Here is a 54,362-nt window from a genome sequence, read left to right as displayed (position 1 = left end):
CCTCGATGCCGAGATTAGATCGTATGCGGTATTAGCAGTCGTTTCCAACTGTTGTCCCCCTCTGAAGGGCAGGTTGATTACGCGTTACTCACCCGTTCGCCACTAAGATTGATAGAAGCAAGCTTCCATCGCTCTTCGTTCGACTTGCATGTGTTAAGCACGCCGCCAGCGTTCGTCCTGAGCCAGGATCAAACTCTCCAAGATACCTTGAAGCTATTTGAATAGCTCATTATTTGTTGTCGTTACATTGAAGTAACTTTGAATTATGGTTGGTTTTGACTATGTCAAAACCCGCACTCTGGCATATGTTCAATCATATGATTGATTACCTATCATTGTTCAGTTTTCAAAGATCTGTTACGTTAGTTCTGCGCCCTAACGACTTGTATAGTATATCAATCTAACCTTAAATCGTCAACCTCTTTTCCAAAGATTTTTCAACCGATTTTTGATTAAATTTATACTCACAATCATAACCAAAATCTCTAAAAATAGAGATAGAAAACTCACAAACCGAAGTTTGTGAGTTTTAATTTGGTGACTCACCCGCGACTCGAACGCGGGACACCCTGATTAAAAGTCAGGTGCTCTGCCAACTGAGCTAGTGAGTCATGTTGGCAGGGGTGGCTGGGATCGAACCAGCGCATAACGGAGTCAAAGTCCGTTGCCTTACCACTTGGCGACACCCCTACAGTGATTACGATGTGTAGGTTATGGGGTGAGTAGTGGGGATCGAACCCACGCGTAACGGAGCCACAATCCGCCGTGTTAACCGCTTCACCATACCCACCACCTTGTAGGTATCGAAGACATTGTCTTCGTAACAAAGAGAATTATATCTTTTCTAGAGATTTGTGTCAACACCTTTTTCTCAATTTCATTAATTTTTACAAACGAAACTTTTAATTGTGTTATCTCTAATATAAGCCCTTTAATCCCCATATAAATAAGGAAGCACTATCGGAAACTTTCGTTTCACAAATGGTGCTTCCCCATTATACATATTATTTACTTAGTTGGCAAATAATTTTTTACAAAATTTGGCAATGCAAATGCAGCTTTTTGAATATCTGCATTATAATACTTAGTTTCAAAGTTTTGTTCACGGTTTGGAGTCCATGTTAGAGGATCAAATGTTTTGGAACCCAATGTAAAACAATGCATTCCTGCAGGATAGATTGGAATAAAAGCTGTATATAAGCGAGCAATTGGGAAATGGCTATTAACGTAACCAAAAACTTTTTCCACTAATGTTTGATGTAACATCGGAGATTCTGTTTGTTGTACAAACAAGCCATCAGCTTTCAAAGCTTTTAATGTATTCTTATAGAATTCTTCTGTAAATAAGCCTTCACCAGGACCGATTGGATCGGAACAATCCACGATAATTACATCATAGTAATCTTCTGCTTCTGCCATGAAACCAATACCATCACCAATTTTTACAGTCAATTTAGGGTGGTTTTCAATCATAGCTTTAGCAATAGTTGGTAGATATTGTTTTGCCAACTCTACAACCTTACCATCGATTTCAACCATTGTTACTTCTTTTACACAATCATGACGTACACATTCTCTAGCTACGCCACCATCACCACCACCGATAATCAAAACGCGCTCAGGATTAGGATGTAAGAACAAAGGGATATGGCTCATCATTTCATGATAGATAAACTCTTCACGCTCAGATGTTTGGAACACGCCATCTAAAGCGAGCATCATACCATACTCTTTTGATTTAAAAACTTCAATTTTCTGGAACTCAGATTCCCCAGAGTAAAGCACTTCTTCCGCTTCAGCGCTTAGACGTAAGTGAGGTGTTTGTTCCTCAGTAATCCATTGACTCATGTAGTACCTCCTACTATTTATACTACAATACGCATCGCAAATCACTGCGATGCGTATGTATATTACTTTAATTGCTCTATTACTTACTCTTTGCGACTAATGTAACAGAATCCACCACCTAAAATAGTGTCTTTCATCCAATTCGCCAAAGAGAAATCACGAATTTCACCTTCATCAAAGATTCCACAGCGGATATCATCGCCGTCCATAAACATCTTGTGAATCGGAACCCAATGCCAGGTATAGAGAGCCTTCTCTTTTCCTTTATGACGATTTAAAAATGCTACAGGCACATCCTGTGCCAATGCATCATGTATAAACTGAGCTGCAGCCTCCACCTCTACGCGTGATGCACAGAACGGAGATACATTCAACATATGTACATCATAAGATAGGCTTTTATCCTCGAGTAAGCGAGTAAGACCACGTTCCATCCATTGAGTTTTATAAACACCACCACCAAAACGTGGCTTTACATATTTCCAAACTAAGTTCATCCGTTCTAAAGCAAGCGTTTGGTCGGATGTGGTTTCTAGATCTAATAAGCCATCCCTAAATAGCGAATAGCCCAATACTTGTGATGCCGATGTAGGCCCACAACCAGACAAGCGTTGCCACTCATCAGTGAACCACTCTTGGTCATACCCATATGATGTTTTACCATTTACATCGATATATAGCCATTCTGGATGTTTAATAGATACTTCATTCATGAGATTAACCTTTGATTACTTCTACAGTTTCCATGATAGCACCTTGTTGGATACCATCAACTACATCCATACCTTCAATAACTTTACCAAATACAGTATGTACACCATCTAAATGAGGTTGTGGCTCATATACAATAAAGAACTGACTACCACCAGTATTAGGGCCACGGTGAGCCATAGATAAAGCACCGCGCTCATGTTTATGCGGATTGCCAACTAATTCATCTTTAATTGTATAGCCAGGACCACCTGTACCGTTGCCATTAGGACAACCACCTTGTGCTACGAAACCAGGAATTACACGGTGAAAACGAAGGCCATTGTAGAAGCCTTTGTTAATCAAGTCGATAAAGTTTTGTACTGTGCCAGGCGCTTCTTTTTCAAATAATTCAATTACGATATCGCCGCCGTCAGCCATATGGATTTTCGCTTTTTTCATTGTTCAGGTACCTCCAAAATTGTACGCAACACATGTGCTGCTAATATAAAACCTGCCACTGGTGGCACAAAACTACATGTCCCAGGACTTGTGGCATCACCACGGAACTGTGGTTTTGTCGGTTTTTCAGTAGAAAATAAAACTAATTGTTTTTTTATACCCCGTTTTTTGAGTTCCCGACGCATAACGCGTGCCAAAGGACATGTATGAGACTTATTGATATCTGCAATCATAAGTTTTTCTGGGTAAAAGCGATTACCTCCGCCCATACAAGAAATAACAGGGATGCTTTCACGTTGACAAACCTCAATGATATTAAGTTTCGCCGTTACCATATCGATGGCGTCAATAACATAATCAACGTTCAAGCTTTGAATAAATCCAGGATAGTTTTCCTCAGTATACATAATATCATGAGTTTCTATCACCACATCAGGATTGATAGAAAGAGCTCGCGCCTTTGCTACCTCTACCTTACGTTCCCCAATCGTATTATGAGTCGTAATCATTTGACGGTTCAAATTGCTAGGCGCTATGGAATCTCCATCGATAATGACGATGCGACCTACACCAGCTCGCACCAATGCCTCAAGGGCACCACCACCTACGCCACCTACACCAAAGAGCGCGATAGACGTGTCTCTTAATGTTTGGATTTTATTGGGACCAACCAACCACTCTAAACGGGTTAACATATATTCCATTAATATTTACCCGCCGGAATGATTTCTGTCCAATATCCATCTGGATCTGCTATGAAATAAATACCCATATCAGCATTCTCATAAGCAACAACGCCCATTTCTTTATGCTTTTTAAGAGCCGCTTCATAGTCATCTACATAGAATGCCAAGTGGAATTCATTATCCCCCAAATTATAAGGACGATCCCAGTCACGCAACCATGTAAGTTCTAATTCATGTGCTGTATAAGGACTTTTTAAATACACGAGGGTAAAAGCACCGCTTGGATCTTCCAAACGACGAGACTCCTCGAGCAATAATGCCTCTTTATAGAATGCTAGACTTTTATCAAGGTCTTTAACATTTATATTATTATGAGCAAACGAAAACTTCATAGAACCCCCTTCGTAAATACAGGATGTTTTTGTAGGAATTCTCCTCTTTTTATAGTAACACATTTGGCAAATCTATATCTAGTTTATGATATCTAGTTAATAACAAATTTTGCCGTACTACCGTCGTCACCTCGAGTCACTTCTAAATGAGCAGGTATACGAGACTTTAACTCAGGTACATGAGAAATGATGCCGATGAGACGTCCTGACGATTGCAACTGTAACAATGTTTCCATGGCGAGTTCCAATGTATCTGGATCGAGTGTACCAAAACCTTCATCAATAAACATCGTATCCATATGGATGCCACCAGCATAACTTTGGATAACATCCGCTAATCCCAAGGCAAGCGCCATAGAGGCCAAGAATGTTTCACCACCAGATAAGGTATTTGCTGGCCTAGATTGGCCTGTAAAAGCATCCATAACCGCCAAGTCGAGGCCTTGCTTGCCACGACCACCACCTGTATAGTCGGATCTTTCCAAGGAATATCTGTTGCGACTCATCTTCTGAAGTCGTAAATTAGCAGCATATACAACCTCATCTAAAATAGCCCCCAGTACATAGCGTTCAAAGGTAACATTTTTAAAGCCTTGCTCCCCACCATTAGCGAGATCATTTAATCGGCTTAAGAACTTCACCTTTTCACGAGCCTCACCCATTGCAGCTTCAAGTTCTTCTAATGAGTTGAGCGTAGTTTCGATATGCTTTGTTTCTTTATCCCATGCCGCAAGATTACCTACTAATATATCTCGATGCTCTACTGCTGTAGAATAAATTTCATCAGTAATAATATCACTTGGCTTAACCACAGTTTCTGTGGCTTTTAATGCCGCATCATATACAGCTTGTGCTTTATTAAAGGCTTCAGTCAAAACGTTCAGCTGTGTTCTATAGATCTCTATCTCTTTAATCTCACGTAAAGACTCTACAAAATCATTCTCTGTTAAAGAAATGGCTTGTAATGACTTTGTATAGTTCTTATACCGCAAATTAAGATTTTTTGTTTCTTCTTTTACTTGAGAGGACAAAGTTTCTAAGCGTCCGCGTTTGGCATTCAACTGTTCTCGAGCAGTATCTAAATTAGTTTTGCTAACTTTCACCTGCTCATCGTAGAGTGTAATATCACTATCCAATGACTCTAACTGTTTTTGCCATGCATCTATATCCGTGATTGGTAAAGTTTTAGATAGAGCATCAATATTAGCTTGTACTGAGCTAATACGAATTTCTAGGTCGTGTAGATTTTTAAGTAATTCATTATGGGCAAGTTCTAAAGTTACTAACTTATCTCTAGCTACTTTTAACTTATGTTCATTGTCAGCTATAGTGTTACTCAACAATTCAGACTCACCATGTAAAGCTGTAAGTCGCTCCATTTTAGTCAATAAATCTTGTTGAACAGATGTAAAGTTTTTCTTAGAAAAACCATCCATAGATGACTTAAGTTTGGAACATTGTTCTACTTCTAACTTAGCTAACTCCTTAAGACGAGCATCTAATGTTTTCTGTTGTCCCACTTCGCTAGCTTGCTTTTGCAGTGCCACGTCACGAGTTTTACGAGCCTCTTCAATTTCATCCTTAGTCGGATACATCTCCGGCTTAGCTGCTAACCGTGGATGATCTGTAGAGCCACAAACCGGACAAGGCTCATTATCTACAACTAAATGAACTAGCTCAAAGGCACGCCCTTCTTGCATTAGATGCTCTAATCGTTCAAGATGTACCTTTGCAACCTGCAAGGTTTCATCTAAAGACGCTAACGTTTGACCTTTATCATCGATTTTTTTTTGTACCTTACTAATTTCTTCTAGTAATTCAAAATATCTATGTAAATCATTTAGTTGCCCTTGAATAACAGTAGTATCCTCTAAGAATTTGTTATTATCTTGTAACTGTTTACGCAAACCTTCTAAATCAGCTTCTAAACTTTTTACAAGCTTCCGTTGTTTAGCTAAGGCATCTTCGCTTTTTTTACTATCTAATTCTTCTAAATTACTCTGTAATGTGGACAATTCCTTTTTCAATACATCTAGCTCATTAAACTTCTCTGCTTGTTGTTGAAATTGAGCCAAAGTAGTTCTTTTAGCTTGTATACTTTCAGCTTGACCTTCTAAGTCACTGTATACGTCTAAACATTTAGCCTCATGTTGAGTTGCTAGTTCTACATGTTCTTTCGCATCTGAAAGGGCCTGTTCTAAAGTTTTTAATATAGCTTGTTTCTCAATATATTGTTTATATAATTCATGAGTTGGTGCCAAAGAGTTAAGGAACTGAACCTTTTCGCTTAGATTTACACGCTCAGTTTCCCTTGCTTTCACCATATCAAGTTTCGAAGTAGCCTCAGCAAGAGATTGTTGAGCCTGATTATATAAAGACCATTGATTTCGGAGCACATTAAACTGTTCTACTACGGTTACTGCCTCATCTCGTTCTACAGCGAGAGCTTCTCGATGTCGGCCCCGATTTGCTAGTAACTCACGCACATGCTCAATGGTTAAGATTGGAGTTGCTCCATCATAAGGGATGGACTGCATAAATGCAGTTTGCTTTGTTAGATTTTCTTCAATACCTGCCTTTGCTTCATCATAGGCAGCCTTTAGTGTTTCTTGTAATTTTCGATATAGCTCCGTTCTAAAAAGTGTATGCAGCAATTCCTCACGTTCACTCGTAGAGGCCACTAGCAACTTTCGGAATTCCCCTTGAGGTAATAGCACAACTTGTAAGAACTGATCCTTACGAAAGCCTATAATTTGCTGAATAGTATCGCGAATAGCGGCAGCTGATGTGGCAATGACCTTCCACTCACCATCTTTCTTCTCATATACAGTAGCGCTAGCATTCTGCTCACGCATCCCCGTACCACGTTTCTTTGCTACCATCTGTTTCGGTAATCGTTCAACACGATATTGTGCATTGCCAATAGCAAAGGAGAAATCGACACGAGTCATACGATGAGGTTCTGCAAAGTCACTGCGAATAGCATCTGTTTTGCGTACTTCTCCACTCGGCTCACCATACAAGGCATACACCATGGCATCTAAGATTGATGTTTTCCCTGCCCCCGTAGGACCAGCAATAAGAAACATGGCATGGTTTTGAAGCTCATTAAAATCTAAAGTGACCGAATCACGATACGGACCAAAGGCTTCTATAGTTAATGATATAGGCTTCATTTAGTCCTCCTTAAGAATTCGGTCCCATACAGAGTCGATATATTGCTGTTCTTTCTCTGTTAAAGGTTCCTTCCACACAGTTTCTGCAAACTGATTAAATAATTGACGCTCATTTAATTCTTTAAAAACCGCATCGCCCATTTCTGTTATTGGTCCTGCCACGCGACCAACTAACTCAATGGTCATACAACGATGATATACCTGGCGCAGTTTAGCCATTCCATCCATAATCGGCATCGTATCAAGTAAACGGGCTTGCACATAATCATCCCTATGTTTAGCCTGTAATGCTTTATCATTTAACAGGTCTTCAAAATATCCTTCCAAAATGACTACGTCTCGCTTCGCCTCTACAGGAATCGTGTTAATATCTACGTTCCCCTTTGTATCCATATCAATGATGGTGAAAGACTTCTTCTGCATATGTTCATCAAAGGAATATTTTAATGGAGATCCACTATAGCGAATATGATCAGCTCCCATTCGCTGAGGCCCATGCAAATGTCCCAAGGCAGTATAGTGAAAGTCTTTAAAGACTTGAGGATTTACCTGTTCACTACCACCTACAGACAAGGTACGCTCTGAGCCCCCTACTTCACCTCCCATAACAAAAGCATGGCTAATGGCGATACTGCGCATCCCCTTAGGCACTTGTTTATACAAGTAATTACTCCAAACCTGATACATTTGGTCATAATTGTGCAGATTCAAAGCGCTTTCACAATTTTGTTCATAACATGGTGTTACTATGTCAGCAATTTCAGTATCGATAGATTCTGCATTAGTATCCTCTACATCAGCAAATAAAGCCTCCCCTATGCGCCGAGGTTCACTAAAAGGCATAGGACAAATTGCCACCTTGCCATCGTTCCCTTCAAATTCAAAAGGTTTTAATGCGTGATGAGGAGAGCCCCAAATATGGATACCCGATTGTCCCAACATAGAGCGCCCCACTTCAAGACGTTCCGCCCCATCGTGATTACCGCTCACCACAAAGAGAGGCATCTTGTAGTCCATAGCGAGACGAGTGATGATGGAGTCCCACAATTCGATAGCTTCAATGGGTGGCACCGCTCTATCAAAAATATCCCCTGCGAGCAATATGCCATCAATCTTTTCATCTTTCAAAATATTAAAAAACTGATGTTCCAACACATGAGCTTGGTCCTCTGTTAAGTACTGGCCATAAAAAATACGCCCTAAATGCCAATCGGCAGTATGTAAAAAACGCATTTTGTCCCCCTTTCCAGTTCTCCCTATACCTTACACAATGTATGTATTCAAATGCTAAAACGAGCTCTTAGTCCCATAAGTTTATGGAAATTCAATAACTTTATATAACTTTATATAACTTTATATAGCTTTATATAGCTTTATATAGCTTTATATAGCTTTATATAGCTTTAATAGCTTTAACAGCTTTAATAGTTTTAATAACTTTGTGTATTTGCAATAACTAGTATAGCATCAGGTATTCTACATATTTATTATATAACTAAATTAACTTCTGTATTTTAATTATTTATTCTCTACGATAGAACGTAGCATAGCAATTTCCTTTGCGTAACCGTCCAATTCATTTGGTGTTTCCAAATAGAATGGCAAGTTCGTCAATTTAGGATGTGTTACAACGCGAGCAATAGCATCGATACCAATATGTCCTTCCCCAATTTTTTCATGACGATCTTTATGAGCACCCATAGGATTTTTAGAGTCATTCAAATGAATGGCTTTCAAACGATCAAGACCTACAATTCGATCGAACTCGTCAATAACGCCATCGAGATTATGTACGATATCATAACCCCCTTCGTGAATATGGCAAGTATCAACACACACACCCATGTACTCTTTTAGTTTTACGCCATCGATGATGCGTGCAATTTCTTCAAAACGAGAGCCAATTTCTGTACCCTTACCAGCCATTACTTCCAAGAGGACTGTTGTCTTCATACCTGGGAATAAGATTTCATTCAAGCACTCTACAATGTACTCAATACCTTGATCTACGCCTTGCTTCACATGGCTACCAGGGTGAAAGTTATACATTTGACCTGGCAAATATTCCATACGCTCTAAATCTTCCATCATAGATTGCTTCGCAAAAGCGCGTAAATCCTCTTTGGCGGCACATGGGTTATAAGTATACGGTGCATGGGCCAACAAGGTACCAAAGTTGTGTTCTTTCATATATATACTAAGGTTATTCATATCCTCAACATCGAGAGCTCGCATGCTACCACCGCGAGGGTTGCGCGTAAAGTATTGGAACGTATTGCCCCCAATTTTAGTCGCTTCCTTGCCCATATGTAAATAACCTTTGCTAATTGATAAGTGACTGCCTATTACAAACATAATACTCCTCTATATATGACTATACGATTTCTACAATTTTATAATTATAAAACGCCTAACTCTAATATCTATTGTATTATGCTTATAGCTATTTTTGTTACTATAGCTATTCTATAACACTAATAGATAAAGATATATGATAACTAATATAACCCCTGCCGTGAAGGAGCCCTTCAACAACAGGGGTTATCTATTAATGACTTTCTTTTTTTGCACACTCAGGGCAAACACCTTCGAAGGTAATATGTTGACCTGTGATTTGATATTCACTACCTTGATCAGCAATCGTTTTGATAGCTTTCAAATCAATGCCCATCATGTCCTCTACCTTATTACAACGAATGCAACGGATATGGGAATGAGCTTGTGTGTCCCAATCGTAATGAGCGCGCTCATCACCAACTTCTAGAATTTTAACAAGACCGATTTTTTCAAAAATCTCCATCGTCTTATACACTGTAGCCAAGCTCATGCTTGGATGTTCTGGGCGCAACGTATGATACAACATCTCTGCTGTTGGATGATCATGATGACCACGCAAAGCATCATAAATCGCAATACGTTGTGGGGTTACTTTAAACCCCTGACTACGCAAAATTTGTGCGATATCCATAATAATCTACCTTTCTCCACTTGGAAATCTATAAGGCATAGGCCATTATCGACCGTTTACAAGAAATAATTATTATTTATTATATCAAAATTATCAACACTTATCAAGATAAATAGTATTAACTATTAAGTAATAAAAAATGTGGATTGCCCAGAAGCAATCCACATCCTATTAGTCTTTAAAGTAAGGCTTAAAACCTTCACTTTGATGGCGAGTTTTTTTCTCTCCACGCGGACGATCAGATTTACGATCATCTCTGCGACGGTCACCTTTACGGTCATTGCGACGATCACTTCTACGATCATCGCGACTGCGACGTGGGCGGTCATCTCGACGACGATTACCATCACGACGGCGACGATCACTACGACCACTTTCACGACGACGGCGTACGCGCAATGGTTTTTCTTCTGTAATATTTACAGGAGTAGTATCTGGTTCTTTTGTTAACAATTTAAGAGCTGCCGCCAAAAGTGTTACGGAATCTGTATCATTCAACAATTCCTCAGCACTAGATTTGAAAGGCGCCAATGCTTCTAAATTATCTGTCATTTCAACGAGGCTTTCAATTGCCAAACGTTGTTGACCTTCAAGAACTTCACCTAATGAAGGTGCACGACGACGTGCAATTTTACGTTTTGTTAAACGTTCGATAGCATGTAAATGCTCCATTTCACGAGGGATAACGAACGTGAAAGCTTGACCTGCTTTACCGGCACGACCTGTACGACCTACGCGGTGTGTGTAGCTTTCAGGATCTTGAGGCATATCATAATTATATACGTGAGACACGCCAGAAATATCAAGACCACGAGCTGCCACATCTGTAGCCACGAGAATATCAATGGTACCTTCGCGGAATTGGCGAATTACGCTGTCCCGTTTTTGTTGAGACAAGTCGCCATGGATGCCTTCCGCCATGTAACCACGTTTCTTAAGACCTTCTGTCACTTCATCAACACGACGTTTCGTACGCGTGAAAATAATAGCAAGTTCAGGTGTTTGGATATCAAACAAACGACAAAGAACATCGAATTTTTGACGGTCTTGCACTTCGATATAGTATTGTTCGATCAAGTCCATCGTAACTTGAGTCGGTTTCATGCGGATCAATGTTGGCTCTGTCAAATATGTTTCAGCTAATTGTTGGATAGCTTTAGGCATCGTAGCAGAGAACAACAATGTTTGATGGTCTTCTGGGATAGCACCCAAGATTTTATTGATATCATCAACAAAGCCCATATTTAACATTTCGTCGGCTTCGTCCAATACCACAACTTTCACATGGTCAAATTTAATAGAACCACGATCCATATGATCCATCAATCGGCCAGGAGTGGCAACGATGATTTGAGGGTTCTTTTTCAAGGCACGGAACTGACGATTAATATCTTGACCACCGTAGATTGGTAGTGCTGTGATATTCGTGTACTGAGCCATTTTGTTAAGCTCTTCAGCTACTTGAATAGCTAATTCTCGTGTAGGGGATAAAATAACTACTTGAACGTGACGCTCATTCCCGTCTACGCGTTCCAATACAGGCAAGCCAAATGCTGCTGTCTTACCAGTACCTGTTTGAGCTTGACCGATCATGTCCTTACCGCTCATGGCAACTGGGATAGCTTCCTGTTGAATTGGCGTAGGCTCTTCAAAGCCCATATCGTTTAACGCTCTTAGAACAGGTTCGCTAATCATTAATTGTTCAAATTTTTCTAACATCTAAATGTGTTTCCTCCTATCGCGCACGAACTATGCGCATTTAAGTAGTATATCATATTTCGAGGGCGAGCGCTATAAAAGTAATTCTGAATCTAAGCTAAATAGGATTTCTTTTCCCCTTAAAATGTTCAATCAACACAATTCCACCTGATACACATAACAAAACAAGATATGACAAATGAATAGGCATATACAAGCATTCAACAAGAACAACCCATAGAATCAAAATTAATTTAGAAATCCATTTCGTTCTTATTTTATCAGCGATCATAAATATAGATAAATTGATAATAATTTTAATAATTATCGCAGAGATGATAACTATAGAAGTAAATTCTTCTCTATAATCTGTCAGTTCATATAAGGGATATAATAAATAACTCAATAGACCACTAAGTATTATTAAAAACCAAATATTTAGTCCCTTTAAAAGTTTAGATTTACTATAATAAAATACTCCAACAAAAAGAAAAAGCAAAATACTAAGTAATACGCCTATAACTAATAGATAATCTAACTGAATCATGGTTTATACAGCCCCTTGATCATTTTTAATTTTTAAAACTAATTCCATAAGTTTCCACACAAAGCAACATTATTTTAATAATATCTAAGTTGATATATGGTCTATTAAAATAGTACCTTCCTAAATGCATAGGCAAACACGATCATACCAAACAACACAGAAACTATAGCAATAAGACTCCGTTTAAAATATACACTGTCTCTCTTCTGACAAAACCCTGTAAGCATTGTTAAAAAGAAGAAAAACAACCAAATACTGCCATAATTCACTATAAATTTATAATCTTTATCAATTAAAAATTTAAGATTTAATATCACCAAACTTATAATAGAAATTGTTGATAAATACTTTGTTAAGCTACCAAAAAGCCTATGTTCTCTTATATATTCATGTTTTTTATCAATTGGATGATTACGAATCTCAAGTTTATATAATCCCATAGATAACGACATAGATATAAAAATCCAAATATATCCTAACATTTTTAGTTTACTCATTTTTCACCAGTCTCTTTTACAATAACTCTTAGATGTTCTTAATTATAGCATACGACAGTTCCTCACTTTTAAGATTCTGAACTCCTAAATTAAGCACAAAAAAGGCACCTCCTATGAGGTGCCTCTTTATTATAGTTTATTGGAGAGATTTATATTTTATTAATCTAAATCGTAGAAACCAGATGGTTTATCGCTCAAGTTTACGATGATGTTTTTCATTTGAGTGTAGTGCTCAAGGATAACTTTATGAGTTTCACGTCCGATACCGGATTGTTTGTAACCGCCAAATGGAGCGCCTGCAGGGATAGAGTTATATGTATTTACCCACATACGTCCTGTTTCGATACCGCGAGCTACGCGGATAGCACGGTTGATGTTTTGAGTAAATACGCCACCACCAAGGCCGTATAAGCTGTCATTAGCTTGTTCAATAACTTCTTCTTCGCTGTGGAATTTGATGACAACAGCTACAGGACCGAAGATTTCTTCGCGAGCTACACGCATATCATTTGTAGCATCTACAATAAGTGTAGGTCTTACAAAGCAACCTTTACCAAGTTCGCCATCAGTAACACGTACACCACCGGCTACAACACGAGCTCCTTCTTCTTTTGCAAGGTCTACATAGCTCAATACTTTATTAACTTGATCTTCGTAAATTAAGGAACCAAGTTGTGTAGATTCTTCCCAAGGCAAACCAACTTTCACCTTATCGAATAGTGCGGCAAGTTCAGCTACGAATTTATCGTAAATTGTATCTTGTACAAAAATACGGGATCCTGCGCAACATACTTGACCTTGGTTGAAGAGAATGCCGAGCATTGCTCCGTCAAGAGCTTGTTTCCAGTTCGCATCGTCAAAGAAGATATTCGCAGATTTACCACCTAATTCCAATGTGGCAGGAATCAAGCGTTCAGATGCTGCTTTATATACATCTAGACCTACCTCTGTAGAGCCTGTGAAAGCAAGTTTACTGAAACCTGGATGATCGAGGATATATTGACCGGATTTAGAACCTTTACCAGTTACGATGTTTACAACACCTGGCGGCAAGATTTCTTTCAAAATATCGCCAAGTTCTAATAAGCTAAGAGATGTGTGGCTAGAAGGTTTGATAACAACTGTACATCCTGCTGCAAGAGCTGGAGCCAATTTCCAAGCGGCCATTAGGAATGGGAAGTTCCAAGGTACAACTTGGCCTACAACGCCAATTGGTTCGCGAACGATAAGGCTTAATGTATTTTCATCAAATACTTGTGCAGAGCCTTCTTCGGAACGAAGCACGCCTGCAAAATAACGGAAATGGTCAGCCCCAAGTGGAATATCCACATTCAATGTTTCGCGGATAGGTTTACCATTGTCGTATGTTTCAACTTGCGCCAAATGTTCTTTATGCGCATCGATAGCATCCGCAATTTTTAACAAATAATCGGCACGTTCTACTTGAGATACTTTTTTCCATGTTTTGAAAGCTTCTGTTGCAGCCTCTACAGCTTTATCAACATCATCATTCGTCGCCTCTGCACAGATAGCGAGTTGTTCGCCATTAGCAGGGTTATATACATTAAATTCAGCACCGTCAGATGCCTTTACCCATTCATTATTAATTAAAAGTCCATATCTTTCTTTAAGGTTCAAGCTCATTGCATTACCTCCTCTTTAGGAATATGATTTAGGAATTCCCCCTCTTTGATTTCATCATACTCCTCATATCTAAAATTTTCAATCAGATATATTATTTTCGATATATCTATTCTGCATTAATATGCATAGATTTTAGCTATATAGAAAAACCACACCCTCTAAGACCATAGAGGGTGTAGTTTTTAGTATAATGACTTTTAGTCAAGAATGACTATCACTTAAAATCTATTAATGTAGATTAACTAGACTTTTATTAAATTATGAATTACGACGACTCCCATTATTACGAGAGCCATTATGGCGATTCTCATTTTGACGTCCGCCATTATTACGGTTGTTATTTCGGTTATCATTATTTCGACGCTGATCATTGTTATTTCTATTACGGTTATTATCGTTATTCTTTGGTTTTTCTGGTTGTAATGCTTTTATAGACAGACCGATGCGATTGCGCTTTACGTCAACAGAAATGATTTGAGCTTCGATAATATCACCTACAGCAAGCACATCAGATGGATGCTGACGACTGTTGCAAAGCTCGCTACGATGTAATAGACCATTCGTTTTAAGCCCAAAGTCTACGAAAGCTCCGAAATCAACTACGTTATGAACGGTACCTTTTACAACGGTACCTACCTTGATATCTTCAAGGCTCACTACGTGTTTTCTGGTCAATGGAGCCGGCAAATCCTCACGAGGGTCGCGTCCCGGTTTTGCCAGTGCACCGAGTATATCTCGCACGGTTGGTACCCCTGCATCAAGTTTGTCAGCCATTTTCTCAGCATCTACAAGAGGTAATTTTACTTGCAACGCTTCTAATTGAGATTTATCTTGTAAATCTTTTAAGGTAAAGCCTAACTCACCAATAATGCGCTCTGCCAATTCATAAGACTCTGGATGGACAGATGTATTATCTAACGGATTTTTACCGTGTTGTAAGCGCAAGAAACCAGCACATTGTGTAAAGGCTGCAGGGCCTAAACGAGGCACTTTTAGCAATTCCTTACGGCTTTTAAACACACCATTCTCTTGACGGTATGCAACAATATTTTTAGCCACCGCACTAGAAATGCCTGCAACATGTTGCAAGATAGCTGGGGATGCAGTATTTAGCTCTACCCCAACGTGGTTTACTACCGTTTCGACTACTTGGTCTAAGGTATGTGTCAATTGTTTTTGATTTACATCATGTTGGTATTGACCTACACCGATAGATTTAGGATCGATTTTAACAGATTCAGCCAATGGATCTTGTACACGGCGTGCAATAGATACGGCACCTCGAATGGTAACATCTAAATCAGGTAACTCATCGATAGCCAATTTAGATGCTGAGTACACAGATGCGCCCGCTTCATTAGTGATGATATAGTGGCAATCTAATTTTTCCTCTTCAATCATGGTAGATGCAAATTGCTCTGTTTCGTAGGATGCAGTACCATTACCAATGGATAAAAGAGTAACCTTAAACTTACGGATTTTATCAGCCAATACCTTTTGAGCTTCCTTGCGAAGCTTTTCACTATTTGTTAAGTAGTAAGCACCGTAATCGAGCACATTGCCTTGTTGATCAATGATAGCCATCTTACAACCGGTGCGGTAACCTGGGTCGAGGCCCATGATAACATGCCCTGCCAGTGGTGGTTGTAACAATAGATTTTTAAGATTTACACCGAACACCTTGATAGCTTGCTCATCGGCATTTTCCGTCAACTCATTGCGAATTTCACGCTCTAAAGCTGGGAAAATAAGACGTTTGTACGCATCGGCTACAGCAGCCGCTTTATACTCTGCAAAGATAGACTTCGGATTTTTCTCTAATTTTTGAACCATATAAGCGACATAGGTGTCACCTGGTACAGTTAGAGCTAATTTCAAAGCACCTAATTTTTCGCCGCGATTAACCGCCAAAATACGATGGGACGGCATTTGACGTACGGGCTCAGCATATTCAGCGTATTGCAAGAATTGTTGTTGTTCTTCCTCTTCACCGCTCAATTCAGCTTGAATAAAGCCTTCATTCCACATCTTCTTACGCAAGTACGCCCGGAAGTCTGCACTATCGCTGACGATTTCCGCTACGATATCAGAAGCACCTTGAATTGCATCCTCTGGCGTAGGAACCTCTTCTGTTATGTATTCTTTTGCGATCTCTAACGGATCACCAGAGATAACTGTATCGTTAAGGATCATTTCCGCTAACGGCTCCAAGCCACGTTCACGGGCAATCATGGCGCGCGTACGTTTCTTAGGACGGTACGGTAAATACAAATCCTCTAACTCTTGAAGCTTTGTTGCCGCTTCTAAGCACTTCATCAACTCGTCGGTCATCTTTTCTTGCTCTGTAATAGATGCAATGATTTCTTGGCGACGTGTTTCTAAATTGCGCAAGTATTTAATGCGTTCTTCAATGGTGCGCAATTGCTCATCTTGCAATTCGCCCGTTACCTCTTTACGATACCGCGCAATAAATGGCACCGTATTGCCTTCGTCCAATAATTCTACGGCAGCTTGCACCTGCTTTGGCTTAACATTTAATTCACTCCCAATAAGGGCAAACATTCTTTCACTCATTTAGCTGCCTTTCTGCGATAGGTTACAAAACGATGAGGATATTGATTCTTTTCATCCACAATGCCGTCTACAACGGATTCGATGGTGAAAGCATCCTCTGAGAATTCAGGGAAAAATGCATCCCCATCAAATTCATGGTCTACTTCAGTGATATACATAGTATCTACATAAGGTAGAAAAGCTTCGTATACTTGAGCGCCACCAATAACGTAGGCCGCATCAAGCGCACGTGCTGCTTCAGCAGCCGCCTCAGGGTTATGGAAAATCTTAACACCTTCTGGTGCATCAAAACCTTTATCACGAGTAATTACCCAATGCTCACGATTTGGCAACAAGAACGGTAAGCTTTCAAAGGTCTTACGGCCCATGATAATAACATGTCCTATTGTTTTTTCCTTAAAGAATTTCAAATCATTTGGCAAATGCCAAATCAAAGTATTATCTTTACCGATTACACGATTATGTGCTACGGCTACGATTAATGCTAACATACTGCCCTCTTTCAGTTAATACTATATGGCAACAGTCATGGATAATTTACCTAAATGTTCATATCCATCTAAGGTAATGTCCTCTGGTGTGAAGTCATAGAAGTCTTTTACCTCAGGATTCACAATAATTTTAGGAGCAGGCAACGCTTGTTCACGACGTGCTAATTGCTCACGCAATGCATCTACGTGATTTTCATAGATGTGAGCATTGTTGATAACATGTGTAAATTTACCGGGTTTTAGGCCGGTTACTTGACCGATCATACATTGTAATGCCGCATATTGAGCCGTGTTAAATGGGACGCCAAGCCCCATGTCGCCACTGCGTTGGATGAGCATGCAGTTCAAGTAACCATCCCCTACATCCCATAAGGTTTCATACGCACATGGTTGCAACGCCATATCCTCTAAATCTTCAATATTCCAAAGGGTTACAATCATTCGGCGGCTATCAGGATCTTCTTTAATCGTTTTGATGAGCTTATCTAGTTGTTTGTACTTCGCAATTTGATAGCCGTATGCTTTACCAATAGTACCATCTTCACGCATCCATTCATCCCATACGTGCACATTCATTTCTTGCAATTTGCGCACGTCATTGGACTGCATTTGCCAAATCCACAATAATTCTTTTACAGCTGTTTTGAAAGCTACAAATTTAGTGGTTAAAATTGGAAATTCCTCTTGCAAGTCAAATTGCATGATTTGTTGAGGCAATTTGTACGTTGCAATGCCTGTGCGATTTTGACCATAAATGCCATGATCTAAAATATTTTCAATAATACCGAGGTATTGTGTATCTGCTAAGCTCATTTATCCCCCTAGATCTATTTATAATAAGCAAAAAATACTAACGTATATCTTGATAATCTTACTAAAATATATAGTACTATCTCACTAAAATATATAGTACTATCTCACTAAAATATATAGTACTATCATACTAAAAAATATACAGTACTACCATATATACAGCAAAATTTATTATCCCTTATATTCTGCAATGGCCTGTAAAAAGGTAAGTCCATATTTTTTTAATTTTGCTTCCCCTACGCCTTTAACATTGCCAAACTCACCTAATGTAGTAGGTCGTAAATTTGCCAAATCTATGAGTACTGTATCAGGGAAGATAAGATACGGCCTAAGACCCGCTTTTTCTGCCAAGCGTTTGCGATGTTGCCGTAAATGTTCAAATAAGCCGCCCGATGTAGAGCTGGATTTTTCTCGCACCACTGAAACAGCAGACTTACTAGTGCGAGAAGGCACAGACACATGTTGTCTAATTTCCTCCACCTCTTTGCGACCGGCTAACACTTCCTCTGCACCAGCCGTTAAGGATAATACAGGATATTTTCCCGTCGAACTGCGCAAGTAGCCAGATGCTACAAACTGTTGGATAAGTCCTTTAATAGATTTTTCATCTACATTACTCAGTAAGCCAAAGACTGGCAATGCATCATGACCAGCACGCATAATACGATCTGTTCGCTCCCCGCGAACAATAGAGGTTATCATGGATGCTCCATATCGCTCATCGGTGCCCATGATGGCACGGAAAATAGCCTTTGCTTCTTTCGTAACATTGACCTTATCAGCAGAGCCCTTACAAGAGCTACAATTATCACAAGTTGTCCAAACGGTACTTTCACCAAAGTAATTAAGCATATATTTACGCAAGCAATTACTACAGAAACAGTAATCAATCATAGACTGTAATTTACGTAGCTCCACATTTTGTCGTTCCGGCGTTTCGATAGACTGTTCAATCAAATACTTATGAACCTGTACATCCTGCCCACTATAAAGCAAGATACATTCAGCAGGTGCCCCATCACGGCCAGCTCGTCCTGCCTCCTGATAGTAGGATTCCATATTACGCGGCATTTGATAATGTAGCACATAGCGTACATTACTTTTATCAATGCCCATACCAAAGGCATTCGTCGCTACCATAACCTGCAATTTATCGTCTGCGTAGGCATTCTGCATTTCGCGGCGCACCTCGTCGTTGAGTCCCCCGTGGTAATGGCCAGCTTTGATTCCCGCACGGGTTAAATTTTCATACACACGATCTACATCCTTGCGCGTTGCACAGTAGATAATACCATTTTCATTAGCGTGCTGACGCACATAGTGGACAACGTAATCCATCCGCTTTGGTGTGCGGATAACAGAGAAGGATAAATTAGGCCGATCAAAACCCGTCACGTATACATTAGCCTTATCTAGGCCTAATAATTTTTTTATATCGTTTTCTACATATTTCGTCGCCGTCGCTGTGAAAGCCCCCACGATAGGTCTCTTTGGCAATAAATTGAGCCACTCACCGATAAGGCGATAAGATGGTCTAAAGTCATGACCCCACTCAGAGATACAGTGAGCCTCATCCACAATGACTTGTGCAATCGGTAACGCTCGCAGTACATTACAGAAAAAATTAGAACTCAATCGCTCTGGTGCAATATATAAGAGTTTAATCTTACCACTGCGTACTTCGTACATGGTCTTATTAAACTCAGATTGTGTAAGTGTACTATTGATGAGCGCTGCTGGTATATTCTGCACCAAAAGACCATCCACTTGGTCTTTCATAAGAGAAATGAGAGGAGAAAACACAATAGTCAAGCCCGCCTTACAGAGCGCAGGTATCTGGAAACAGATAGACTTCCCAGCCCCTGTCGGCATGATTCCAATTACATCTTCATTCCGCAACAAGGATGCAATAGGAGCCTCTTGAGCTGGTCTAAAGGAGGTATACCCAAAGTAGGTCTCCAACATGCGCAATGCTTGTTGTTTCGTCACAACTTGATGTTGTCTAGATACATCTTGTTTTCCGCCTACCTGTTGTTCCATAGGGTCCTCCTTTCACGTTCCAGAAATATAAGTATTAATTTCGATTACTACTGACAAATATTTCGTACACTCAATACGAAATATTGTTTTTTCATTCTTTTATTTTATCATATTTCATTCGGTATGGGGCTTATTAATATATGATTTCATAAGTAATCAGCTAATGCGTATCTCTAAAATATATAGCCTAAATTAATATAGGAATCTTATTGATATCACTAATTTTTTACCCTCTAAAGTACTAATATGTGGTACAATAAAAATTATTTACTATACTATAGAATATAACTAGAACCTAAGGAGGTCTTATATAGGCATGACACAAGACAACTTAATGATTATTATCGCCTTTGCCTTATATCTAGGGCTCATGATGTATATCGGGGTCTACTATTATCGTAAATCGAACAGCATTGGTGATTACATCCTCGGTGGCCGACAATTAGGACCATGGATTACAGCACTTAGTGCGGAAGCATCAGATATGAGTGGTTGGATGCTTATGGGGGTACCGGGCCTAGCGTATACAACGGGGATTTCTGGTGTGTGGATTGCCGTAGGCCTCACATTAGGCACATGGGCGAACTGGAAATTCGTTTCTAGACGCCTGCGCAACCATACGGAGGTAGCCAGTGATAGCTTAACATTACCGGATTATTTGAAGAATCGTTTCCACGATCAGTCTCATTCGGTAGCTGTCATTTCCGCCTTATTTATCTTGATTTTCTTCTTGATTTATACATCATCAGGCTTCGTGGCAGGGGGCAAATTGTTCAATACTATCTTCGGTCTTGATTACACCGTATCCCTCTTTATCACAGCTGGTATCGTCGTATTCTATACCTTCCTTGGCGGATTCCTCGCCGTATCTTGGACAGACTGTATTCAAGGCGCATTAATGTTCTTTGCCATCTTAGCAGTACCAATTACAGCAGCCATGTACATGGGTGGCCCTATAGAAACATTCCAGCTCATCCAACATGAGTTCCCACAAGGACTTAGCTTGTTTGGTAATCCGTCTGATTGGTTTACTTGGGCTATCGGCCTAATTTCTTCTCTTGGTTGGGGTCTTGGCTACTTCGGTCAACCACACATCCTAGTGCGCTTTATGGCTATCTCTGATGCGAAAGAACTTAAGAAATCTACGAACATAGCCATGGTATGGGTTATCTTATCCCTTATGGCAGCTATTGCAGTAGGTCTCATCGGTCATGTTTACATGCTGCCAGATAAATTAGTAGGCACTGATGCGGAAACAATATTCCTCATCATGACTGAACGGCTCTTTACTCCATTTGTAGCAGGTCTTATCTGGTCTGCTGTATTGGCCGCTATTATGAGTACCGCATCTGCTCAATTATTAGTAACAGCCTCAGCTATTTCTAATGACTTCTATGCTAATATCATCCATCCAAAAGCAAGCGATAAAGAGCTTGTATTAGTAAGCCGTATCGTAGTACTTCTAGTGGCATTGGTTGCCATCTATATGGCAATGGACCCTGACAGCTATATCTTGACGATGGTAGCCTATGCTTGGGCAGGCTTCGGCGCAGCCTTCGGTCCAGCTATCTTGTTCTCCTTGTTCTGGAAGCGCATGACACGTCACGGCTGTATCGCTGGTATTGTTGTAGGTGGTTTGACAGTACTCATTTGGAAACAATTTGGATTCTTTGGCCTATACGAAATTGTGCCAGGCTTCATCTTCTCTTCTATCGCAATCTATATTGTAAGCCTCATGGGTAAATTGCCTCCACGTCCGGTTCTAAAAGACTATAGAGAAGCAGAAAAAATGCACGTTCTATAAGGAAACATAAAAAAGCTAGTTGATTCATCGATCAACTAGCTTTTTATTTATGAGTATTGGTGTAAACCTTCCTCAATTGCGGCTTTTACCTCTGTCACTAAAGAGGCTGGAGTAAGCACTTTTACACTTTGCATATATTGGAGCGCCCAATATTTAAAGGCGTCATGATTAACACGTACACGACATACAACATTATCGGCTGTTATATTCGTAAACTCTACATTGCCATCAAACCAATCTAAAATTTGATTTACAATGGAACGTTTAGCTTTAAACGTAACAGTAATAGATTCACCGCCGAACATATAAATATGTTCCTTTACGTATTGTGACACGTTAAAGGTGCGTTGTTGTTGATATCCCTTTATCTCCCGTAAAGGTTTTCTACGTTCATTTAGCACCGTAACATGTGCAATTCGATCGACACGTAATGTAGACATGTCATCATAATTTTCGTGATTTCCCACCAAGTAATAATGACCTCGATTCATTACTAGTTGGAATGGGTTAAATACATACTTCCGTTCCTTATGGTCTGGGCCAAGATTAATGTGTAATCGCTTATCCACATCTGGTTGGCAATAGGCCAACGAAATTTTTCTACCCTTTTGTATTGCTTCTTCTATGAGATCAATATTAAGAAATAAATCTTGGCTTCTATGAAGGTACTCCGTATTACTTTCAATATCAATACCATGAGGCTTAAAATAGGAGCTCCCCAATTTTGCAACACGCCCGATTAAATCTTTACGTTGAGATGCAGTAATATGGCGAGATGCCAATATACCATCAATCAATAACCGCAATTCAGAATCTTCAAAGGTATGAATCATATAGAAATCAGTACGTCTAATGGTGCCATCTGCTCCCACAGCAGACTCTTCACATTGAATACCAAAATCTCCAGATTCATATAAATCATTTAAATGACGGCCTAAGGTTTTCCGATCGACGGATACCTCGTACCGTTCAGCTAATATACTGCGAATCTCCTCTTGAGATAACGTATGATTAGCATCTGTTTCGTCTTTCAGGATTTCCAGTATGTATACTAGAACTGCCTTTTTAGATGCCATAAAAGACTCCTTTTACAAATAATACAATTAATACAACTTTATCAACTAATACAATTTATAGAATCATCCACAACACATCGGATGATATTTACAAAATACCCAAACACATTATACCATACTTTCATGAACGGTTCATTTTTTCCTCATTAAAATTATCGATTTACTATACTTTTTCAGCAATATAAAATAACTAAAAGTAATAAATATAAAATAAAAGTAAATTTAATTATATTAAATAAAACCCGTTAACACTTAATACATATAAATATTATAAGTGTAACGGGTTTTTATTTTAACTATGAAATCAAAATGAATATAATACAACTTCATAGCAATACAATCAAATAACGAGCTCTATCAATTAGGAAATACTACCTGTTTTCTTACTTCTAATAAAGCCCAATTGTTCCATACGCGTTGTTAATTCATTATAAAAAGCTTCAGCCATGGCATTTTGATGCTTTGTAGGTTGAGACTGATCTGCACTAAAGAGAGCATCTTTAATCTTTCTAATTACCGTGGATTTCGCTTTTGGTTTGTTCAACAACTCCATAAATAATAAATCCTCTTCAGAGATATCGCCAATAGCATCATTGAACATATTTGCTCCATACATATATTCACTACCACCATTCACAATAGCTTTTACAAAGTTTGTAAAACGGGCAGGTATATAAGATAAGCCCTCCATATATTCTTCTTTTACAGGGAATGTTTTATAGAAGCGAATACCACCACGTACCATATGCTCTACTACAGCTTTATACAAGCTACATACAGCAGGTTCTAATTCATCATCAGATGCATGAGCCGCCTCATGAGCCGCTTTCAAAATAGCGAGGGCTTCAATCATATTGAAAGTGCCACCATCTTTAATTATTGCTTGGAACGTATCTCTTACGAGCTCATTTTCAAACATTTCCAGTGCTTCCTCATCAAAGAGAATTTGGAAAACAAAGCTATTTACAATAGTACGTACAGGAATTGTATCCACTTCAGCCGGATTCGCAACAGCAAAGTTAATATTATTTGCAAAGCTAGCTTTACAAATAATTGACTTGCGGAATGTCGTATCTAGTATAAAATCTAAATATTGTTCTTGATCCGCTTGGCTATTAGGAGCCAGTTGCTCAAGTTTAGCTGCTATACTTTCATCATAGGTACGAACCATAGATAGTGTAAGGTCCGCATCGCATACATAAGCAAGATTATGCGCTTTCAAATGATCATTAAATTGATAGAAATAGCACGGATCATTATGCGGCTCTAGATGGTCATGACCTACATAATAGTCATCCTTTTGCATTACAGAGCGCAATGCACCAAGAAATTTACTATTTCGTTCTTTAAGGTTATCATAGTTAAGAATCTGAGCACCCACAAGACTGCCTACGGTCTTACCGCGCAACACCTTTTCCTTATGGGTCAACTTATCTTGGCCACGATTAGCAAACAGCATGAGCTGACGTACTTCTTCCATGGTATGCCAACCTGGATACGTATTGTAAGACACATAGGCAATACCATTATCCACCAAATGATTAGAAATAATATTGAGCAGCTTATCCTTCATTTCATCATTGATCCAAGAGTAGAATCCATGTGCAATAATATAATCGAAAGTCCCCATAGATTCGTCAAAATTCAAAATATCTCCTTGCACCAAGGATACATTCTCTAATTTTGCATCACAAATAATTTGATTGCCCTTCTCTACTTGGTCTTGTGAAAGTTCAATGCCTACAAAGGTCGCCTCTGGGTTAAATACAGCTTGAGAAATAATATTACCGCCATAAGTAGCGCCTAGTTCAAGAACACGAGCTGTCTTCGCAGGTGGAGTATTTAGCCCTACAAGAGCACCATATGCTTCTAAATAGGCCGGCGTTGTAAAAGGAAATGGATAGGATTTATAGCCTAACTCTTTATATATCGTTTGTTGCATGTCTTCCATTGCTATTTGTGAATTATCCTTAGCCATATGTACCTCTATGTTTAACTTTATGAAATATACATTGTTATTTATCATTATACCAAATTACTAGTATATTACCTACGTTTAAAGCAGTTATTACCTAAATAATATGATATTAACACATTTAGCTATATAGTATTACATACAAAAGAGGCACCCTTGAAAGGGTGCCTCATATAGTTCTCAGTCGTTAAATAACGAATTATTTTACGTCTTCAAAACCTTTTTGCAAGCGAACATAGCTTAAGCGACGTTCTTTAGCGTCTTTTTCAGTTTTAGCGAATAATTCTTCTGCAACGTCTGGAGCTGCTTTAGCCAAGGAAGCGTAACGTACTTCACCTTTAAGGAAGTCTTGGAAGCTTTCAGTTGGTTCTTTGGAATCCAAGGAGAATGGATTTTTACCTTCTTCTTTAAGTTGAGGGTTGTATCTGTAAAGATCCCAGTAACCAGCTGCAACTGCTTTACGTTGTTCTTCTTGAGCTTTACCCATACCAGCTTTGATACCATGGTTGATACATGGGCTGTAAGCGATGATCAAGGATGGACCTGGATATGCTTCAGCTTCTGTAACAGCTTTCATCAATTGGTTTTTGTCTGCACCCATAGCTACTTGTGCTACGTATACATAACCATAAGACATAGCCATCATGCCAAGGTCTTTCTTCTTAGTACGTTTACCAGAAGCTGCGAATTGAGCAACTGCTGCTACGTTAGTGGATTTAGATGCTTGACCACCAGTGTTGGAGTATACTTCAGTATCGAATACGAAGATGTTTACGTCTTCGCCAGAAGCTAATACATGGTCAACACCGCCGAAGCCGATGTCGTATGCCCAGCCGTCACCACCGAAGATCCAATGAGAACGTTTGATCAAGAATTGTTTTTTCTCAAGAATTTCTTTCAATTCAGGAGTTGTAGCGCCTTCAGCTTCGATAGCTGCTACTAAACGTTCGGAACGTTGGCGAGTAGCTGCACCAAGGTTAGCAAATTCAATCCATTGTTCTAAAGCGTCTTTCAATTCGCCAGTAGCAGTTTCAACTGCTTTAGCAGCCAATTCTACTAATTGTTGGCGGATTTTCTTAACGCCGATGTACATACCATAACCATACTCAGCATTATCTTCGAACAAGGAGTTTGCCCAAGAAGGACCATGACCTTGTTGGTTAGTTGTGTATGGAGATGCAGGCATGGAAGCACCCCAGATGGAGGAACAACCAGTTGCATTGGCAATCATCATACGGTCACCGAACAATTGAGTTAACAATTTAGCATAAGGAGTTTCACCACAACCTGCGCAAGCACCGGAGAATTCGAACAATGGTTGTTCAAATTGGGAACCTTTAACAGTTTCCTTCTTCATAGGATTTTCTTTTACAGGAAGGTTAACACCATAGTTCCAAGCTTCAGCTTGTTCGATTTCAGTATCGATGGATGTCATCACGATAGCTTTGCCTTTAGGAGCTGGACAGATATCAACACAGTTACCGCAACCCAAGCAATCTAATGGGGATACAGCGATACGGAATTGAAGATCTTTAGCACCCAATGCAGGGATTGTATCGAAATGTTCTGGAGCTGCAGCCACTTCTGCTTCAGTTGCCAAAATTGGACGAATTGTAGCATGTGGACATACGAAGGAACATTGGTTACATTGAATACAGTTTTCAGGCAACCATTTTGGAACGAACAATGCAGGACCGCGTTTTTCGAATTTAGCAGTACCAGCAGGTAATGTACCATCTTCATAGCCAGAGAATTTGGATACAGGAAGATCATAACCAGCTTGTGCATTGATTGGTTGTGCAATATTTTGAACGAAGGATGGGCAAGATTCGCAACCAGGTTTAACTGCATGATTGCCATCATCTACTGCGTCTTTCCAGCTAGCAGGAACATCTACTTTTACCAAAGCGTTAACACCTTGATCGATAGCAGCATTGTTCATGTCAACGATATTTTGACCTTTTTTACCGTAAGAAGTTACTACGGATTCTTTAAGGTATTTAACAGCATCATCTACAGGGATGATTTCAGTCAATTTGAAGAATGCAGCTTGCGTTACCATGTTGATACGACCGCCCAAACCGATTTCGGAAGCGATTTTCGCAGCATTGATGATGTAGAAGTTCAATTCTTTTTCTGCGATTTGACGACGTAATTTAGCAGGTAAATGTTCATCCAATTCTTCAGGAGACCAAGTACAGTTCAATAAGAATGTACCGCCTTTTTTGATGCCGCGAATCAAGTCGTATTCATGTACATAAGATTGACGGTGACATGCTACGAATTGAGGTTCAGTAATCAAGTAAGGCAAGTTGATTGGATTTTTACCAAAACGAAGGTGAGACATTGTTACGCCACCAGATTTTTTGGAGTCGTAGTCAAAGTATGCTTGAGCATACATATCAGTGTGGTCACCGATGATTTTGATAGCGGATTTATTCGCACCTACAGTACCGTCAGAACCGAAGCCCCAGAATTTACATTCAGTCAAACCAGGAGTTTCAACTTCTACGCCTTCAGCACGATCTAAGGACAAGAATGTAACATCATCATTGATACCCAATGTGAAGAATTTCTTACCATTTTCAGCAGCTAAATTATCGAATACAGCAACGATGTCTGCAGGGATAACGTCTTTGGAGCTCAAACCATAACGACCAGCGATAACTTTTACATTACGGCCACCGTCAACTACAGCTGCTTGTACGTCTAAGAACAATGGTTCAGCCAAAGCACCTGGTTCTTTAGTACGGTCAAGAACTGCAATGCGTTCTACAGTTTTAGGAAGAGCTTTCAACAAACGATCTGTTGCGAATGGGCGGAACAAATGAACGTTGATAAAACCAACTTTGCGGCCCAATTTGTTGAGGTAATCCACGGTGGATTCTACAACTTGAGCGGAAGAACCCATAGTTACAACAACGTCAGTAGCATCAGGAGCACCATGATAGTTAAACAATTGGTAGTTAGTACCTGCCAATTTGTTAACTTCGTTCATGTAGTGTTCTACAACGTCAGGAACGTTCAAGTAGAATTTGTTGGATGCTTCACGATGTTGGAAGTAAACGTCAGGGTTTTCTGCAGTACCACGAGTTACAGGAGCATCTGGATTTAAAGCATTTTTACGGAACGCTTTAACAGCATCCATGTCAACCAATGGTTTTAAATCTTCATAGTCCCAGATTTGAATTTTTTGAATTTCGTGGGATGTACGGAAACCGTCAAAGAAGTTGATGAAAGGTACGCGAGTTTTAATAGCTGTCAAGTGAGCTACAGCGGACAAGTCCATTACTTCTTGTACAGAGGATTCAGCTAACATAGCACAGCCAGCTGCACGAGCAGCCATTACGTCTTGGTGGTCACCAAAGATAGCCAAAGCATGTGCAGCCAATGCACGAGCAGCTACTTGGAATACACCTGGAAGTAATTCACCTGCTACTTTATATAAGTTAGGAAGCATCAATAACAAACCTTGGGAAGATGTGAAAGTTGTTGTTAATGCACCAGCTTGTAAAGAACCGTGGGTTGCAGCAGCAGCACCTGCTTCAGATTGCATTTCTACAACTTGAACAGTGTTGCCGAAGATGTTTTTTCGACCAGATGCAGCCCATTCATCAATGTGTTCTGGCATTGGAGAAGATGGAGTGATTGGATAAATCGCAGCAACTTCTGTAAAACCATAAGAAACGTGAGCAGCCGCTTGGTTGCCGTCCATAGTTTTAAATTTACGACTCATGTGATTATTGCCTCCTTAAGCATTTAGCAAAAATAGAACACTTGCTTAATCTATCATTATGTTTAGGAATAACAACCATTACAAACTTGCGCACATGAAAAAATAATGCAATAATATATATGTTATATATAATATGGCATTATGTGTGAGCATACTTTTTTGTGATGGGCACAACCATAATTCCTAATATCATAACTTGATATAGCCCTATATGCTAATTATAACGTGCTGGGCCCTATCAACGCAACACATACAGTGACTGTCGCTTTGCCAATATTGCTATCCATGCTTTACATAAAGTAATAGCTAATTGCATTACAGTAATAACTATTCTCATTTAGTTAGGTCACGTCCTATAACCAAGTTTTATTTTTAGGGGGTTAATTATGGATTTTCATCATTTGAAATACTTCGTTGAAGTAGCTGATCAAAAAAGCTTTAGTAAGGCTGCAAGGAATTTACACATCTCCCAATCTGCAATCAGCCGTACAATTAAAGCTTTAGAAGACGAACTTGGTGTTGTTCTCTTCATGCGTAATGCTAAATCTGTAGAACTTACTGATGGGGGTACCATCTTCTTAACCCACGCTAAACGCGTTGTGTTTATGTTTGAACATCTAAAAACTGATTTTGAAAACGAGTTTCGTTTGGAGCAAGGTTCCATCAGAATTGGTATTCCACCAATTACTGATGCTCCCATTTTTGCCCAGTTATTAGGTGAATTTAAAAAAGTATATCCACAAATCGAATTGGAACTCTACGAACAAGGTTCTAAAAAGGTTGAGATCAGCGTTCAGGAAGGTTTAATTGATATTGGCATCATCTGTACTAAACCAAACCCTAAAGAATTTGAATCTTTCTACCTTACGAGTGACCCACTGTCCGTTATCATTCCAAAATCTAGCCCTTTAGCAAAAGAAAAAGAAATTCGCCTAGAAATGCTAGCTGATGAATCCTTTGTATTGCATAAAGACGATTTCAACTTACATGATGAAATCATCAAAGCTTGTAAACACACCGGCTTCCAACCGCATATCGTGTTTGAAACGAGCCAACGTGATCTCATGTTACAAACGGTTAGTGCAAACCTTGCTATCGCATTATTACCATCTCGCCTCTGCCCTGAGGTAGGTGAAAATACGGAGGTTGGTTCTAAGGTTGTCGTAAGACCTCTCGTACCTGAAATTATTCATACCCTTTATGTAATTTGGAAAAAAGGTCATTACCTCTCCCACGCTTCTCGCTTGTGGTTAGACTTTGTAAACTCCAAATTACCATTACCTGGATTACAACTCGAGGATCGTCAATAATGAACAAACCATCTGGGCTCGCATCTAAATTGCGAGCCCTTTTGAAAGCTAAAGAAGCTCCCATGTGGGGCGTTATCATTGTGCTGGTTATCGTTATCATATTCCAGCAAATACAAATCTCTGAATTACAATGGCGTGTCGATGAAGACCACGATGGTTCTACCATCGACAGTGTAGCAGGTCGTCTTTACATTCTTGAAGGGATGGCTAATAAGCATAGCGACCAACTAGACGAAATCCTAAAAGATATTCGTCAACTACAAAATGACGGTGCCAAGTACGACTGGGAACTAAAACAATTACAATGGTTACATCCAGAACTTAAAGTACAACCACCAGAGGCAAACCCACGCCCATTCAAATCCACAGATCTAAACCTCGATATGAATCCTGGGAAAGTGCCTGATGTAACAAAACAAAATCAATAAAGAAATCAGGAATAAATAAAAGCACCTTACATACCTACAAAAGTCATCACAAATGACTCTTCTCATAGGATATAAGGTGCTTTTTTCATTATTCTATTATAGATTTAATTGCTAATTTTCCCATAATACGTCTCTGCAATGACAAGTTGCTCCTACTTGCGATACCCTTCTAATTTATATGCATATTCACTTAAAAGCTCCTTTGAATAAATTTTTTCATTTTTTGAATCTCTAACCTCTTTCCAAATAATAGACGCTACTTTTAATTTATTCGAATAATTGCAACTACATTCATCTGCACAAAAATCCTTATAAAATTGATTCCATTGACAAACCGAATTATCATACTTTGCATAATCTGATTCACCATAATATACTTTCAGCAAATCTCCGATTGTAAAGCTTATATTTTTTTCACTTTTTACTTTTCTCCAAGCAGTAGCCATATCAGCATTAAATTTAAATCGTGAAACACCTATTAAATCAGAGAAATATTCTCTAAACTTCGTATTAAAGGAAAAATTACATTCAAGTAATGGTGTATCTAAAGTAATAGTTTCCACTTGCCTTCTTCTATTTTTTATTGATGATTTTTTAATTAAATCGCCTTTAAAGTACTGCTCAATAATATGATTAAGTTCTTGTTTTGTTCCCCTGTATTCTAATCCTAATGATTTACATATTTGTGAAAGTTCATCACGATACCAATAATATTTTTTAAATTCATCAAATGATGTAATTTCATCAAACTTAGGTCTACACTCTTTCAATATTCTGTCTCCTCAAGTTTAAATAATACTATTTTGTAAATTGTAACATAAAATTGAATAGTATCCAAAATCACACCATTGAAGCATTCGTTAAATATTTTCCTATTAAGTTGTCTATAATCTAGTTATCTATAATATAGCTCTACTTAATCCTCTTTATGCTCCATAGATTTTGGAAGTGTCAAAATTAATAGGCCAGCAAGGAACATGCAAGCCCCCATTACATAGTAGCCATAAGCAAAGCTACCAGTGTGACCATTGATAAATCCGAGCATATAAGGACCTACCCAGCCCCCCATATTACCTGAAGAGTTAATGAGTCCCATCGCCCCCGCTGCAGCAGCGCCAGATAAGAAGGTTGTTGGCATGGTCCACCATACACCCATACCACCGTAAACACCTACTGCAGTTAAGCATATAAAGAATAAGCTAACTTCTGGAGATGGACTGTGTGGTGTTGCTAAGAAACCAATAGTACCAATGAACAATGTAGTAGCAACGTGCCAACGTTTTTCATTGCGCTTTTCAGAAGAGTAACCACAGTATATTTGTACAAGTAAGGCTGCTGTCATTGGAATAGCAATAGACCACGCTACCACACTTGGTGGCCATCCAGATAAACTTTTAAGAACTTGAGGCATCCAGAAACTAAAGCCCCAGAAGCCAATAACCCACAAGAAATAGATTAACGCTAAACGCAATACTTTTGGGTCTTTCAACGCTTGCCAAGTAGTATATTTCTTTACGGCTTGCTTTTGTTGTTCTTCTTTTTCAAGCTCGGCTTTAATATATACCTTTTCTACATCAGTTACCCAAGATGCATGTTCAGGACGCTCTTTCATCCAGAATGCGAAAATGAACGCAAAGATCACAGCAGGAATGGCTTCAACGATAAAGAGTGTACGCCAACCATGTAGACCAAAGAACGTTGTATCCAATAAAATACCTGCCAATGGCCCACCAATGATGTTAGAGAACAATAAAGACGTTAACATCAAGGAGATTGCCTTCGCGCGCTCCTTTGGCAAGAACCAATTTGGAATGAGTAATGAATAAATTACAGGATATAAAGAAGCCTCACATAGACCAAGTAAAAATCGATAAACATAAAATTCCAACTCAGTGGTCATCGTCGTCATAAGAATACATACGAGACCCCAACTAAACATGATACGCGCCACCCAATGCATAGCATTACAACGAGCTGCAATTAAAGATGCAGGCACTTCAAACAAAACATAACCAATAAAGAAAATGCCTGCCCCCATACCAAATACTTCTGGCGTCAACCATGGTAAATTCTCCTTCATAGTCAAGCCTGCATAAGCAATGTTAACGCGATCCAGGAAGGCAATAATAGAAACAATAAACAATGGTAAGACTACGTGAAGCATACGACGTTTCGTAAAGTCTCTGAAATTGATGTCCCCACTTTGAGGCTCTAGTGTAGATGAGTTCATATAATTCCTTTCTACTTATTAAAATATTACATACTTTACCATCTTAAAAGAACAAACGTCCTCTGTCAATGGAATTTTATAGAGTATAGAAATAACAAATAGGAATAGTAAAACCAAAATAATGACATATAAAATAGAAAAGGTATATTCGCTAGAAATGACTGTATAAAATAAAAAAGCACTTTATAGTATGAATATATCTCTATCACAAGAGAAGAAAATACTATAAAGTGCTTTCATATTAATTAGTCTTAACAGGATCATAATCAGCAGGCACTGGAGCAACGATACTCACAAAGACAATATCTTCCGTTCCAGTATTTTTTGCACCATGACATTCACCCTTTTTAGATACTATAACTTGCCCCTTTGTAAAAGGCACCTCTGTATTAGGCGTTGGATAAAATACACCCTTGCCTTGCAATATAACCCATATATCATCAGAGTGATGATGATAATGTTTTGGTAAGATTTGACCAGGTTTAATAACCCATACTGAACCACCTGTGGAATCAGTTTGATAAAATGGCGTCCTAACAGCGTTCTCCAAACTTTCAACTTTCACAAGTTCCATATCAAAAACACGTTGATCACTCATAATGCTCACACCTTTCATTGATTAACAACTACCGAGTTCCAGATGCGTATTCACCCATATTAATATCTAGAACCTCTCGAACGGGCTGGATTAAAGAATCCTCGTATTGAACCTTCCACTGAATATCCTGATTCATCTCGCCATTTTGTAACCCCGCAATGGTTTCCCCATCACCTATTATATTACCATGTTCGAAAATATAATTCAGCACATTATAAGCATGAAATACTACATGATTAGGATCTACACCGTGAAAGTGATACTGTAAATCAGGTAAAAATAATGTACTCATACCCACAGAATCTACCATCATATCATTGGTACCTTGAATACTAAAATAACGCACATTTACAGCATAATACATGAAACGAGTCACCTCTTTATCAGGATGATTTTCAATCGATTCTCGACTTAAGAACTTACGAGATGGTCCAAATACAACGGCTTTACAAGAGGGATATAATTCTAGTAATGCATCTACATACTTTACAAGCATATCTGCACGTTCTTTGGCCGCTAAACCAGAGGCTAACATATCCGTAGCAAACACCCTGTATTGGCACTCTGCTAATAACTCATCCACATTTGGACAATCCCATACCTGACTACGATCAAAATCATCTAATACAGGCTTATCGATTTTCTCACAATTCGTCACCATCAAGGTCGGTGGAATATCTGCATCAGTATCCTCGTAATGCACCTTATAATTCTGAGGTGCAAAACCTGCGGAATCACGACGATGATCAAAACAATCCACAGGTCCTAAATACTTTGTGAGTACCTCTACCATTGTATCGCGGCCAGGCATATCACACTGCTTCGGCATTAATAACTCAACAAAAAAGATACCCCCTGGTCGGACTGAAGTATCTGTTAAATCTTGCTTAAAAACTTGGCTCATATGCTCTCTCCTCATTTTTAACTATTTTTCTGACGAGTGTATTAATTTATACCATTTTACAATACCCTCAGGAATTAGATAATTTACACTTTCCATCTTAGACTTTACCCATAGATATAAGTCATTTGGAGCAATAATATGGATTGAATCACTTTGAATATTGGAATTTTTTACCTCACCTTCCGATGTAAATAGGTATACTTCTTTTTTTCGTTTATGATCATCTACCAAATCAATATACTTAACAAAATCTAAATCAACATTTCCTTTTTTAACTTGAGGATATGCAAGCATCCCATTTTCTGGATTTACTAATACACATTCATATAGCTCAGTTGCAATTTTATTCGTAGATGGAATTGTCACATAACCTTTAAGATCATATAAATATAAACAAACTAAATCCTCACAATCATTTGGAGATAAACAATCATAAAATAATTGTTGTAAAAATTCTTCATTTGAATCCTCTAATATCAAAGGGTTTCCCCCAAATGCATATTCAGCATACTCAAACATATAATTTTTATTTATACGTTGTATAGTTCGACCGCGAATAAAAGCAGTTGCTACTGCACCTGGTACCTGGCTTTCATCACCAATCCGTTCCCACTTAACATCTGTGAGTTGATTAGCTGCATCAAAATCTAATGCATCCTTGTCACAATTATAAGTAAAATTAGAATTTTCGTTTACACGTCCTAGATAATAAATACCATTATCACGCATCCAAATATAGTCGCCCTTTTCTACTTCCTTCAACATATCAACAGCGACTAATCGTTTTTTTTGATTCATCCCATATAAACCATACGTTCTAACAACATCATAATACCCTTCTATATTTTTTATTTGTTTACGTTTTTCTTGTATTTCAATTATAGCCTCAGGGTTATAATTCTTTATATGGTCATCCTTAATACTCCAACCTAAAGCTGCTACTTTATGCTTCAAACAATATTTTGATATTTTTTTACCATCGTTACTATCTGTTCTTGTTTGTAATCTCCATACAGACCCCATTGTGTCAACCTCCAAATTAAATAATACAAACTTCATACAATAAATACATTACCTTTTAATTTATAGTATACAGGATGATATTCAGTACTACAAATCGCCATCCATCGTTCTACAAACTTCTCAAAATCAATGTTAAAATTACAATTTAATAGAATTTGCATAGAGTTTTGCAATAGATATACTCGTTCAATTTCTAATCTATCTATTAAAGAATTTCTTATAAGTTCACCCTTAACAACTTGTTTAAATCTTGCATATAAATAATCAATACACTGATTTTTATATCCAAGTTTATAATTGCTAGCCACAAATAAACTACGATATGATAATTCACTCGGGAGAAAAGATTCCCATTCTAGTATTTCATGTCCATCTTCAACCATTCTAATATACATATCATTAATATCAATATAATCTCGAATCCAACATTCAACCATTAAGTAAATATTTAATTCTTGCTCCATTAAGTCATCTATATAAAAGTCCTTTAATCCATCTATATCAAATTCTACATTAGCTCTATATTGATACATAGATATCCCCCTAATATATAATCACATTCTTTTATATAGATATTATAACTTTATGAATGCCCAAATTTTCACCCATAGCATCATATTTAATATATAAAAATCTCACATTATCCCCTGCCTACGGCCCTACAATTCATAAAAATACAAAAAGGCCCTCTCCGTGGTCCGTAGACGAACTTCAGTCATGTGTGAGTTCGAGGACCACAGAGAGGGTCTTTGTTTTAATTATAGAGGTTTACGAACCACGTCAAGGATGGAACCATCGCGGTATTCTACGATTGCCACGATGTCTTCGTCTTTGTCGGATACAGGGATATCTTGTGGTTTACCTACTAAGTCAAATGCTAATTGTTGTAATTCTTCAATTGTGTAGATAGGCAAGTTGCTATCTTTGAAGCGTTCAATCAAATCAGTACGAGCTGGGTTGATTGCGATACCGTATTCAGTAACGAGTACGTCAACGGAGGAGCCTGGTGTAATTACAGTTGCAACTTTGTCACGGATCATTGGCAAGCGGCCACGGATCAATGGGCAAGTAATAACTGTGCATTTAGCACCTGCTGCTGTATCGGAGTGACCGCCAGAAGCGCCCATCAATACACCGTTGGAGTCAGTCATTACGTTTACGTTGAAATCAAGGTCGATTTCAGTAGCACCAAGGAATACTACGTCTAAGTAGTTTGTAGTGCAGTCAGTCCATGGGTTAGCGTACATGGAAGCGGACATTTCGATGTGTGCAGGGTTTTTATCCAAAGATGCAGCTGCAGTAGTATCGAATGTTTGAGTATCGTAAATAGCACGAATCAAGCCTTCTTCAAGCATACCAGTCAAGATACCAGTAGCACCGCCGATAGCGAAGCCACCTACTTCACCGCGTTTGCGAAGTTTTTCAGCAATGAATTTCGCTACAGTCAATGGAGCACCACCAGCGCCCAATTGGAATACGAAACCATCTTTAATAATGCCAGCTTGGTCAAGGAATTCACCAGCTAGTTCAGCAATTTTGATTTGGATAGGGTTTTTAGTGAAACCTACTGCACCAGAAGCGATACCTTCTGGATCACCAATGCTTTCAACCTCAACAACATAATCTACATCAGTTTGAGGAATTGCATAGTTGTGTACATAGTCAACCAAGTTATCAGTGATGATAACAGTTGTATCTGCATAGTGGGAGTCAACTTTAGCATAGCCAAGAGCACCACATGCGGATTTACCCATACGACCAGTTGCGTTACCGCGTGGGTCAGCTGTAGGGGCACCCATGAAAGCTACGTCGATATGAACTTCGCCAGATTCGATAGCACGAGCACGGCCACCGTGGGAACGAATCACTACAGGGCGTTTCAATACGCCTGGGTTTTGAGTTAAGAATTTACCAAGACGATCGCGCAAGCCAGATGTTTCAATAGCTGTTACAGTACCATCTTGAATCATTTCTACCAAAAATTCATGGCATGGGGACAAGGAAGAAGACGCGATTGTAATGTCTTTAATGCCTTTTGCTTGAACGCGTTCCATAACCATTTTCATTACATAGTCGCCATTGCGCAAGTGATGATGGAAGGACAATGTCATACCATCTTTTACGCCAGCTTTTTCAATTGCTTCATCAATAGAAGCAAGTACTTTATTTGTACCAACACGGCTCATGTGTACAGGTTTACCTGCGCGATGAGCTTTAGGTTCAATGGCGAATTCACCTTGATATACTTCGCGACCTTCTAGTGCTGGGATATTTGTTGGGATATCGCGACCTACTTTATTTAACATCGTATTCTGCTCCTTCCTCTAATTCAACTTTAATGCCTGCTGCACGTGCTTTATCAACTACACGTTGTGCACGAACTACGATAGGACCATCGATCATTTTACCATCTACGGAGATTACGCCTTTATTGTTGCGCAATGCATCTGCATAGCTGTTCAATACTTTAACAGAATGAGCGATTTCTTTTTCGTCAGGAGTGAATACTTCGTGGATAATTTTGATTTGGCTTGGGTGGATACAAGATTTGCCATCGTAACCCAAAGCTTTAATGAATTCAACTTCTTCGCGGAAGCCTTGAGGGTCTTTCACGTCGGAGAATACAGTATCGATTACACGGATACCTGCTTCGCGTGCTGCATGAAGGATTGTTTGACGAGCGAACAACAATTCAACAGCTGGTTTATGTTTACCTGTGCGAAGGTCAGCACGATAGTCTTCAGCGCCAAGAGCGATAGCTACTACGCGAGGACCATGGCAGATTTCACGAACATTGTATAAGCCACGAACGGATTCGATAGCTACGATAATATTGATTGTACCTTCTGGCCAGCCATTAGCTTTTTCTATTTCTTCAATTTTCTTCGCTACGATTTCAACTTCAGAAACATCTTCAGTTTTAGGTAAACGAATCATATCAGGTTTAGCTGGAACGATGACATCAAGATCGTCATAGCCATAAGGAGTTTGTGTAGGATGGTTGATACGAACAACTGTTTCTGCACGGAATTTACGGGATTTCAATGCTTCTGCAGTTAAAAGACGAGCTGTGTCTTTTTCTGTAATTGGCACGGAATCTTCGATATCGATCATGATGGAGTCAGCACCGTGAATATCTGCACTGTTAATCATTTTAGGTGTATTACCTGGTACGAACATCATGGAACGAGACAAACGTTTTTTAGCAGCCTCTGTTAATGGGTTTGTTTTAACTTCTGGGAATGTTTTATCGTTAGCCATTATGCTTTGCTCCCCCTTTCCAATGCACCTAATACGCGAGCTTTAATTGTGTAATCCCAAGCATTTTTATCTTGTACGATTACTTTTACGCCATCATAACCAGCTTCTTTCACTGTGTTCAAGATAACGGATTTAATTTGGTCGCCATATTGACGCATAACTTTGGATGTTAATTCGATTTCGATACCGTTAGCAATCGGTTCAACCGTTACTAATGCATCATTTTTTTCATCGAAGCCAGCTTGCGCAGCTTTTACTAATTGTGCCATGTTGCATCCTTTCACTAATAAATATATCAAATGGCAAAGACCAGACGTGTCGCGAATGTCTGGTCCGTGCCGTTAAAACAATGTTGATTATAAGATTGTATGATTAACCAATCATACCGATGAAAGTCCACCAAGGGATACCTACTACAAAGAGTAGAATCCAACTCAATACCGCTAAGATAGCACCAGCAGTCCACCAATCTTTCAAGTTATTATAACCTGCAGAGTAGATGATTGGACCAGGGGATGCACCGTAGTGAGTTACGAGACCACCAAACGCATTTGTTGCAAGTAATACAAGTCCAAACATAACTGGGTCTACACCTGATGCCATACCTACAGTTAAGAATACTGGAAGCATAGACGCAATATATGCAGTACTGGAGGCGAACAAATAACGAATCACAACACTGATAGCGGACAGAATCAATACGACTACGAGAGGCGAAAAATCGAGCGCCAAGTTTGTTTGCATAAATGTTGCAAGCCAAGCAAAGAATTTAGCTTTAGTCAACGCTGTGGACAAACCAAGGATAGCACCAAACCAGATGAATGTATTCCAAACAGCTTTAGTTTGAACCATATCATCCCAAGTGATGATACCAGAGAAGAATACAATAGTCATAGCCACTAATGCTACTGCTGTAGGGCTTAAATCAAAAGCAATTGATGGGATTAGTAACCCAATAGAAGGCCAAGCCCACCCAATAAGAGCAAGAATAAATACAACTGCCAAGATTTTTTCAGATGTTTTCATAGGTCCTAATTTTGCAAGACCATCAGCAGCTAATTTTTTATTGTCAATTTTTACTGCTTCAGGACGGTCGATCCAGTAACCTACAAGTGGTACGAAAAGCAACATTACAAGACCAGGAAGAGCCAAAGCAGCAGCCCACTCAACCCAGTTCATGCTTAGACCAGTAATTTTAGTAACAAAATCTAATGCCAACACGTTTGGAGCCATAGCTGTTAAGAACATGAAGGATGTAATCTTTGTTACAAAATAACCATTCATCAAGATGAAGGAACCGCCACGTTTAGCAGTATCGCCAGGATAAGAACCGATAGATTCAGCAATGGATAAATTAATTGGATATACGATACCAGCTGCACGTGCTGTGTTAGAAGGTGTTGCTGGAGATAATACTAAATCAAGAAGTGCTGTTACGTAACCAAGACGTAATACAGTAGAACCGAATGCGCGAATCAAGTAGTAGGCAACGCGGTGACCAAGACCAGTTTTACCAAACGCAACGCTCAAGGAGAATGCAGCGATGATCATCCACAATGCTGTGGAGCCGTAACCTACCAAGATATCTTTTGCATTGTCTAAGAATAATGCAGATGCAGATAATACAGCTAATAAAATAATTTGAATTGGGTATGGTTTTAAAATCAAACCTACGATACCTGCAATGTAGAAGCCTAAGAGGCGCCACGCCGTATCAGTGAGTCCTTCTGGTGGAGTTGTAAACCAGAGGATAACAGGGATTAGCACAATAAGTGCTAGTTTTAAGAATCTTTCCATGTTTATTCCTTTCTTAAAAACATAGGCATATATATCATCCTAACACTACCCCAGAAATTCTTAATACGCGACTATCATCTATTGAACTCTAGGATTTTTTGTCTACACTCATTATAAATGTTTAAAAGAAATATGAATAATAGATTACCTTTATAGGGGTTATAAAAACTTTTATATCTACTATTCATACTTTTTATGCATTTTGAGCATAGTTTTACAGTTCCAAATGAAAAAAATGCATGTATACGTCCCCAAAGGGGGGTATACATGCACTTACATGGTACTGCCTTTCTCTTTCGAGACACTTTTATTATTATCTATTATATCGAAAAAGTCCAATACTGAAACAGCATGGATAAACAGTTAGAAAACCTCATAGATATGCTCTATTGATAATTCCTAAGCCTTATATTCTCTAAATATACTATTATCTACAACGGTGTGTTCCTTGTAATAATTACGGACATATTCAATAAAGGTTTTAACAACGATTAAATTTTCCGAATCTTTTGTGTACACCATATTGGTATCACGGGTGATATATTCACCATTTTTATTGCGTAATGGGCTTACATAGATATCTTTATCCTTACAGGATCCAAGTCCCATATACGTCAAGATAGACCAACCGAGGCCGGCACGAACAAAGTGACGACACGTACTCATAGAATTTACGTCCATCGCCACACTTGGGGGCTCGTCAAAATGTTCTGCACACCAAGTTTCGATGATATTTGCCACCGATGCATCTGTTTGGTATTTAATAAACGGTACCTTTACTAAAGATTCAGGCGGCACTAATTCTTTATATACTAAACAATATGGCTCTGCTAATAACAGTTCAGACTTACCAGATACATCATAACCACCACGAGCAAAGGCGACCATACAATCACCTGTATTAAACATCTTTACTACTTGATGGCTGAAAGCAGTCTTCACTTGAATATGAACATCAGGATATTGTTCGCGGAAAGATCTCAATAAAGCCGGTAGTTCATAATCTGCAAAGTTAATAGATGATGCGATTTTCAAGGTCCCTTGAATCTTGCCAGAAGCGGAGTTCATAGCGTGCTCCAAAGCCTCTTGTTCTTGCATCATTCGCTTGCAGTAATCATAGAAAATTTCGCCTTGTGCCGTGAGGGCAATCCCTTCAGCAGTCCGCAACAACAGAGAATGGCCCAAGGCTTTTTCCATATGGCGCAACCGATAGCTCAACGCTGGTTGCGATAAAAATAATTTTTCAGCAGCCCTTGTAATATTGCCTTCATCCACAACAGTAACAAAGGTTTGCCATTCTCTATCGTCCATACAAACTCCTTTGTTATCGCTTATTACCAAAGATGCGTAATAAGGATAAGAATAAGTTAATGAAATCTAAGTATAGGCTCAAAGCGCCTGTGATTTCAATGCGGTCTAAAATTGTTTCATCCTCCATAAGCGCCACTTGTGTCACATTATTTTTAATGCGGTTCACATCGATAGCTGTAAAGATAGAGAATACTACAACACCTACATAACCTAGAACTAAACTTACAGTATCACTAAAGCCACTGAGTACAGTCCAGTTAAAGAAGCGGGCCCCCATCATCACCAAGGATACGATGATCATGCCGAACAATGCCGCCATCACATATGGTGTAAGGGATGATAAATTGCGTTTTGTAGTTGCCCCTACCACTGCAAAGCCAATGAAGAAAGCAAGCGTACCTATTAACGCCGGAATAACTACATCAAACACATTGTATCGCAACGATACCAAGGTCAATGTGAGACCATTCAAAGCACTATAGAGGAAGAACATACCTCGTAACGTCATTACATTAGCAGAATATGCACGAGCACTAAAAAGGAATACCACACCTAGCTCTACTAATAAGATAATATTAAAATTTTGGTACGCAAAGCGTAACCAATTTGGATTCACTAATGCAGCGAAACCAACACCAATAGTTGTAAGTAAGCCTACAACCATCCACAAGAAAGAGCCTTTTAATCGTTGGGATACGATACTTTCAACCTGTGCAACCTCAGCTGCAGTAGGTCCTGTTACATTATATGGATTCATACTATCCCTCCTTATTTAATTATCACTCATAGAGATTATCGAGCATTTGCAATGCCCGCAAACACCTTGCCACGTTCGCCATCGATTGTCACTTCTTGACCTTCAAGGAGCACTTCGTGGGCATTTTTAGCACCTAAGATAACAGGAATACCATAGGTAATGCCCGCAATAGCGCTGTCCGATGTATAACCATCTTCTACTGCGATGATACCGCCAGCACGTTTGGCAATGGCCATCAATTCAGGCTCCATTGTGCCTACCACGAGAATATCGCCGTCTTTGAAGCTTTCATAATTACCCTTATGATTAGCCGCAATGTACACATTACCTGTAACGGATTTACGTAAAATACCATTACCAGACAAGAGTACTTGACCTGCAATGTGAACGCGAATCATGTTTGTAGTTCCGGTTGCACCGGATGGTACCCCAGCGGTAACAACTACGAGGTCACCAGACTCGATGGCGCCAGTGCCGAGAGCACCGGTAATAGCTTGTTTAACCATTTCATCGGAGTTGATGATTTCATGTCCCTTGATAGCCTCTACACCCCAGCATAATTGCATGCGACGAATTGTTTCCTCATGAGGTGTAACAGCGATAATTTTACAATCTGGACGATGACGAGCCACACTAAGTGCGGTGTGACCAGATTCAGTACAGGTTAAAATAGCTGCGGCCCCGAGGTTTTGAGCTACGCGCACGCTAGCCAAGCATACGGCGCTTGTAGTAGTCATTTCTTCATCCTCACGAGCGCGACTATAGCTATCGTAAATAGCAGCCTTTTCCGTTACTTCTGCAATGCGAGTCATGGTCGCAACAGCTTCTACAGGATAGGCTCCATTGGCTGTTTCGCCAGATAACATAATCGCATCGGTACCATCCAAAATGGCATTAGCTACGTCACTTGCTTCCGCACGTGTTGGACGTGGATTTTGAATCATAGACTCGAGCATTTGTGTCGCCGTAATAACGGGTTTACCCAAGTTATTACATTTTTCAATCATCATCTTTTGAAGTACTGGCACTTCTTCAGCAGGGATTTCTACACCGAGATCGCCACGCGCAACCATGAGGCCGTCAGCTACTTCCAAGATTTCATCAATATTTTTAACGCCTTCTGCATTTTCAATTTTCGCGATAATCTTGATATCTTTTTTCTCAGACTCAAGAATGCGGCGAATAGCCACAATGTCTTTACCCCGTTGCATGAAGGATGCGGCCACAAAGTCTACCCCTTGTTGACAGCCAAAGCGCAAGTCCGCTTCATCCTGTTCAGATACAGGTGGCAAGCTTAGTGCTACACCTGGTACGGCTACGCGCTTGCGGTTGCCGATTTCTCCGCTGTTTTGAACAGTTGTAATAATATTATTGCCTTCGATAGCATCGATGGTAAGTGTTACAAGCCCATCAGCCAAGAGAATTTTATCCCCTACGGACACATCGCCTGTAAGACCTTTGTGATTCACGGAGCTAAGCTCTTTTGTGCCTTCCACATCATCTGTAGTCAACGTAAATTGTTGACCGGCTTCGAGAAATACCTTGCCCTCTTTAAATAGACCAAGACGTACCTCTGGACCTTTTGTATCGAGCATTAATGCGATTGGTTTATTCACAATCATCGCCGCATCGCGCACCATTTGCATGCGTTCTGCTTGCTCTTCATGGGATCCGTGGGAGAAGTTAAAACGAGCTACATTCATGCCAGCTCGCATCATATCTTCTAAGATGCCAAATTTATCCGTTCCTGGACCTACAGTACATACGATCTTTGTACGTTTCATCTTTCCTCCTATGAAAGCACATCCAAGATTGGAGCTTTCATTTCTTATTATATCAATGTTGGTGAAAGCTATCTGTGCCTTACGCAACATATGTTTCTCTACACCATTTATATACTTATTGTATCAAGTATATGCTTATTACATGTTGCACCTATATATGCTAATTACATGTCGCACATACTTGCGTTAACATTATATGTTTACTGTACCTCTACGGAGCCCTCGCCTAGAATAGATTCAATAGTCTTGATGGATTCATCACTAGGGTCAAAGCACATATTCGGTGGTAAATTAATGCGTTTTCGTTGACGGTGTAAATATAATGACGTTGGCACGGAGCCAGCGGTGTTAGTCAACACGCGTTTTAAAGCTTCACTATTTTCTGGCGTATCATATTGACTATAAATGTGGATTGCCACTTGTTTTGCCTGCCCATAGTTTACCTTTAATGGAGTAATACGGTCTGCAATGATTTGCACACCCTTTTCATCCGCATCAACCCGACCTTTTACCTTAACGATCATATCGACCGCAAGGAATTGCTGGCTTTGACTAAAGACCTTAGGAAATGCCACTACATTCGCCGCACCAGAATAATCCTCGATACGAAGAATGGACATAAGCTCATTGCGCTTTGTCATGCGGTCCGATTTATTTTCAATGAGGCCCCCAAAGGTAATGGTTTGACCATCATATTGCTCTGGATTTTCTACAAGAGCACCCAGTTCAAAGAGACCTTCTAATTCCTTCGCATAACCTTGCAATGGATGACCCGTAATATAAAAGCCAGTGTATTCCTTTTCATCTTTTAATTTATCGTCTTCCGATAAATCCTCTACAGTAGGAACAGGAATAAAATCGACAGCTTCTTCCATATCGCCAAAGAGATTCATGGTACCCATAGCGGCATCTTTTTGCTCTTTAGCACCAACGGCTTGAGCGCTTTCATACATGTGTAGCAACTGATTCCGGTTTTCCTGGAAGCCATCCATGGCACCGCAGCGAATGAGACTTTCAAGAAGTCGTTTATTCACAACTCGATTATCTACCCGTTTACAGAAGTCCACGATATCCGTATATAGACCGTGCTCATTGCGCTCCCGAATCAAGCGATCGATAGCATTATCCCCTACGTTCTTGATACCGCCAAGTCCGAAACGAATAGAGTCATCTTGTACGGCAAAGCTACGCTCAGAATAGTTAATATCTGGGCCTAGTACCTTAACATTGTGCTTCTTGCAGGCATTAATGTAGTAAGTCAATTTCTGCATGTTCTGCATGAAGCTAGTCATGGTTGCAGCCATAAATTCTGGGAAGTAGTGGGCTTTCAAATACGCCGTTTGGTACGCAATATACGCATACGCCGCACTATGTGATTTATTAAAGCCATAGCCCGCAAAGTATACAAGCAAGTCAAATACTTCGTTCGCCACGGATTCTTCTATCCCATTATTAATGGAACCTTGAATAAAGGACTCGCGCTGTGCTTTTAGAACAGATTCCTTTTTCTTACCCATGGCACGGCGCATCAAATCCGCTTGACCAAGGGAGAATCCACCCATGGCGGAGGCAATTTGCATAACCTGTTCTTGATACAAGATTACCCCAAAGGTATCTTTCAAAATTGGTTCCAAAATTGGATGTAAGTAGGTAACCTCTTTTTTACCATGACGGCGGTCGATAAAGTCCGCTACCATGCCAGAGCCTAGTGGTCCTGGACGGTACAAGGCTACCAATGGAATTAAGTCTTCAAAATGCTCAGGCTTAAGGTCCATTACAAGCTTAGTAATACCTTCCGACTCGAGCTGGAATACACCAGATGTATCTCCCTTAGTGAGGATGTCACAAGCCGCCGCATCATCAAGTGGGATAGCATCTAAGTCGAGGTCAATACCGCGGTTAGCCTTGATGAGCTTTAAGGCATCCCCCATAACCGTTAAGGTACGGAGGCCCAAGAAGTCCATCTTTAAGAGGCCTAATTCCTCGATATTATCCTTATCGTACTGCGTTACAAAGCCTTCATCGTTGGCATTTTGTACCGGTACATGGTCATCTAAAGGATCTGCAGAAATTACAACGCCCGCCGCATGCGTGGACGAATTTCGCGCTATGCCTTCTAGCTTTTTACCAAAATCAAACAGTTCTTTTACATTTGAATCAGATTCATATAAAGCCTTTAAGTCCTTGCCTTGTAGTGCCTTATCTAAGGTAATACCCAATTCGTTAGGAATCATCTTAGCAATACGATTTACCTCCGCCAGTGGTAAGTCGAGCACGCGGCCTACGTCACGAATAACGGCACGTGCTGCCTCTGTACCAAAGGTAATAATCTGAGATACGCGAGCTTGACCGTATTTTCTCGTTACATATTCGATGGCTTGACCACGCTTTTCATAGCAAAAGTCAATATCGATATCGGGCATGCTTACCCGTTCTGGATTTAAGAACCGTTCAAAGAGCAAGTCGTATTTCAATGGATCAAGACCGGTAATACCCAATAGGTAGGCTACTACAGAACCTGCCGCAGAACCACGGCCAGGGCCTACTAAGATATCGTGCTCTCTGGCATAGCGTACATAGTCCCACACGATGAGGAAGTAATCCTCAAAGCCCATGGTGCCAATAACATCTAACTCATAGTCGAGACGTTTTTGTAACTCTTCAGACGTTTCACCATAAAGGCGAGGAATTTCTCGTTCACAAACCTTACGTAAATACGTTTTAGAGGTTTCCCCTTCTGGCACATCAAAGTGCGGCAAGTGATGTTCATCGAAATTAAACTCTACATTACAGCGCTCTGCAATTTTTAAGGTGTTTTCAATGGCCCCCGGAATATGTCCAAATAGCTCTGCCATTTCATCCCCAGACTTGAGATAGAACTCATCATTTGGGAATTTTAAGCGGTCTACCTCAGCACGGCGACGACCTGTAGAAATACATACCTTTATATCCTGCGCGTCTGCATCCTCTTTTAAGACATAGTGGAAATCGTTAGACGCTACGATGCCAAGGCCATACTCCTTGCTGAGCTTAATGAGCTCCTCTTGGGCCTTAGCCTCCTCTGGCAAGCCATGATTTTGAATTTCTAAGAAAAAATTATCCTTGCCGTACGTCTCAATATACCATTCGATGGATCGCTTAGCGCCTTCCATATTGTCTTGCAAAATATACTGAGGAATCTCCCCTTGAATACACGCACTAAGGGCAATAATCCCTTTGCTGTATTGGCGCAATAAATCTCGGTCTGCACGAGGACGATACAACATACCTTCCGTAGATGCTTTAGATACGATTTTAACGAGATTACGATACCCTTCCATGGTCTCAGCCAATAGGATGAGATGTTTTAATCGTTCACGGCTACGACCTTCTGGACGATCAAATCGGTTGTTTTCCGTTACATACACCTCACAACCGATGATAGGCTTAACGCCTTGAGCCATACATTCTTTGTAGAAATAAATGGCTGCGTACATATTGCCGTGATCTGTAATAGCAAGGGCGGGCTGATTTAACTCCTTCGCACGACGTACCATGTCAGGCAAACGACTGATGCCGTCTAGCAAACTAAACTCTGTATGACTATGTAAATGTACAAATGGCTGCATGGTACACCTCCTTTAAGGGCGATGAGCAAAATACACGTTCAATGACTTCTTACGAGCCTTCCAATCTGGCAAAAACTGTGCCACGAGATTGTGAAAGTTCTTAGAATGGTCTAAATATTTAAAATGGGCAAACTCATGAACCATAACGTATTCAATATACGCCTGTGGCCCCTCTAATAATCGGGTGTTCATCTTAATGAGCTGCTTTGCTGGCGTACAAGAACCCCAACGACTCTTCATACGCTGCTGTTTTATGGTTGGCATAGGCACATCGATATTGTAATTTTGAAAGCGTTGATACACGACCTTCGCCCAATGGACAAAGACCTTCTCCCCTAAATTACGCCAATAACTTTGCATTAATTTATGCTTCGCTTCATAGGGCGTACCACGAGGCACAACCATGGTAAGAATCGCCTTCCCATCAAAGCCGATATGAGGCTTTCCATCCTGCTCAACTAGGCGCAACGTAACGGGAATGCCGAGGATGGATAAACTTTCACCATTCACATACTGCAATGCATCGATGCGCTTGGCATTCAATGCATCAATCTTGTAACGAGCCCGCTCAATGAAGGGCATATTCTCGATGACAAACTTGTCCACCACATAATCCGGCACATACCCATTCGCCGACACATGGATCACACCATCCTTTGTAATGCGCATGTTCATGTTCTTCACACGCTTGATGGTTAACTCATATTCAATTCTGTCGCCATTATAGGTAATAGACCTAGTTGTTGAAGTATTCATACCTTTTATTTTATCATAAAACACTCATGAAAACGTAGAATTCTGGTAATTTTAATAGAACTACTTAGATTTTAATCAATACTGATTTTTATTAGTTTTCAATATAAAAATGACACCTATACCAGTCCCTTATGAAAGGTATAGATGTCATTAAAATAAGCTTATAACATTTAACACTAAATATTATTTAAGGATAGAAGTTAATAAAGGTTAATCCCAAAATTAAAAGTAATCATAAGTATAGAACCAACTTAATAATCTTTTAGAATCTATAATCCCAAGTCTATAAACTTCCCTAAAACTTTAATTTGCCAGAACATCCCTCTAGTAGCTTTTAAATCAATGTCTGTTTTTAACTTATCAAAACTCACATCATAAAATGGTAATAATACCTGTAATGATGCTAATTTTGCTTTCATAGTAATTAATTCTTTACTTAATTGCCCGGATATATTAGTATCAACTATCTCCTGTAAATTGGAAATACATGCTTGAAAATCTTCATTCTGAATACGTTCACACGTATATATTTCAGACAAATAGGTCTGTTTAATACAACTTAAGATTGATTCAGAAATGAATTCAGGTTTTTGTAAGACTTCATACAATCCTAACAAAAACAACGCCCAAAATATCTCCTCTACATAATCGGTAAAGAAATAGATACCGAACTTCTTTTCATCATGTGTAGAAATCTTTAACGCTTCAGATAAAGTATTACCCTCTAACTCCCGTTCTATTAAAGCAATCCAACTACTGCATTCAATATCATCTAACATATCATTTAATGGTGGTATAGGAATCCTACGAGCCATCCACTCATCAACATCCTCTAAACTCATCCCATCTCCAATAATATTTAACAATTTATCGGACAGATGTGCTTTTCTACACATTAATCGAATTAACATACTAAATATGTAATATTCTAGAATGGTCAAATCAATATAATTTCGTCTATATGCCTTAACAGCGCCCAATATAAAGACCATTAAAAATGTATCTAAACTTTTTTTATTTTTAAAATAGATCATATTTATACCTCTGTCCACTAATTTATTTTAGCTTTCGATTTACTGGTTTATCATTAACCCTTTTTATTTATAGTAATAAATAATATATATTCTTTAGCCAGCCTCCCCAACTAAGTATGAATACATTGAAAAGTTAATCACTCTAAATAGTTTTCTAACCTCATTTTATGTTCTGGTTTTAAGCTCATATTATCTCGTGCAGTGACTAACTTAACAAATAATTCTTCTATAACCTCCTTATCCTCTTTACTAAATTGACTATAATGATCTATAGCTATAATTTTATCTTTCAATTGTTTATCATGATTTCGTTCTTTGATTAATTCATTAATACTAAACTCTTTTGATTTACTAGAAACCGTTTCATTAATAAAATTATAATTTAATAAGTTATTAGAATAGTACTTCCATACTATACCAGTTTCTAAATCTATCTTAGTAATGCTTCCAAAATCAACATTATAGAATATATTATTAGAAATTTTATACGTATCAATTTTCGATAATTTAGATCCTGTAGCTAAATTATAAATTCCACGGGTTTCGTAAGAAAAAAAGAATGGAAATCTAATGATACTTCCCTCCTCTATAGGAATTCTTTGCCTAAAATCAGCATAAAATTTGCTTTTCCAAACTTCCTGTTCCGAATCAGAAAAACGACTAAATTCTGGATATACATTAGTAATGTCATTTATTCTGATTTCATTAGATGGCTCTTTATGTAATATAAATACATGTTCGTTATTTAATTCATTATATACACCAATACCATTTGTAGTTATATAATATATTTTCCCTCGTACTTCATCAAAACCAAGAACATTAGAAGCAATTATATTAGTTGGCTCTTTGTAATATATTATACCTCCCCTCAGATCCAAATAGTGGATAAATGGATGCATAAAGTTTGTAGCAAAGAAAAGCCAACCGCCAAAAATAATACCTACTACTATTAAACAAGAAAGAAGTATTCTCTCAAGCCATTTTTTTGAGTTTTTTCCTATCTGCATGAAAGCTTATCCAATCAATTTCATCAACGAACTTAAAATTATTTATCTCCATAAGTTAGCTCTAAAGATACCTCACCATTAGAGGTTAATGTATATACTAAACCAGAGAATGGGTTTTGATTATAGAATTTAAAAGTCTCAATCATCGCTACAACTTCATTTTTTAAATCATACATAATTTCCGAAATAATAGCAGGCTCTTCATCATTATTTTCCACATACTTTGTAATACATGAGTCATCCTCAGTTTTATAAACCCAAAGCTCTACAAAGGGATTATTAACATTCATATCAAAGTGTAATTTAGCACGATGCCAATTTAGAGGCGTTAACTTGTATATACTTTTGGCCACTTTATTATAATGTTTTTCAAGTTCTGATTCTAAGCTTTTATGCTTTAACTTAAACGCCTTATCAATGGCAGTATAATTTTTTGCTAATACACGAGACTCCATATCTTCCAATAATAAAACACCTCGTGGACCTTTTAGCATTTCTTTATATACATTCGGATCAAATTCATCTTCATTTTCCAAAATACCAAAGTTTTTATATACCCACTTATATCTATTTTAGAGCCAGCAATCGTCAGTTACAGGATCATTATGAAATTCACAATGGGGCTCATAATCATCGCGTGAAATATACATTGTTCCCCAAGTCCACTTCTCAATCGATGCTTCGTGTAATAATCTAACATTCGTTAAAATATCATACATCCCCTGTTTCATTCGTTCGCTATTTTCATCAGAAAAATTATATATAAATTCACCATATTGAATAATAGATCCACCTGGCGTTTTTATATAATAACAACCTGATGTTGATCCTAACTCAGAACATTCAAAATACAAATAAATTTTATACCAATGCTTGGGCATTAAATCAACTAATATATCTCTTATTTTATTAATGTATATATTCATATGTACTCCTATTAATTTTCACTTTTCCAATTAAATTAAATCTATTTAAATCTTGATGAAATTAAATACAAACATACATGTTGCTATAAAAAATATTGGCAATATAGAATAAAAATCTTTTTTAGCTTTTTTAATGAGCATTACTTTCACGTCAGGTGATAAACTACAATCCAATTCAATAGCAGGAACTCTTAACCACATTTCTAATAAAAACAGAATTACAGATGTCAATTCTATTAAAAACCGCACTAGTCTAGAATATCCTGCAAAAATAATATATAAGAAAATTATCACACCTAAAAGCAGCTCTGAAATTAACAAAGATTTTGAGCGTTTAATTTTAATATGCTGTAATGTGAAGTATGGATTTTTAATGAAATACAGACAAAATAAAAATGCTAAAAATCCTGCAAATACTACTATCATAGCTTTCTCCTGTAAGACTAGTAAATATTTATTCCACGTCTATAATTCAATTATATGTTAAACTAATGTATACCACCAACGAATATTTTATTATATACGGCAAAAAAAGCACCATCTATCGAGGGACGACTTATGTTTCGTTTAGTCCCTAAATAGATGGTGCTTTTTATTTTAGATTCCGTCGTGCCGCCAGACTACCAGCACTGCTAGCTAGTCCAGCCCGATTGATATGTGGGTTCCCATGTTTGTACGTCTTTGGCTTGCTGTCTTTATCTTCTACTTTTGATTTCTCAAATTTAGTAAATAGATTGTCTAGCTCACGCAAGAGCGCACGTTTTTGTGAGTCTTTCAACTCGAATACTTCACCTTTATAGGCGATGTATTTATTTTTTAATACAGGACTGAGATCATAGATGGGCTCGTGTTGTTCTCCATTTACATCCAACAGCTCATCCAAGGTCAATCCATAATATCGAGACAGAGCACAGAGTGTATCTAAATCTGGTTCGCGATACCCTGTTTCGTAATTTGAAAGCGCCGCATTACTGATACCTACGGCCTTTGCTACTTCGATTTGGCTTTTACCCATGCGCACGCGAGCACGCTTTAAGTTCTTGTAAAACTGCATGTTCATCACCTGTATCGATACATAAACAACTACAAACTATAACTTCTTATAATAATGTATCACTGATTTTTTTGAAAGCTTCATCAGCAACGGCTAATGTGCGTTCCACTTCACTGCTCTTATGGCAGATAGATACGAAATTACTTTCATAAGGACTTGGCGCATAGTAGATACCATGACTCAAGTTATGGTGGAAGAACATTTTAAATTGTTCTTCGTTGCAAGATGCTGCATCATCAAAGTTCTTAACTGGTTTGTCAGTAAAGAAGATGGTGAACATAGAGCCTACTCGTTGCACAACAACAGGCACATTGTATTGTGCCGCCAATCTTTCAAAGCCTTCGCAAAGGGCAATCGTCGTATCTTCTACTTGTTTAAACACCGTTGGATCCCGTTGCAGAATGGAAAGTGTTGCCAAACCAGAAGTAACAGCAATAGGATTACCACTCAATGTACCAGCTTGGTAAATAGGACCAGCTGGAGCAATTTGGTTCATAATCTCACGAGAGCCACCGAATACAGCAAGTGGCATGCCGCCACCAACGATTTTACCAAGGCATGTAAGGTCCGGTTTGATATTGTAACGTTTTTGAGCCCCACCGCTGCTAGCACGGAAGCCACACATGACTTCGTCAAAAATCAGTATAGCACCGTGAGCCTTAGTTACTTCACGCAAGGTTTCGAGGAAACCTGGTTCTGGAGGCACACAACCCATGTTACCAGCTACAGGTTCAACGATGATTGCCGCAATAGTATCGCCCATATCGTCGAATAATTTACGAACCGCATCAGAGTCATTGTATGGCAATGTTATGGTATTTTCTGCTACGCCTTGTGGAACCCCAGGGCTATCTGGTACACCAAAGGTAGCAAGGCCAGAGCCAGCTTTTACCAAGAGAGCATCGCTATGACCATGGTAACAGCCTACAAATTTCACGATGCGATCACGACCAGTATAGCCACGAGCAACGCGCAAGGCACTCATGGTAGCCTCTGTACCAGAGTTTACGAGGCGGATAACCTCCATGGATGGCATGAAGGCTTGTATCTTTTTAGCCAATTCTGTTTCTAGTAATGTAGGCGCACCATAGCTAGTACCGCGAGGAATAGCCTCTTGTAGGCTCGCGATAACCTCTGGGTTCGCATGGCCCAAGATCATAGGGCCCCAGCTCAATACATAGTCGATGTATTCGTTATTATCGATGTCATAAATACGGCTACCACTGGCACTGCTAATAAACGGAGGGTTGGATCCTACGCTGCGATAGGAACGAACAGGACTATTTACGCCGCCAGGCATATAACGTTTAGCCTCGTTAAAGGCCTTTTCAGATTTACCGAGTTGGAACATAGTTCCTCCTTATTGTTGTAACCATTTAGCAATATCTAAGGCATGGTACGTAATGATGATTTTAGCACCAGCACGCTTCATGGAAAGCATTGTTTCCATAACT

Annotated in this window: 45 protein-coding genes, 3 tRNA genes, 1 rRNA gene and 2 pseudogenes (1 of these 51 cut by a window edge); 3 read left to right on the top strand and 48 right to left on the bottom strand. The window is 39.1% G+C overall.

Annotated features, from left to right (window positions below; genetic code table 11):
* The 22 genes and pseudogenes from HMPREF0874_RS07050 to recQ all read right to left on the bottom strand — a co-directional run.
* Window positions 1-204, bottom strand: a 16S ribosomal RNA gene (locus HMPREF0874_RS07050); the annotation flags it as partial.
* A 331-nt stretch (window positions 205-535) separates the two neighbouring features.
* Window positions 536-611 (bottom strand) — tRNA-Lys (locus tag HMPREF0874_RS07045).
* A gap of 4 nt (window positions 612-615) precedes the next feature.
* A tRNA-Gln gene (locus HMPREF0874_RS07040) sits at window positions 616-690 on the bottom strand.
* 24 nt (window positions 691-714) lie between these two features.
* A tRNA-His gene (locus HMPREF0874_RS07035) sits at window positions 715-790 on the bottom strand.
* Between the two features lie 218 nt (window positions 791-1,008).
* Window positions 1,009-1,848, bottom strand: coding sequence for a polyamine aminopropyltransferase (speE, locus tag HMPREF0874_RS07030; protein WP_008602651.1), 840 nt, complete (start codon window positions 1,846-1,848; stop codon window positions 1,009-1,011).
* 83 nt (window positions 1,849-1,931) lie between these two features.
* Window positions 1,932-2,561 (bottom strand): hypothetical protein, encoded by a 630-nt coding sequence (locus tag HMPREF0874_RS07025; RefSeq protein ID WP_004695338.1) that lies wholly within the window; start codon window positions 2,559-2,561, stop codon window positions 1,932-1,934.
* 4 nt (window positions 2,562-2,565) lie between these two features.
* Window positions 2,566-3,000 (bottom strand): peptidylprolyl isomerase, encoded by a 435-nt coding sequence (locus tag HMPREF0874_RS07020; protein WP_008602648.1) that lies wholly within the window; start codon window positions 2,998-3,000, stop codon window positions 2,566-2,568.
* The gene (locus HMPREF0874_RS07015) at window positions 2,997-3,704 is read right to left on the bottom strand and encodes a ThiF family adenylyltransferase (RefSeq protein ID WP_004695334.1); all 708 of its coding nucleotides are present in this window, start codon (window positions 3,702-3,704) and stop codon (window positions 2,997-2,999) included. Before HMPREF0874_RS07015 ends, HMPREF0874_RS07020 begins: the two co-directional genes overlap by 4 nt.
* On the bottom strand, window positions 3,704-4,078 hold the full coding sequence (locus tag HMPREF0874_RS07010; protein WP_004695332.1) for a VOC family protein: 375 nt from the start codon (window positions 4,076-4,078) through the stop codon (window positions 3,704-3,706). The genes HMPREF0874_RS07015 and HMPREF0874_RS07010 overlap by 1 nt, the downstream gene beginning before the upstream one ends.
* A 92-nt stretch (window positions 4,079-4,170) precedes the next feature.
* Window positions 4,171-4,470: pseudogene (locus HMPREF0874_RS10185) on the bottom strand (SbcC/MukB-like Walker B domain-containing protein); the annotation flags it as partial.
* A gap of 2,184 nt (window positions 4,471-6,654) precedes the next feature.
* Window positions 6,655-7,254 (bottom strand): annotated as a pseudogene (locus HMPREF0874_RS10180) (AAA family ATPase); the annotation flags it as partial.
* Complete coding sequence (locus tag HMPREF0874_RS07000; RefSeq protein ID WP_008602642.1) at window positions 7,255-8,487, bottom strand: exonuclease SbcCD subunit D; 1,233 nt, start codon at window positions 8,485-8,487, stop codon at window positions 7,255-7,257. It lies immediately after the preceding pseudogene.
* Window positions 8,488-8,772: 285 nt separating this feature from the next.
* Window positions 8,773-9,609: a deoxyribonuclease IV gene (locus tag HMPREF0874_RS06995; RefSeq protein ID WP_004695326.1), complete on the bottom strand. Its 837-nt coding sequence runs from the start codon at window positions 9,607-9,609 to the stop codon at window positions 8,773-8,775.
* 193 nt (window positions 9,610-9,802) lie between these two features.
* On the bottom strand, window positions 9,803-10,222 hold the full coding sequence (locus tag HMPREF0874_RS06990) for a Fur family transcriptional regulator (protein WP_004695325.1): 420 nt from the start codon (window positions 10,220-10,222) through the stop codon (window positions 9,803-9,805).
* Window positions 10,223-10,393: 171 nt separating this feature from the next.
* Window positions 10,394-11,941: a DEAD/DEAH box helicase gene (locus HMPREF0874_RS06985; protein WP_004695322.1), complete on the bottom strand. Its 1,548-nt coding sequence runs from the start codon at window positions 11,939-11,941 to the stop codon at window positions 10,394-10,396.
* Between the two features lie 97 nt (window positions 11,942-12,038).
* Complete coding sequence (locus HMPREF0874_RS06980; protein ID WP_008602637.1) at window positions 12,039-12,467, bottom strand: hypothetical protein; 429 nt, start codon at window positions 12,465-12,467, stop codon at window positions 12,039-12,041.
* A 104-nt stretch (window positions 12,468-12,571) separates the two neighbouring features.
* Entirely contained in the window at window positions 12,572-12,964 is a 393-nt protein-coding gene (locus HMPREF0874_RS06975) for a hypothetical protein (RefSeq protein ID WP_008602636.1), read from the bottom strand.
* Between the two features lie 159 nt (window positions 12,965-13,123).
* Window positions 13,124-14,608: an aldehyde dehydrogenase family protein gene (locus HMPREF0874_RS06970; protein WP_008602634.1), complete on the bottom strand. Its 1,485-nt coding sequence runs from the start codon at window positions 14,606-14,608 to the stop codon at window positions 13,124-13,126.
* Window positions 14,609-14,866: 258 nt separating this feature from the next.
* Window positions 14,867-17,182: a Tex family protein gene (locus tag HMPREF0874_RS06965; protein WP_039965281.1), complete on the bottom strand. Its 2,316-nt coding sequence runs from the start codon at window positions 17,180-17,182 to the stop codon at window positions 14,867-14,869.
* The gene (locus HMPREF0874_RS06960) at window positions 17,179-17,673 is read right to left on the bottom strand and encodes a dihydrofolate reductase (RefSeq protein ID WP_008602629.1); all 495 of its coding nucleotides are present in this window, start codon (window positions 17,671-17,673) and stop codon (window positions 17,179-17,181) included. Before HMPREF0874_RS06960 ends, HMPREF0874_RS06965 begins: the two co-directional genes overlap by 4 nt.
* Window positions 17,674-17,694: 21 nt before the next feature.
* Complete coding sequence (locus HMPREF0874_RS06955) at window positions 17,695-18,486, bottom strand: thymidylate synthase (RefSeq protein ID WP_008602628.1); 792 nt, start codon at window positions 18,484-18,486, stop codon at window positions 17,695-17,697.
* Window positions 18,487-18,657: 171 nt separating this feature from the next.
* Window positions 18,658-20,526 carry a DNA helicase RecQ gene (gene recQ, locus HMPREF0874_RS06950; RefSeq protein WP_008602626.1) on the bottom strand — a complete coding sequence of 623 codons (1,869 nt, stop codon included), beginning with the start codon at window positions 20,524-20,526 and terminating at the stop codon, window positions 18,658-18,660.
* A gap of 316 nt (window positions 20,527-20,842) precedes the next feature.
* Here recQ and putP point away from each other — a divergent pair, with 316 nt between their 5' ends.
* Window positions 20,843-22,330: a sodium/proline symporter PutP gene (gene putP, locus HMPREF0874_RS06945; RefSeq protein ID WP_008602624.1), complete on the top strand. Its 1,488-nt coding sequence runs from the start codon at window positions 20,843-20,845 to the stop codon at window positions 22,328-22,330.
* A gap of 47 nt (window positions 22,331-22,377) precedes the next feature.
* Here the strand turns inward: putP and HMPREF0874_RS06940 are convergent, their stop codons facing one another.
* The 3 genes from HMPREF0874_RS06940 to nifJ all read right to left on the bottom strand — a co-directional run bounded on the left by HMPREF0874_RS06940 (window position 22,378) and on the right by nifJ (window position 29,117).
* Window positions 22,378-23,406 (bottom strand): YafY family protein, encoded by a 1,029-nt coding sequence (locus HMPREF0874_RS06940; RefSeq protein WP_008602621.1) that lies wholly within the window; start codon window positions 23,404-23,406, stop codon window positions 22,378-22,380.
* 361 nt (window positions 23,407-23,767) lie between these two features.
* Window positions 23,768-25,384 carry a methyltransferase regulatory domain-containing protein gene (locus HMPREF0874_RS06935; protein WP_008602619.1) on the bottom strand — a complete coding sequence of 539 codons (1,617 nt, stop codon included), beginning with the start codon at window positions 25,382-25,384 and terminating at the stop codon, window positions 23,768-23,770.
* A 196-nt stretch (window positions 25,385-25,580) separates the two neighbouring features.
* Window positions 25,581-29,117 (bottom strand): pyruvate:ferredoxin (flavodoxin) oxidoreductase, encoded by a 3,537-nt coding sequence (nifJ, locus tag HMPREF0874_RS06930; protein ID WP_004696929.1) that lies wholly within the window; start codon window positions 29,115-29,117, stop codon window positions 25,581-25,583.
* 386 nt (window positions 29,118-29,503) lie between these two features.
* On the opposite strand from nifJ, the gene HMPREF0874_RS06925 reads away from it, so the two are divergent.
* The gene (locus tag HMPREF0874_RS06925; RefSeq protein WP_008602616.1) at window positions 29,504-30,427 is read left to right on the top strand and encodes a LysR family transcriptional regulator; all 924 of its coding nucleotides are present in this window, start codon (window positions 29,504-29,506) and stop codon (window positions 30,425-30,427) included.
* Entirely contained in the window at window positions 30,427-30,855 is a 429-nt protein-coding gene (locus tag HMPREF0874_RS06920; RefSeq protein ID WP_038125714.1) for a hypothetical protein, read from the top strand. The genes HMPREF0874_RS06925 and HMPREF0874_RS06920 overlap by 1 nt, the downstream gene beginning before the upstream one ends.
* Before the next feature lie 152 nt (window positions 30,856-31,007).
* On the opposite strand, the gene HMPREF0874_RS06915 is transcribed toward HMPREF0874_RS06920, so the two are convergent.
* From HMPREF0874_RS06915 to hemB, 23 genes are all read right to left on the bottom strand, one after another.
* The gene (locus HMPREF0874_RS06915; RefSeq protein WP_008602614.1) at window positions 31,008-31,625 is read right to left on the bottom strand and encodes an SAP domain-containing protein; all 618 of its coding nucleotides are present in this window, start codon (window positions 31,623-31,625) and stop codon (window positions 31,008-31,010) included.
* A 146-nt stretch (window positions 31,626-31,771) separates the two neighbouring features.
* Window positions 31,772-33,085, bottom strand: coding sequence for an MFS transporter (locus HMPREF0874_RS06910; protein ID WP_008602613.1), 1,314 nt, complete (start codon window positions 33,083-33,085; stop codon window positions 31,772-31,774).
* A gap of 241 nt (window positions 33,086-33,326) precedes the next feature.
* A complete protein-coding gene (locus tag HMPREF0874_RS06905) occupies window positions 33,327-33,683 on the bottom strand; it encodes a cupin domain-containing protein (protein WP_024066296.1) in 357 nt (118 codons plus the stop codon).
* A gap of 28 nt (window positions 33,684-33,711) precedes the next feature.
* Window positions 33,712-34,587: a DUF4261 domain-containing protein gene (locus HMPREF0874_RS06900; RefSeq protein WP_039965279.1), complete on the bottom strand. Its 876-nt coding sequence runs from the start codon at window positions 34,585-34,587 to the stop codon at window positions 33,712-33,714.
* Window positions 34,588-34,608: 21 nt separating this feature from the next.
* Window positions 34,609-35,610, bottom strand: coding sequence for a hypothetical protein (locus tag HMPREF0874_RS06895; protein WP_039965277.1), 1,002 nt, complete (start codon window positions 35,608-35,610; stop codon window positions 34,609-34,611).
* 32 nt (window positions 35,611-35,642) lie between these two features.
* Window positions 35,643-36,143: a hypothetical protein gene (locus tag HMPREF0874_RS06890; protein WP_008602610.1), complete on the bottom strand. Its 501-nt coding sequence runs from the start codon at window positions 36,141-36,143 to the stop codon at window positions 35,643-35,645.
* 225 nt (window positions 36,144-36,368) lie between these two features.
* Complete coding sequence (gene citF / locus HMPREF0874_RS06885) at window positions 36,369-37,916, bottom strand: citrate lyase subunit alpha (RefSeq protein ID WP_008602609.1); 1,548 nt, start codon at window positions 37,914-37,916, stop codon at window positions 36,369-36,371.
* Entirely contained in the window at window positions 37,906-38,871 is a 966-nt protein-coding gene (locus HMPREF0874_RS06880; RefSeq protein WP_008602608.1) for a CoA ester lyase, read from the bottom strand. Before HMPREF0874_RS06880 ends, citF begins: the two co-directional genes overlap by 11 nt.
* A complete protein-coding gene (gene citD / locus HMPREF0874_RS06875) occupies window positions 38,871-39,140 on the bottom strand; it encodes a citrate lyase acyl carrier protein (RefSeq protein WP_039965276.1) in 270 nt (89 codons plus the stop codon). The genes HMPREF0874_RS06880 and citD overlap by 1 nt, the downstream gene beginning before the upstream one ends.
* Window positions 39,141-39,243: 103 nt before the next feature.
* Window positions 39,244-40,668: a DASS family sodium-coupled anion symporter gene (locus HMPREF0874_RS06870; protein ID WP_008602606.1), complete on the bottom strand. Its 1,425-nt coding sequence runs from the start codon at window positions 40,666-40,668 to the stop codon at window positions 39,244-39,246.
* Between the two features lie 399 nt (window positions 40,669-41,067).
* Window positions 41,068-41,979, bottom strand: coding sequence for a LysR family transcriptional regulator (locus tag HMPREF0874_RS06865; RefSeq protein ID WP_008602605.1), 912 nt, complete (start codon window positions 41,977-41,979; stop codon window positions 41,068-41,070).
* 13 nt (window positions 41,980-41,992) lie between these two features.
* The gene (locus tag HMPREF0874_RS06860) at window positions 41,993-42,736 is read right to left on the bottom strand and encodes a Bax inhibitor-1/YccA family protein (protein ID WP_004695271.1); all 744 of its coding nucleotides are present in this window, start codon (window positions 42,734-42,736) and stop codon (window positions 41,993-41,995) included.
* A 35-nt stretch (window positions 42,737-42,771) separates the two neighbouring features.
* Entirely contained in the window at window positions 42,772-44,520 is a 1,749-nt protein-coding gene (pyk, locus tag HMPREF0874_RS06855) for a pyruvate kinase (RefSeq protein WP_008602601.1), read from the bottom strand.
* A 200-nt stretch (window positions 44,521-44,720) separates the two neighbouring features.
* Window positions 44,721-48,128 carry a DNA polymerase III subunit alpha gene (locus HMPREF0874_RS06850; RefSeq protein WP_008602599.1) on the bottom strand — a complete coding sequence of 1,136 codons (3,408 nt, stop codon included), beginning with the start codon at window positions 48,126-48,128 and terminating at the stop codon, window positions 44,721-44,723.
* 12 nt (window positions 48,129-48,140) lie between these two features.
* Window positions 48,141-48,908 carry a M48 family metallopeptidase gene (locus tag HMPREF0874_RS06845; RefSeq protein WP_008602598.1) on the bottom strand — a complete coding sequence of 256 codons (768 nt, stop codon included), beginning with the start codon at window positions 48,906-48,908 and terminating at the stop codon, window positions 48,141-48,143.
* 245 nt (window positions 48,909-49,153) lie between these two features.
* The gene (locus HMPREF0874_RS06840; protein WP_039965274.1) at window positions 49,154-49,918 is read right to left on the bottom strand and encodes a DUF3969 family protein; all 765 of its coding nucleotides are present in this window, start codon (window positions 49,916-49,918) and stop codon (window positions 49,154-49,156) included.
* 137 nt (window positions 49,919-50,055) lie between these two features.
* Window positions 50,056-50,928 carry a hypothetical protein gene (locus HMPREF0874_RS06835; protein ID WP_008602594.1) on the bottom strand — a complete coding sequence of 291 codons (873 nt, stop codon included), beginning with the start codon at window positions 50,926-50,928 and terminating at the stop codon, window positions 50,056-50,058.
* Between the two features lie 38 nt (window positions 50,929-50,966).
* Window positions 50,967-51,464: a hypothetical protein gene (locus HMPREF0874_RS10130; protein WP_008602592.1), complete on the bottom strand. Its 498-nt coding sequence runs from the start codon at window positions 51,462-51,464 to the stop codon at window positions 50,967-50,969.
* 36 nt (window positions 51,465-51,500) lie between these two features.
* A complete protein-coding gene (locus HMPREF0874_RS10125; RefSeq protein WP_008602590.1) occupies window positions 51,501-51,854 on the bottom strand; it encodes an immunity protein YezG family protein in 354 nt (117 codons plus the stop codon).
* A gap of 45 nt (window positions 51,855-51,899) precedes the next feature.
* Complete coding sequence (locus tag HMPREF0874_RS06825) at window positions 51,900-52,280, bottom strand: hypothetical protein (protein ID WP_008602588.1); 381 nt, start codon at window positions 52,278-52,280, stop codon at window positions 51,900-51,902.
* Between the two features lie 166 nt (window positions 52,281-52,446).
* Window positions 52,447-52,908 (bottom strand): helix-turn-helix domain-containing protein, encoded by a 462-nt coding sequence (locus HMPREF0874_RS06820; protein WP_008602586.1) that lies wholly within the window; start codon window positions 52,906-52,908, stop codon window positions 52,447-52,449.
* A gap of 46 nt (window positions 52,909-52,954) precedes the next feature.
* On the bottom strand, window positions 52,955-54,259 hold the full coding sequence (gene hemL, locus HMPREF0874_RS06815; RefSeq protein ID WP_008602585.1) for a glutamate-1-semialdehyde 2,1-aminomutase: 1,305 nt from the start codon (window positions 54,257-54,259) through the stop codon (window positions 52,955-52,957).
* Window positions 54,260-54,268: 9 nt separating this feature from the next.
* Window positions 54,269-54,362: the 3' portion of a porphobilinogen synthase gene (gene hemB / locus HMPREF0874_RS06810; RefSeq protein WP_008602583.1), read on the bottom strand. It continues 881 nt past the right edge of the window; only the last 94 of its 975 coding nucleotides appear in the window; the start codon falls outside the window, past its right edge — the gene reads right to left on this strand; it ends in the stop codon at window positions 54,269-54,271.

It is taken from the genome of Veillonella sp. 6_1_27 (assembly GCF_000163735.1).
GTDB classification, from domain to species: domain Bacteria; phylum Bacillota; class Negativicutes; order Veillonellales; family Veillonellaceae; genus Veillonella; species Veillonella parvula_A.
The sequence above is the reverse complement of the archived record's forward strand: the minus strand, read 5'-3'. Positions and strand labels throughout refer to the sequence as shown.

What these genes read in the sequence shown, in the direction of transcription:
- speE (WP_008602651.1), bottom strand. Translation starts at nt 1,848, where the DNA reads ATGAGTCAATGGATTACTGAGGAACAAACACCTCACTTACGTCTAAGC.
- HMPREF0874_RS07025 (WP_004695338.1), bottom strand. Translation starts at nt 2,561, where the DNA reads ATGAATGAAGTATCTATTAAACATCCAGAATGGCTATATATCGATGTA.
- HMPREF0874_RS07020 (WP_008602648.1), bottom strand. Translation starts at nt 3,000, where the DNA reads ATGAAAAAAGCGAAAATCCATATGGCTGACGGCGGCGATATCGTAATT.
- HMPREF0874_RS07015 (WP_004695334.1), bottom strand. Translation starts at nt 3,704, where the DNA reads ATGGAATATATGTTAACCCGTTTAGAGTGGTTGGTTGGTCCCAATAAA.
- HMPREF0874_RS07010 (WP_004695332.1), bottom strand. Translation starts at nt 4,078, where the DNA reads ATGAAGTTTTCGTTTGCTCATAATAATATAAATGTTAAAGACCTTGAT.
- HMPREF0874_RS07000 (WP_008602642.1), bottom strand. Translation starts at nt 8,487, where the DNA reads ATGCGTTTTTTACATACTGCCGATTGGCATTTAGGGCGTATTTTTTAT.
- HMPREF0874_RS06995 (WP_004695326.1), bottom strand. Translation starts at nt 9,609, where the DNA reads ATGTTTGTAATAGGCAGTCACTTATCAATTAGCAAAGGTTATTTACAT.
- HMPREF0874_RS06990 (WP_004695325.1), bottom strand. Translation starts at nt 10,222, where the DNA reads ATGGATATCGCACAAATTTTGCGTAGTCAGGGGTTTAAAGTAACCCCA.
- HMPREF0874_RS06985 (WP_004695322.1), bottom strand. Translation starts at nt 11,941, where the DNA reads ATGTTAGAAAAATTTGAACAATTAATGATTAGCGAACCTGTTCTAAGA.
- HMPREF0874_RS06980 (WP_008602637.1), bottom strand. Translation starts at nt 12,467, where the DNA reads ATGATTCAGTTAGATTATCTATTAGTTATAGGCGTATTACTTAGTATT.
- HMPREF0874_RS06975 (WP_008602636.1), bottom strand. Translation starts at nt 12,964, where the DNA reads ATGAGTAAACTAAAAATGTTAGGATATATTTGGATTTTTATATCTATG.
- HMPREF0874_RS06970 (WP_008602634.1), bottom strand. Translation starts at nt 14,608, where the DNA reads ATGAGCTTGAACCTTAAAGAAAGATATGGACTTTTAATTAATAATGAA.
- HMPREF0874_RS06965 (WP_039965281.1), bottom strand. Translation starts at nt 17,182, where the DNA reads ATGAGTGAAAGAATGTTTGCCCTTATTGGGAGTGAATTAAATGTTAAG.
- HMPREF0874_RS06960 (WP_008602629.1), bottom strand. Translation starts at nt 17,673, where the DNA reads ATGTTAGCATTAATCGTAGCCGTAGCACATAATCGTGTAATCGGTAAA.
- HMPREF0874_RS06955 (WP_008602628.1), bottom strand. Translation starts at nt 18,486, where the DNA reads ATGAGCTTAGCAGATACACAATACCTCGGTATTATTGAAAATATTTTA.
- recQ (WP_008602626.1), bottom strand. Translation starts at nt 20,526, where the DNA reads ATGGAACAACAGGTAGGCGGAAAACAAGATGTATCTAGACAACATCAA.
- putP (WP_008602624.1), top strand. Translation starts at nt 20,843, where the DNA reads ATGACACAAGACAACTTAATGATTATTATCGCCTTTGCCTTATATCTA.
- HMPREF0874_RS06940 (WP_008602621.1), bottom strand. Translation starts at nt 23,406, where the DNA reads ATGGCATCTAAAAAGGCAGTTCTAGTATACATACTGGAAATCCTGAAA.
- HMPREF0874_RS06935 (WP_008602619.1), bottom strand. Translation starts at nt 25,384, where the DNA reads ATGGCTAAGGATAATTCACAAATAGCAATGGAAGACATGCAACAAACG.
- nifJ (WP_004696929.1), bottom strand. Translation starts at nt 29,117, where the DNA reads ATGAGTCGTAAATTTAAAACTATGGACGGCAACCAAGCGGCTGCTCAC.
- HMPREF0874_RS06925 (WP_008602616.1), top strand. Translation starts at nt 29,504, where the DNA reads ATGGATTTTCATCATTTGAAATACTTCGTTGAAGTAGCTGATCAAAAA.
- HMPREF0874_RS06920 (WP_038125714.1), top strand. Translation starts at nt 30,427, where the DNA reads ATGAACAAACCATCTGGGCTCGCATCTAAATTGCGAGCCCTTTTGAAA.
- HMPREF0874_RS06910 (WP_008602613.1), bottom strand. Translation starts at nt 33,085, where the DNA reads ATGAACTCATCTACACTAGAGCCTCAAAGTGGGGACATCAATTTCAGA.
- HMPREF0874_RS06905 (WP_024066296.1), bottom strand. Translation starts at nt 33,683, where the DNA reads ATGAGTGATCAACGTGTTTTTGATATGGAACTTGTGAAAGTTGAAAGT.
- HMPREF0874_RS06900 (WP_039965279.1), bottom strand. Translation starts at nt 34,587, where the DNA reads ATGAGCCAAGTTTTTAAGCAAGATTTAACAGATACTTCAGTCCGACCA.
- HMPREF0874_RS06895 (WP_039965277.1), bottom strand. Translation starts at nt 35,610, where the DNA reads ATGGGGTCTGTATGGAGATTACAAACAAGAACAGATAGTAACGATGGT.
- HMPREF0874_RS06890 (WP_008602610.1), bottom strand. Translation starts at nt 36,143, where the DNA reads ATGTATCAATATAGAGCTAATGTAGAATTTGATATAGATGGATTAAAG.
- citF (WP_008602609.1), bottom strand. Translation starts at nt 37,916, where the DNA reads ATGTTAAATAAAGTAGGTCGCGATATCCCAACAAATATCCCAGCACTA.
- HMPREF0874_RS06880 (WP_008602608.1), bottom strand. Translation starts at nt 38,871, where the DNA reads ATGGCTAACGATAAAACATTCCCAGAAGTTAAAACAAACCCATTAACA.
- citD (WP_039965276.1), bottom strand. Translation starts at nt 39,140, where the DNA reads ATGGCACAATTAGTAAAAGCTGCGCAAGCTGGCTTCGATGAAAAAAAT.
- HMPREF0874_RS06870 (WP_008602606.1), bottom strand. Translation starts at nt 40,668, where the DNA reads ATGGAAAGATTCTTAAAACTAGCACTTATTGTGCTAATCCCTGTTATC.
- HMPREF0874_RS06865 (WP_008602605.1), bottom strand. Translation starts at nt 41,979, where the DNA reads ATGGACGATAGAGAATGGCAAACCTTTGTTACTGTTGTGGATGAAGGC.
- HMPREF0874_RS06860 (WP_004695271.1), bottom strand. Translation starts at nt 42,736, where the DNA reads ATGAATCCATATAATGTAACAGGACCTACTGCAGCTGAGGTTGCACAG.
- pyk (WP_008602601.1), bottom strand. Translation starts at nt 44,520, where the DNA reads ATGAAACGTACAAAGATCGTATGTACTGTAGGTCCAGGAACGGATAAA.
- HMPREF0874_RS06850 (WP_008602599.1), bottom strand. Translation starts at nt 48,128, where the DNA reads ATGCAGCCATTTGTACATTTACATAGTCATACAGAGTTTAGTTTGCTA.
- HMPREF0874_RS06840 (WP_039965274.1), bottom strand. Translation starts at nt 49,918, where the DNA reads ATGATCTATTTTAAAAATAAAAAAAGTTTAGATACATTTTTAATGGTC.
- HMPREF0874_RS06835 (WP_008602594.1), bottom strand. Translation starts at nt 50,928, where the DNA reads ATGCAGATAGGAAAAAACTCAAAAAAATGGCTTGAGAGAATACTTCTT.
- HMPREF0874_RS10125 (WP_008602590.1), bottom strand. Translation starts at nt 51,854, where the DNA reads ATGAATATATACATTAATAAAATAAGAGATATATTAGTTGATTTAATG.
- HMPREF0874_RS06825 (WP_008602588.1), bottom strand. Translation starts at nt 52,280, where the DNA reads ATGATAGTAGTATTTGCAGGATTTTTAGCATTTTTATTTTGTCTGTAT.
- HMPREF0874_RS06820 (WP_008602586.1), bottom strand. Translation starts at nt 52,908, where the DNA reads ATGCAGTTTTACAAGAACTTAAAGCGTGCTCGCGTGCGCATGGGTAAA.
- hemL (WP_008602585.1), bottom strand. Translation starts at nt 54,259, where the DNA reads ATGTTCCAACTCGGTAAATCTGAAAAGGCCTTTAACGAGGCTAAACGT.